This window comes from Kitasatospora sp. NPDC059599, from assembly GCF_042735125.1.
Taxonomy (GTDB): Bacteria; Actinomycetota; Actinomycetes; order Streptomycetales; family Streptomycetaceae; genus Kitasatospora.
The window spans coordinates 1-48,748 of sequence record NZ_JBHWCL010000062.1; the positions used below are offsets into that span (position 1 = coordinate 1).

41 protein-coding genes and 4 pseudogenes are annotated in these 48,748 nt (G+C 74.3%); 19 read left to right on the plus strand and 26 right to left on the minus strand.

Annotation, left to right across the window (positions count from 1 at the left end; all coding sequences use genetic code 11):
* Window positions 1-173 precede the first annotated feature (173 nt).
* Both ACFV04_RS21950 and ACFV04_RS21955 read right to left on the minus strand, forming a co-directional pair.
* The gene (locus tag ACFV04_RS21950) at window positions 174-761 is read right to left on the minus strand and encodes a YdcF family protein (protein WP_380344049.1); all 588 of its coding nucleotides are present in this window, start codon (window positions 759-761) and stop codon (window positions 174-176) included.
* 168 nt (window positions 762-929) lie between these two features.
* Window positions 930-1,958 (minus strand): cytochrome c oxidase assembly protein, encoded by a 1,029-nt coding sequence (locus ACFV04_RS21955; protein ID WP_380531423.1) that lies wholly within the window; start codon window positions 1,956-1,958, stop codon window positions 930-932.
* A gap of 202 nt (window positions 1,959-2,160) precedes the next feature.
* On the opposite strand from ACFV04_RS21955, the gene ACFV04_RS21960 reads away from it, so the two are divergent.
* Window positions 2,161-3,159, plus strand: a complete 999-nt coding sequence (locus ACFV04_RS21960; protein ID WP_380531344.1) for an NAD-dependent epimerase/dehydratase family protein — start codon at window positions 2,161-2,163, stop codon at window positions 3,157-3,159.
* Between the two features lie 380 nt (window positions 3,160-3,539).
* Here the strand turns inward: ACFV04_RS21960 and ACFV04_RS21965 are convergent, their stop codons facing one another.
* From ACFV04_RS21965 to ACFV04_RS21985, 5 genes are all read right to left on the minus strand, one after another.
* Window positions 3,540-4,535: a 2-hydroxyacid dehydrogenase gene (locus tag ACFV04_RS21965; protein ID WP_380344054.1), complete on the minus strand. Its 996-nt coding sequence runs from the start codon at window positions 4,533-4,535 to the stop codon at window positions 3,540-3,542.
* Between the two features lie 173 nt (window positions 4,536-4,708).
* Window positions 4,709-5,734, minus strand: coding sequence for a 6-phosphofructokinase (locus ACFV04_RS21970; RefSeq protein ID WP_360267822.1), 1,026 nt, complete (start codon window positions 5,732-5,734; stop codon window positions 4,709-4,711).
* 351 nt (window positions 5,735-6,085) lie between these two features.
* Window positions 6,086-6,814, minus strand: a complete 729-nt coding sequence (locus tag ACFV04_RS21975) for a glutamine amidotransferase (protein ID WP_360267820.1) — start codon at window positions 6,812-6,814, stop codon at window positions 6,086-6,088.
* 46 nt (window positions 6,815-6,860) lie between these two features.
* Entirely contained in the window at window positions 6,861-8,123 is a 1,263-nt protein-coding gene (locus tag ACFV04_RS21980) for a MurT ligase domain-containing protein (RefSeq protein ID WP_360267817.1), read from the minus strand.
* A 252-nt stretch (window positions 8,124-8,375) separates the two neighbouring features.
* Window positions 8,376-9,107 (minus strand): GNAT family N-acetyltransferase, encoded by a 732-nt coding sequence (locus ACFV04_RS21985; RefSeq protein ID WP_380344059.1) that lies wholly within the window; start codon window positions 9,105-9,107, stop codon window positions 8,376-8,378.
* A 287-nt stretch (window positions 9,108-9,394) separates the two neighbouring features.
* On the opposite strand from ACFV04_RS21985, the gene ACFV04_RS21990 reads away from it, so the two are divergent.
* The gene (locus tag ACFV04_RS21990) at window positions 9,395-13,324 is read left to right on the plus strand and encodes an amino acid adenylation domain-containing protein (RefSeq protein WP_380531349.1); all 3,930 of its coding nucleotides are present in this window, start codon (window positions 9,395-9,397) and stop codon (window positions 13,322-13,324) included.
* Window positions 13,325-13,461: 137 nt separating this feature from the next.
* Window positions 13,462-13,719: a hypothetical protein gene (locus tag ACFV04_RS21995; protein WP_380531352.1), complete on the plus strand. Its 258-nt coding sequence runs from the start codon at window positions 13,462-13,464 to the stop codon at window positions 13,717-13,719.
* A gap of 125 nt (window positions 13,720-13,844) precedes the next feature.
* On the opposite strand, the gene ACFV04_RS22000 is transcribed toward ACFV04_RS21995, so the two are convergent.
* Entirely contained in the window at window positions 13,845-14,222 is a 378-nt protein-coding gene (locus ACFV04_RS22000; RefSeq protein WP_380531355.1) for a YybH family protein, read from the minus strand.
* 217 nt (window positions 14,223-14,439) lie between these two features.
* Here ACFV04_RS22000 and ACFV04_RS22005 point away from each other — a divergent pair, with 217 nt between their 5' ends.
* Complete coding sequence (locus tag ACFV04_RS22005; protein ID WP_380531358.1) at window positions 14,440-14,730, plus strand: muconolactone Delta-isomerase family protein; 291 nt, start codon at window positions 14,440-14,442, stop codon at window positions 14,728-14,730.
* Between the two features lie 63 nt (window positions 14,731-14,793).
* Here ACFV04_RS22005 and ACFV04_RS22010 read toward each other — a convergent pair whose 3' ends face one another.
* The 4 genes from ACFV04_RS22010 to asnB form a co-directional block, all read right to left on the minus strand.
* The gene (locus ACFV04_RS22010; RefSeq protein WP_380344069.1) at window positions 14,794-15,207 is read right to left on the minus strand and encodes a hypothetical protein; all 414 of its coding nucleotides are present in this window, start codon (window positions 15,205-15,207) and stop codon (window positions 14,794-14,796) included.
* Between the two features lie 77 nt (window positions 15,208-15,284).
* Window positions 15,285-16,709: a pyridoxal phosphate-dependent decarboxylase family protein gene (locus ACFV04_RS22015; RefSeq protein ID WP_380531361.1), complete on the minus strand. Its 1,425-nt coding sequence runs from the start codon at window positions 16,707-16,709 to the stop codon at window positions 15,285-15,287.
* A gap of 183 nt (window positions 16,710-16,892) precedes the next feature.
* A complete protein-coding gene (locus ACFV04_RS22020) occupies window positions 16,893-18,014 on the minus strand; it encodes a hypothetical protein (RefSeq protein ID WP_360267794.1) in 1,122 nt (373 codons plus the stop codon).
* Window positions 18,015-18,260: 246 nt separating this feature from the next.
* Window positions 18,261-20,117, minus strand: a complete 1,857-nt coding sequence (gene asnB / locus ACFV04_RS22025) for an asparagine synthase (glutamine-hydrolyzing) (RefSeq protein ID WP_380531364.1) — start codon at window positions 20,115-20,117, stop codon at window positions 18,261-18,263.
* Window positions 20,118-20,332: 215 nt separating this feature from the next.
* Between asnB and ACFV04_RS22030 the strand changes: the two genes are divergently transcribed.
* Together ACFV04_RS22030 and glmS are read left to right on the plus strand one after the other, a co-directional pair.
* A complete protein-coding gene (locus tag ACFV04_RS22030; RefSeq protein WP_360267789.1) occupies window positions 20,333-20,608 on the plus strand; it encodes a hypothetical protein in 276 nt (91 codons plus the stop codon).
* Window positions 20,609-20,701: 93 nt separating this feature from the next.
* Window positions 20,702-22,528 (plus strand): glutamine--fructose-6-phosphate transaminase (isomerizing), encoded by a 1,827-nt coding sequence (gene glmS, locus ACFV04_RS22035; RefSeq protein WP_380344077.1) that lies wholly within the window; start codon window positions 20,702-20,704, stop codon window positions 22,526-22,528.
* 194 nt (window positions 22,529-22,722) lie between these two features.
* Here the strand turns inward: glmS and ACFV04_RS22040 are convergent, their stop codons facing one another.
* A complete protein-coding gene (locus ACFV04_RS22040) occupies window positions 22,723-23,634 on the minus strand; it encodes a glutaminase (RefSeq protein WP_380344254.1) in 912 nt (303 codons plus the stop codon).
* A gap of 208 nt (window positions 23,635-23,842) precedes the next feature.
* On the minus strand, window positions 23,843-24,562 hold the full coding sequence (locus tag ACFV04_RS22045; RefSeq protein ID WP_380531368.1) for a DUF3152 domain-containing protein: 720 nt from the start codon (window positions 24,560-24,562) through the stop codon (window positions 23,843-23,845).
* Between the two features lie 298 nt (window positions 24,563-24,860).
* Here ACFV04_RS22045 and ACFV04_RS22050 point away from each other — a divergent pair, with 298 nt between their 5' ends.
* Window positions 24,861-25,124: a heavy-metal-associated domain-containing protein gene (locus ACFV04_RS22050; RefSeq protein WP_380531371.1), complete on the plus strand. Its 264-nt coding sequence runs from the start codon at window positions 24,861-24,863 to the stop codon at window positions 25,122-25,124.
* Window positions 25,125-25,231: 107 nt separating this feature from the next.
* On the opposite strand, the gene ACFV04_RS22055 is transcribed toward ACFV04_RS22050, so the two are convergent.
* Window positions 25,232-25,804: a DinB family protein gene (locus tag ACFV04_RS22055; RefSeq protein ID WP_380344085.1), complete on the minus strand. Its 573-nt coding sequence runs from the start codon at window positions 25,802-25,804 to the stop codon at window positions 25,232-25,234.
* A gap of 100 nt (window positions 25,805-25,904) precedes the next feature.
* Here ACFV04_RS22055 and ACFV04_RS22060 point away from each other — a divergent pair, with 100 nt between their 5' ends.
* Window positions 25,905-26,891 (plus strand): helix-turn-helix transcriptional regulator, encoded by a 987-nt coding sequence (locus ACFV04_RS22060; protein WP_380531375.1) that lies wholly within the window; start codon window positions 25,905-25,907, stop codon window positions 26,889-26,891.
* Between the two features lie 459 nt (window positions 26,892-27,350).
* Here ACFV04_RS22060 and ACFV04_RS22065 read toward each other — a convergent pair whose 3' ends face one another.
* Entirely contained in the window at window positions 27,351-28,685 is a 1,335-nt protein-coding gene (locus tag ACFV04_RS22065) for a PLP-dependent aminotransferase family protein (RefSeq protein WP_380531377.1), read from the minus strand.
* A gap of 171 nt (window positions 28,686-28,856) precedes the next feature.
* Between ACFV04_RS22065 and ACFV04_RS22070 the strand changes: the two genes are divergently transcribed.
* Window positions 28,857-29,633, plus strand: a complete 777-nt coding sequence (locus ACFV04_RS22070) for a crotonase/enoyl-CoA hydratase family protein (protein WP_380531380.1) — start codon at window positions 28,857-28,859, stop codon at window positions 29,631-29,633.
* A gap of 95 nt (window positions 29,634-29,728) precedes the next feature.
* Here ACFV04_RS22070 and ACFV04_RS22075 read toward each other — a convergent pair whose 3' ends face one another.
* Window positions 29,729-30,307, minus strand: a complete 579-nt coding sequence (locus ACFV04_RS22075) for a TetR/AcrR family transcriptional regulator (RefSeq protein ID WP_380531382.1) — start codon at window positions 30,305-30,307, stop codon at window positions 29,729-29,731.
* A gap of 124 nt (window positions 30,308-30,431) precedes the next feature.
* On the opposite strand from ACFV04_RS22075, the gene ACFV04_RS22080 reads away from it, so the two are divergent.
* Window positions 30,432-31,385, plus strand: coding sequence for an NADP-dependent oxidoreductase (locus ACFV04_RS22080; RefSeq protein ID WP_380531426.1), 954 nt, complete (start codon window positions 30,432-30,434; stop codon window positions 31,383-31,385).
* Between the two features lie 213 nt (window positions 31,386-31,598).
* Entirely contained in the window at window positions 31,599-32,450 is an 852-nt protein-coding gene (locus ACFV04_RS22085) for an IS5 family transposase (RefSeq protein WP_380531385.1), read from the plus strand.
* A gap of 39 nt (window positions 32,451-32,489) precedes the next feature.
* Here the strand turns inward: ACFV04_RS22085 and ACFV04_RS22090 are convergent.
* Together ACFV04_RS22090 and ACFV04_RS22095 are read right to left on the minus strand one after the other, a co-directional pair.
* Window positions 32,490-32,807 (minus strand): annotated as a pseudogene (locus ACFV04_RS22090) (transposase); the annotation flags it as partial.
* A 96-nt stretch (window positions 32,808-32,903) separates the two neighbouring features.
* A complete protein-coding gene (locus ACFV04_RS22095; protein WP_380531388.1) occupies window positions 32,904-33,827 on the minus strand; it encodes a LysR family transcriptional regulator in 924 nt (307 codons plus the stop codon).
* A 270-nt stretch (window positions 33,828-34,097) separates the two neighbouring features.
* Here ACFV04_RS22095 and ACFV04_RS22100 point away from each other — a divergent pair, with 270 nt between their 5' ends.
* A complete protein-coding gene (locus ACFV04_RS22100; protein ID WP_380344097.1) occupies window positions 34,098-34,682 on the plus strand; it encodes an SRPBCC family protein in 585 nt (194 codons plus the stop codon).
* A gap of 26 nt (window positions 34,683-34,708) precedes the next feature.
* On the opposite strand, the pseudogene ACFV04_RS22105 reads toward ACFV04_RS22100, so the two are convergent.
* Window positions 34,709-35,278, minus strand: a pseudogene (locus ACFV04_RS22105) (3-deoxy-7-phosphoheptulonate synthase); the annotation flags it as partial.
* A 44-nt stretch (window positions 35,279-35,322) separates the two neighbouring features.
* Between ACFV04_RS22105 and ACFV04_RS22110 the strand changes: the two are divergent.
* Window positions 35,323-35,466, plus strand: a complete 144-nt coding sequence (locus tag ACFV04_RS22110) for a hypothetical protein (protein ID WP_380531391.1) — start codon at window positions 35,323-35,325, stop codon at window positions 35,464-35,466.
* Window positions 35,463-36,349, plus strand: a pseudogene (locus ACFV04_RS22115) (sugar phosphate isomerase/epimerase family protein). The gene ACFV04_RS22110 and the pseudogene ACFV04_RS22115 overlap by 4 nt, the downstream one beginning before the upstream one ends.
* Here the strand turns inward: ACFV04_RS22115 and ACFV04_RS22120 are convergent.
* From ACFV04_RS22120 to ACFV04_RS22130, 3 genes are all read right to left on the minus strand, one after another.
* Window positions 36,299-38,734 (minus strand): FtsX-like permease family protein, encoded by a 2,436-nt coding sequence (locus ACFV04_RS22120; protein WP_380531394.1) that lies wholly within the window; start codon window positions 38,732-38,734, stop codon window positions 36,299-36,301. The pseudogene ACFV04_RS22115 and the gene ACFV04_RS22120 sit on opposite strands and share 51 nt — an antisense overlap.
* Window positions 38,728-39,474 carry an ABC transporter ATP-binding protein gene (locus ACFV04_RS22125; RefSeq protein ID WP_380531397.1) on the minus strand — a complete coding sequence of 249 codons (747 nt, stop codon included), beginning with the start codon at window positions 39,472-39,474 and terminating at the stop codon, window positions 38,728-38,730. The genes ACFV04_RS22120 and ACFV04_RS22125 overlap by 7 nt, the downstream gene beginning before the upstream one ends.
* A gap of 173 nt (window positions 39,475-39,647) precedes the next feature.
* Window positions 39,648-39,893, minus strand: coding sequence for a flavin reductase (locus ACFV04_RS22130; RefSeq protein WP_380531400.1), 246 nt, complete (start codon window positions 39,891-39,893; stop codon window positions 39,648-39,650).
* Window positions 39,894-39,930: 37 nt separating this feature from the next.
* On the opposite strand from ACFV04_RS22130, the gene ACFV04_RS22135 reads away from it, so the two are divergent.
* From ACFV04_RS22135 to ACFV04_RS22145, 3 genes are read left to right on the plus strand one after another with little or no spacing between them, the layout of a single operon-like run.
* The gene (locus ACFV04_RS22135; RefSeq protein ID WP_380531403.1) at window positions 39,931-41,154 is read left to right on the plus strand and encodes a histidine kinase; all 1,224 of its coding nucleotides are present in this window, start codon (window positions 39,931-39,933) and stop codon (window positions 41,152-41,154) included.
* Window positions 41,136-41,789 (plus strand): response regulator, encoded by a 654-nt coding sequence (locus ACFV04_RS22140; protein WP_380531405.1) that lies wholly within the window; start codon window positions 41,136-41,138, stop codon window positions 41,787-41,789. Before ACFV04_RS22135 ends, ACFV04_RS22140 begins: the two co-directional genes overlap by 19 nt.
* A gap of 43 nt (window positions 41,790-41,832) precedes the next feature.
* Window positions 41,833-42,294 (plus strand): hypothetical protein, encoded by a 462-nt coding sequence (locus ACFV04_RS22145; RefSeq protein WP_380531408.1) that lies wholly within the window; start codon window positions 41,833-41,835, stop codon window positions 42,292-42,294.
* A gap of 55 nt (window positions 42,295-42,349) precedes the next feature.
* Here the strand turns inward: ACFV04_RS22145 and ACFV04_RS22150 are convergent, their stop codons facing one another.
* The 3 genes from ACFV04_RS22150 to ACFV04_RS22160 all read right to left on the minus strand — a co-directional run bounded on the left by ACFV04_RS22150 (window position 42,350) and on the right by ACFV04_RS22160 (window position 46,808).
* Window positions 42,350-43,267 (minus strand): immunity 49 family protein, encoded by a 918-nt coding sequence (locus ACFV04_RS22150; protein ID WP_380531411.1) that lies wholly within the window; start codon window positions 43,265-43,267, stop codon window positions 42,350-42,352.
* Window positions 43,268-44,328: 1,061 nt separating this feature from the next.
* Entirely contained in the window at window positions 44,329-45,966 is a 1,638-nt protein-coding gene (locus ACFV04_RS22155) for an amidohydrolase (protein ID WP_380531414.1), read from the minus strand.
* Window positions 45,967-46,082: 116 nt separating this feature from the next.
* On the minus strand, window positions 46,083-46,808 hold the full coding sequence (locus tag ACFV04_RS22160; protein WP_380531417.1) for a TetR/AcrR family transcriptional regulator: 726 nt from the start codon (window positions 46,806-46,808) through the stop codon (window positions 46,083-46,085).
* A gap of 72 nt (window positions 46,809-46,880) precedes the next feature.
* Here ACFV04_RS22160 and ACFV04_RS22165 point away from each other — a divergent pair, with 72 nt between their 5' ends.
* Both ACFV04_RS22165 and ACFV04_RS22170 read left to right on the plus strand, forming a co-directional pair.
* The gene (locus tag ACFV04_RS22165) at window positions 46,881-48,314 is read left to right on the plus strand and encodes a purine-cytosine permease family protein (protein WP_380531420.1); all 1,434 of its coding nucleotides are present in this window, start codon (window positions 46,881-46,883) and stop codon (window positions 48,312-48,314) included.
* A 242-nt stretch (window positions 48,315-48,556) separates the two neighbouring features.
* Window positions 48,557-48,748: pseudogene (locus tag ACFV04_RS22170) on the plus strand (glycosyltransferase); the annotation flags it as partial.

Genomic DNA, 48,748 nt, shown 5'->3' on the forward strand with positions numbered 1-48,748 from the left:
ACCCGGCCGGTCCTACCCGGGCCGACCGCGCCGCCGTGCAGCACGGGGTGCCCCCCGCGCCCGTCACACCGGCCCCGGGGGCCTCCCCGCGTTCCGCCCGGGTCCCCGGTCCCCGGGTCCGGCCTCGGTCTCGGGTCCGGCACCGGTCCCCGGCCGTGCGGCGGCGGGCCGGTTCAGACCCGGCCGAGCATGGCCAGCGCGGTGCCGAAAGCCTCGCGCACCAGCAGGTACGGGCCGTGCGCCAGCGGTCCGTCCGCGCCGAGCACGTCGCCGCGCGCGCCGGCCCGGCGGGCGGCGAGCGCGGAGCGGACGGTGTGGAAGCCGCTGGTGACCACCGTGCACCGGTAGCCGGGGCGCTCGGCGGCCATCAGGGCGGCGCTGAAACGGAGGTTCTCGGCGGTGTTGGCGGCCCGCTCCTCGCACCGGATCCGCTCGGCCGGGACGCCCCGGGCGGTCAGGTAGCGGGCCATCGCGGCGGCCTCGGTGCACTGCTCGTGCGGGCCCTTGCCGCCGGTCACCAGGACCAGCGGGGCGTACCCGGCGGCCTCCTCGGCGGCCAGGCGCGCCAGCGCGGCGTCCAGCCGGGCCGCCAGCGTGGGCCCGGGCTCGCAGCCGTCCAGTGCGGCGCCCAGGACGACCAGGTAGTCGGAGCCGACCGGTGCGGGCCGGCGGCGCTGGTGCAGGGCCAGGCCGAGGAAGCCGAGCAGCCAGAGCAGGAGGTACCCGCAGAGCAGGGCGGCGACGATCAGCAGGGCGCGCATATCCGTTCGAACGTGTACGGCGGAACCACCGTTCCGGCCCCCGCCCCGGTCCTTGCCGGTTCGGGCCTGGCCCCGCCCCGCCTCCGGAACGGCGGAACCCCCGTTCCGGTGGCGGAACGAGGGTTCCCGGGAACGAGGGTTCCGGATAGGGGGCGTACTCGGCCGGACTCAGCCGGTCTCGGCGGCCGGTGCGCCCGGAGCGGCCACCGGAGCGGCTGCGGGGGCACCCGGGGCGATGCCCGCCCCCGGGGTCCGGTCGCGCTTGTGGAGCGAGGCCAGGTAGGCGTTGTACGCCTCCAGCTCGGCGTCGCCGGAGCGCTCCTCGGCACGGTCCCGGCGACGGGCGTGCCGCTGCTCGGAGCCCATCCACTGGTAGACCAGGGCGATCAGCACGATCGCGGTCGGGATCTCGCCGAACGCCCAGGTGATGCCGCCCGCCAGCTTCTGGTCCTCCAGCAGGTCCGTCCCGGGCGGCGACCCCTCCGGGGTGAAGGTGGTGACCAGCGGGTGGCTCGCCATCATCACCGCCACGCCGAAGAAGGCGTGGAACGGCATCCCCATGAACAGTTCGATGATCCGCATCACGTGGCCGGGGCGGTGCGGGCCCGGGTCCACGCCCATGATCGGCCAGAAGAAGGCCAGCCCGGTGAACAGGAAGTGGACCATCATGAAGATGTGCCCGAGGCGGTACTGCATCAGGAAGTCGAACGCCGGGGTGAAGTAGACCCCGTAGAGGCTCGCGATGAACATCGGGATGGTGAACGCCGGGTGCGAGATGATCCGGACGTACCGGCTGTGCAGCAGTGCCACCAGCAGCTCGCGCGGCCCGCGCGGGCGGCCCTTGCCGGCCGGGCGCAGCGCCCGCAGCGCCAGCGTGATCGGGGCGCCGAGCAGCAGCAGGATCGGCGTCAGCATGGAGAGCACCATGTGCTGGATCATGTGCGCGCTGAACAGCACCATGCCGTAGTCGTTCAGCCCGCTGCAGGTCACCAGCAGCAGGGTGCCGACGCCGGCCGCCCAGCCGATCATCCGGCCGACCGGCCAGCGGTCGCCGCGCCGGTACAGCCGGACCACGCCCGCCGCGTAGAGCCCCAGGACGACCAGCCCGCCGAGCAGGAAGAACCAGTCCGGGGACCAGGTCCACACGTTGGAGAGGGTGAACGGGCCTAGCTGGGTCATCCCGCCGTGGTGGTGCATGCCTGACATTCCGTCGCCCATCGGCGGGTCCTGCTTTCCGTCCTCGTGGTCCCCGCGGGGGGTCCGGTTCGCCCGTTTTGCTTGGCATACAGCCTAGGTGGGCCTTACCTCGGGCCGTGCCCCCACCCCCTCCGTACGGCTCCCTCCCCGCCGGGCGGCCCGCTGGCTAGACTGACCGGCCGGTCGGCAGGGAGGCCCGGACATGGCGACGGAACCACGGACGGCGACGGAACCGTCGACGGCGGCGGAGCGGGGAGCGACGGGGGTGGACACGGTCGCGCTGACCGGAGCGACCGGCTTCATCGGCTCCGGGGTCCTGGCGGCCCTCACGGCCCGCGGCGCACGGGTGCGCGCGCTGACCCGCCGGGTGCCGGAGACCGCCGGCCCCGGCACCACCTGGGTGCCGGGCGACCTCGCCGACGGCACGGGGCTGGCGGAGTTGTGCGAGGGCGCCGCCGTGCTGGTCCACCTGGCCTCCCGGGTCTCCGGCGGCGCCGAGGAGTGCGAGGCGGCGAACGTCCGCGGCACGGCCGCGCTGATGGCGGCCGCCACCCGCGCCGGGGTGCGCCGGATCGTCCACCTGTCGACGACGGCGGTGTACGGCGAGGGCCCGCACGCGGGCATCGGGGTGGACGAGGTGCCGCCCGCCCCGCTGTCCGAGGCCAGTCGCACCCGGCTGCTCGGCGAGCGGCACGCCCTGGACGCGGGCGCGCACGTGCTGCGCCCCGGCCTGGTGACCGGGACGGGCGACCGCTGGGTGGTGCCCGCGATGGCGGAGCTGGTCCGCCGGGTGCCGGTCCGCTGGGCGGGCGGCGAGGCCCGGCTCTCGGTCGTGGACCGCACCGACCTGGCCCGGCTGGTCACGGCGCTCGCCCTGGACGCTCACGGCGCCCCGGCCGGCGTCCACCACGCCTCCCACCCGGACCCGGTCCGTGTCGGCGACCTGCTGGCCGCGCTGGCCTCGCTCGGCCTGCTGGCGGCCCCGGACGGCCCGGCCGTGCCGTGGGAGGAGTGCCGGCGGCTGTTGGCCGCCGCACCCGGCCGGGTCTCGGAGCGCCAGTTCTCGCTGGTCGCCCGTGACCACTGGTACCGCAGCGGGGCCGTCTGGCGCCTCGCCGCCTGCCCGCCCGGCCCCGGCCCGCTCGCCCGCCTCCCGGAGGCCGCCGGGTGGTACCGCACGGTGCTCGGGGGCAGCGGCTAGCTCGGCTCCCCGCCGCCGGGACGAGCGCGTTCTCGCTGCGCCGCCCGGCGGCGAGGACGTCGACGCCGTACGGTCGGCCGCGGCCTTCGAACCGGTCGGCGGCCTGCCCTGTCGGGCCGCTGACCGTGCCGGGTTCTCGGTGCGGACTCGGTCCGGCCCCGAGGTTCGGCCCGATCCGAGGAGCGGCACGTGCCTACGCGGGAGGGGCCGTCGGAATTCGGGTGCCCGAAGCGGAAAACGGCCCACCGGTGTTCCGCTCCCCGGGGATCCCGGCCCACGGTGCGCGGGGCGCCGCCTCGGCGAAGGTGGATGAACCGGCCCCGGGGTCGGGGAAGCGTCCGCAGGACCACGGGGACCGGCTGCCGGGCGCTTTCGTGGGGTCAGTCCTTGGGGACGAGGGTGTTCTCGTTGCGCCGCCCGGCGGCGAAGTCGTCGACGTTGCGGGCGGTGGCGTCGATGATCTGGCCGACGGCGGTGCGGGTGAAGTAGGCCTGGTGGCTGGTGACGAGGACCTGGGGGAAGGTGACCAGCCGGGCGAGGACGTCGTCGGCGATGCCCTCGATGGAGCGGTCGGTGAAGAAGAGGCCGGTCTCTTCCTCGTACACGTCCAGTCCGACGCCGGACAGCCGTCCGGCGCGCAGGGTCTCGACCAGGGCGACGCTGTCGACGAGGCCGCCGCGGCTGGAGTTGACGAGGATCGCGTCGTCCTTCATCCGGGCCAGCGCGGCTCCGTCGATCAGGTGCCGGGTGGCCGGCAGCAGGGGCACGTGCAGGCTCACCAGGTCGGCGCGGCTGAGGAGTTCGGGCAGTTCGGTGTAGGTCATGCCGAGTTCGCGGCAGGCCGGGTTCTCGGCGATGTCCCAGCCGAGCAGTTCGGTGCCGAAGCCGGCGGCGATCCGGGCGAAGCACTCGCCGATCTTGCCGGTGCCGATCACGCCGACGGTCATCCCGTGGACGTCGCGGCCGAGCAGGCCGTCGAGGCGGAAGTCGAACTCGCGGGTGCGGGTGGCGGCGCGGGTGAGGCGGCGGTTGACGGCCAGCGCGAGCGCCCAGGCGTGTTCGGCGACGGCGTAGGGGCTGTAGTGGGAGACCCGGGCGACGGTGAGTCCGAGCTCGGCGGCGGCGTCGAGGTCGATGTTGTTGAAGCCGGTGGAGCGTTGGGCGATCAGCTCGGTGCCGCCGTCGGCGAGCGCCGCGAGCGTCGCGGCGTCCAGGACGGCGTTGACGCTGCTGCTGACGACCGGGTAGCCGGCGGCCAGCGGCGCGGTGTCCCGGGTGAGGAAGACGTCCAGGCAGCGCAGCCCGTGCCGGCCCGTGAAGGCCTGTTCCAGCAGCGGCCGTTCGTCGGCCTGCACCCCGTACGCGAGGATCTCCATCCGCGGTCCCTCCAGAGTCGGCTCCGGCGGCCGGTGCGGCGGCCACGTCTGCGGACACGCTAGCGGGCGGGGAGCGCGGGTGCCCGCCGGATGCGCGAAGGCCCCCGGGGGCCGGTAGGGCGGGTCCGGGGGCCTTCGTGCGGGCCGGGCCGGTCGGGTGGACCGGGGGGCGGTCAGAGGACCGTCTCGGCCTCCAGGTAGCGGTCCTGCGGGACGGTCTTCAGCTCGGCGACGGCCTCCGCGAGCGGCACCAGGTTGATGTTGGTGCCCTGCAGCGCGGTGATGTGCCCGAACGCGCCCTTGTGGACGGCTTCGACGGCGTGCCAGCCGAAGCGGGTGGCGAGCACCCGGTCGTAGGCGGTCGGGGTGCCGCCGCGCTGGGTGTGGCCGAGGATGACCGGGCGGGCCTCCTTGCCGAGGCGGTGCTCCAGCTCGCGGGAGAGCTGGGTGGCGATCCCGGTGAAGCGCTCGTGGCCGTAGATGTCCTTGCTGCCCTCCTCCCAGTGCATGGTGCCGGCCTCGGGCTTGGCGCCCTCGGCGCAGACCACGATGGCGAACTTCTTCTGACGGTCGAAGCGTTCGCGGACGACGGCGGTGAGCTGGTCGATGTGGAACGGGCGCTCGGGGACGACGATGGCGTGCGCGCCGGCCGCCATGCCCGCGTTGAGCGCGATCCAGCCGGTGTGCCGGCCCATGACCTCGACGACCATGACCCGCTGGTGGGACTCGGCGGTGGTCTTCAGCCGGTCCAGCGCCTCGGTGGCGACCGAGACGGCGGTGTCGAAGCCGAAGGTCACGTCGGTGGCGGCGATGTCGTTGTCGATGGTCTTCGGCACGCCGACGATCGGCAGGCCCGCGTCGCTCATCAGCTTGGCGGCCTTCAGGGTGCCTTCGCCGCCGATCGGGATGACCGCGTCCAGGCCGAGGTCCGAGCAGTACTTCTTGGCCCGCTCGACGCCGTCCCGCAGGTGGCTGGGCTGGACCCGGGAGGAACCGAGGATGGTGCCGCCCTGGGCCAGGATGCCGCTCACCGAGTCCAGGGTCAGGGGGCGGTGGTGGCCCTCCAGGAACCCGCGCCACCCGTCCTCGAACCCGATGATCTCGTCACCGTGGTCGACCACCCCGCGGTGGACCACGGAACGGATCACCGCGTTCAGTCCGGGGCAGTCACCGCCGCTGGTCAGCACTCCGATACGCATTAGCTTTGCAACTCCCGAGCAGAACCGAGGAACGGCCGGACCACAGGCTGGGACGACGAGCCGTCACCGCGACGGGGCGCCCCCGCGCCGGGGCGGCGGGGAGGCGGCCGTGGGGTGAAGGACCGGCCGATCCGGACAGATCATCCGGAAACGGCCGTGAAGTCGAGCATACGGCCCCTGGTCCGGCCGGGCAGGAGCCGACGCGGGAGCGGCGCCGTCGGCGCCCCCGCGCGGAAGTGAAGCCTGCTGCCGAGGAGGGTGTGCAGTAGGCAGCCCCATTGTCGTACGTCCGGGGCCGCCCGCGGGCCGGGTGACCGCATCGCGGGCACCCGGCCGGGGCGTACCGGCGTACTACGCGGGGCGCGTCGCGGCCGCGATGCGCTCGGCGCGCAACGCGTCGTACCAGGTGGTGTCGGCCGGCGGCAGGGCGTTGACGTCCAGCGCCAGCTTGATCAGCATGTCGGCCACGGCGGGGTTGCGCGCCAGCACGGGGCCGTGCAGGTAGGTACCGAAGACGGTGTCCCGCCAGGCGCCCTCGGTGCCGTCACCGGTGCCGTTGCCGCGGCCGACGCTGACCGTGGCGAAGGGCTGGACGCCCTGGCCGAGGTGGGTGACGCCCTGGTGGTTCTCGAAGCCCGTCAGCTGCGGCAGGCCGAGCCGGGGGTCGACGTCGGCGAGCACGTCGCCGACGCAGCGGGCGCCCTCGCCGCGCGCGGTCCAGACGTCGAGCAGGCCCAGGCCCGGCTCGCGCTCGCCGAGGTCGTTGATGAACTCGTGGCCCATGATCTGGAAGCCCGCGCAGACGCCGAAGATGATCGCGCCGTTCTCGGCGGCCCGCACCAGGCCGCTGTCGGCGCGCAGCCGCTCGGCGGCCAGTCGCTGCGGGCGGTCCTCGCCGCCGCCGATCAGGTAGATGTCCCCGCTGGTGGGGATCGCCTGGTCGGAGCGGACGTCGATCCGGGTCACGTTGAGATGGCGCTGGCGGGCCCGGCGCTCCACGACCAGGGCGTTGCCGCGGTCGCCGTAGGTGCTGAGCAGGTCCGGGTAGACCCAGACCACGCGCAGGCTGCTCTCACTCATCCTCGAAGGCCTTCCGTCACGAAAAGACTGGTGTGCGGGCGCGGCATCAGCCGGCCACGACCTTCCGCAGCTGCTGGAAGGCGGTGTAGTTGGCGATGGCCTCGATCCGGCCGGGCGGCGCCATCCGGACGGCCTGCTCCAGGGTGTCCACCACGTGGAACTGCAGCCCGGCGACCTCCAGGCGGACGGCCAGGTCCAGCTTGCGCTGGCCCATCACGAACACCGGGTGCCCGGCGAGGCGCTCGTAGTCGACGTCCCACAGCCAGGAGGTGTCGGTGCCGTCGGCGTCGAGGGCGTTGACGGAGAGGATCACCGGGGCGGGCGGGCCGTCGATCAGCGAGAAGGTCTCCAGCCAGCCGGCCGGGTTCTTGGCCAGCAGCAGCCGGATGTCCCGGCCCTGGTACTGGACCACGTCGTAGCGGCCGGCCACGGCGGTCACCGAGCGCATCCGCTCCAGGGCGACCTGCGGGGAGACGCCGAACACGGCGGCGACGGCGGCCGAGCTGGTGGCGTTGGCCAGGTTGGCCCGGCCGGGCAGCTGCAGCTGGATCGGCCAGGCGCCGCGCTGCGGGTCGATCACGTGGGTGCCCTGGAGCGCCCAGTGCGGGTTGGGGCGGCGGAAGCCGCACTCCTGGCAGAACCAGTCGTCACCGGGGCGCTGCATGACACCGCCGCAGGCGGGGCAGGACCAGGCGTCCTCCTTCCACGCCTGTCCGGCGGCCACCCAGACCACCTTCTTGCAGGAGGAGGCGGCCCAGGTCACCAGCGGGTCGTCGGCGTTGGCGATCACCACGGCCTCGGTGTCCTGCAGGCCCTCGCGCCACTTCTCGGCCATCATCCGGGTCTCGGCGGCGCGGTCGAGCTGGTCGCGGGAGAGGTTGAGCAGGGCGATCGCCTTGGGGCGGGTGTCGCGGGCGACCGTCGCCAGGTACTTCTCGTCGACCTCGATGACGCCGAAGCGGGCCTCCGTGCCGCCCGCCAGGGCGGAGGTGATGCCGGCCGGCATGTTCGCGCCGAGGGCGTTGGAGACCACCGGGCCGGCGGCGCGCAGCGCCTCGGCGATCAGGCGGGTGGTGGTGGTCTTGCCGTTGGTCGCGCTGACCAGGACGACGTCGAGGTGGTCGGCGAGGGTGGCGAGCAGGTCGGGGTCGAGCTTGAGGGCGACCTTTCCGCCGATCACCGAGCCGCTCCCGCGTCCGGCCTTGCGCGACACGGCGGCGGCGACCCGGCCGGCCGTGACCGCGATCTTGGCGCGGGCCGGCAGCGAGGCGTCGCGTGCGCCTGTGGGCTCCGATTCGGTGCCTGCCATGCTCAGTGGTTCCTCCTTGCTGCGGCACCGCCCGGGACCGGATAACGGGCCGTCGGGCGGCGGGGACGGGGGTCAGCCTACCGACTCCGTCGCCCGGCCGGACGATCCGGACCCCGCGCCGCCTGCTGCGACGCGGTGGCGGGGCCTGCTGACGGGCCGTCAAGGAGGGCGGTGTACGGACGGAGCCTGCACTGGTTGGTGACGCTCGGCGGCTGTCCCCGGGTTCCCGGTAAGGATCTGGTGAAGAAATGATCAGCGGCCCGGATGGTGGGCGCGGGCGCCCGGGCCGTCGGCTCCGGGGCCGCCGGTTCCCGGGCCGCCGGAGCCCAGGGCGGCGGTGATCACCAGGGTGCCGTCCTCGGTCCGGAAGTCCAGCGGCGCACCGAGCCGGCGCATCGCGGCGATCAGGCCGGCGTTGGCGCACTGGGTCACCGCGTACACCGTGCCGATCCCGGCCGCCCGGGCAGCCACCACCAGTCGGCGCAGCAGCGCCAGGCCCAGCCCGCGGCGCTGCCAGCCGTCCTCGACCAGGACGGCCAGCTCCGCCTCGCCGTCGTCCCACATCAGGTGCCCGAGGGCGAGGACCCGCCCGTCCGGGGCGGTCACGACGAGGCTGTGGCCGTGCCGGGGGTTCAGCAGGTGGTCGAGGTAGCGGTCGGCGTCGCGGACCGGACCGTGGTAGCGCAGCCGCAGCGCGGCGGGGGAGCAGCGGCCGTGCATCGCCAGGGCCGCCGCCTTGTCGGCCGGGCCGGCCGGGCGCAGCAGGAGCCCGGTCCCGTCCGGCAGGGACAGCCGGGACGGCGCCTCCGGGGCCGGGTGGTGCCGGCCGGGCTCGGGGCGCGGGTGCGGCCGGGCGACCCGGGACGGGCCGTCGGTGAGCACGGGCAGCCGGACGGTCTGCCCCTCGGGCACCACGCACCTGCGGTCGGACCTGCGGAAGGGCCGGTGCCAGAGCCGTTCGGGGCGAGTGCGCGGTGCCGTCATGCGGCCGACGCTACCCACGCTTCGCTTCCGTTCGGTTACGTGATCGTGAACGGCCGAATGCCCGGGTGTGCCCGGGACCGACCGGGACGGACCGGGGACGGGCCGGGACGGCCGGACGCGGGGTCCGGGACGGCAGGGGCCCCGGTCCGGGGGTGGACGCGGCACAGGTCCGGACCGCTGCCTCAGGCGGGCGGGACGGCGGGCGGCCGACGGTGGATCCCGTGCCCGGCGCTCCTGGTGAACAGGCCGTCGGGATCCCTTCCCCCCGAGTACCGAAGGCCACTGCCATGCGCATCACCCCGTCCGCCGCCACCACCAACGCCACCGCCGCCGTCCCGCACGCCCGCCGCGCACCGGCCGGCACCGCGCTCACCGGTCTGCTCGACCGGCAGGCGAGCACCCGGCCCGACGCCCCGGCCGTCCTCGGCGAGGGCGCCGGCCTCACCTTCCTGGAGCTGTCGGCGACCGCCCGTCGGCTGGCCGCCGAGCTGCGCCGCCTGGGCGCCGGCACCGACACCTGCGTCGGCCTGTACGTCGAGCCGTCGGTCGGGCTGGTCGCCGGGGCGTGGGGCGTCCTGTACGCCGGGGCCGGCTACCTGCCGCTGTCGCCCGAGTACCCCGAGGACCGGATCCGCTACATGATCGAGGACAGTGGCACCCGCATCGTGCTCACCCAGGAACACCTGCGCGAACGGCTGGCCGGGCTGGCCCCGGCCGGGACGGCGGTCGTCACCGTCGAGGACGCCCCCGCCGCCGACGCCCCGGCGGACGACGCCCCGGCCGGCCAAGGCGCGGCCGAGGAGGCCGACGCCGAGGCGGCCCGGCCGGAGTCGCTGGCCTACGTGATCTACACCTCCGGCTCCACCGGCCGCCCCAAGGGCGTGATGATCGAGCACCGCGCGGTGGTCTCCCAGCTGCGCTGGCTGCTCGCCGCCGGGCACCTCGACCCCGGGGTCACCGTGCTGCAGAAGACCCCGATGAGTTTCGACGCCGCCCAGTGGGAGATCCTCGCCCCGGCCGTCGGCGCCCGCGTGGTGGCCGGCACGCCCGGTCTCCACCGCGACCCGGAGGCGCTGGTCGCCGCCGTGCGGCGGCACGGCGTGACCGCGCTGCAGTGCGTGCCCACCCTGCTCCGGGCACTGCTGGACACCGAGGGCTTCACCGACTGCACCGGCCTGGCCCGGCTGTTCTCCGGCGGCGAGGCGCTCTCCCGGCGGCTCGCCCGCGACCTCGGCCGGGCGCTGCCCGGGGTCTCGCTGGTCAACCTGTACGGTCCGACCGAGTGCACCATCAACGCCACCGCGCACCTGGTCGACCCGGCCGGGCTCGACGACGGCGCCGGTTCGGTGCCGATCGGCCGGCCGGTCGACGGCACCCGGTGCCACGTCCTGGACGAGCGGCTGGTGCCGGTCGAGGACGGCGGCGTCGGCGAGCTGTACATCGGCGGCGTCCAGCTGGCCCGCGGCTACCTGCACCGCCCGGAGCTGACCGAGGAGCGGTTCGTCCCCTCCCCGTTCGCGCCCGGCGAACGGCTGTACCGCACCGGCGACCTCGCGCAGTGGAACCCGGACGGCACCCTCCAGTTCGCCGGCCGGGTCGACAACCAGGTCAAGCTGCGCGGCTACCGGGTCGAGCTGGACGAGATAGCCCGCGCGATCGAGGAGCACACCTGGGTGCGCCGCTCGGCCGCGGTCGTCACCGACGACGAGCGCACCGGCCACCCGAACCTGGTCGCCTGCGTCGAGCTCAACCCGCGCGAGGCCGCCCTGATGGACCAGGGCAGCCACGGCGGCCACCACCAGTCCAAGGCCAGCAAACTCCAGGTCAAGGCACAGCTCTCCGACCCCGGCCTGCGCGAACCGGCCGGGCTGGCCGGCCGCGAGCGGGTCGAACTGCCCGGGCGGCGCGAGAGCGAGACCCAGCGCCGGGAGACCTTCGCCCGCAAGACCTACCGCTTCTACGACGGCGGTCCGGTCACCCGCGAGGACCTCACCGCGCTGCTCGCCCCGCGCCCGGCCGGCGCCTTCGGCCGGGACCTGGAACTGCTGAGCTTCCCCGAACTCGGCCGCATCCTGCGCTGGTTCGGCCAGTTCCACAGCGAGGAGCGGCTGCTGCCCAAGTACGCCTACGCCTCGCCGGGCGCGCTGTACGCGACCCAGCTGTACCTGGAGACCGGTGGCCTGGACGGGCTCGCGGCCGGGCTGTACTACTACCACCCGGTCGACCACGTCCTGGTCCGGATCGGGCCCGCCGAGGCCCGCGAGGAGGCCTACCTGACGCTGCACTTCTCCGGCCGGCACGGCGCCATCGAGCCGGTGTACAAGAACAACATCCGCGAGGTGCTGGAGTTCGAGACCGGCCACATGCTGGGCGTCTTCGAGGAGGTGCTGCCCGAGTACGGGCTGGACGTGCGGCCGCTCGGCCTCGACCCGTCGGTCAAGGAACGGCTGGACGTCGCCGAGGAGGACCACTACCTGGGCGGCTTCGCGGTCGTCCGCAACGACGGCACGGCCCGCGCCGAGAGCACCGAGCTCTACCTCCAGGTCCACGAGGGCCGGGTGGAGGGCCTGCCCGGCGGGCTCTACCGGTGCGCCGACGGCGAGCCGGCCCGGATCTCGGACGCGGTGGTGGAGTCCCGGCACGTGATCGCGATCAACCAGGCCGTCCACGCCCGGGCCGCGTTCGGCATCACCGCCGTCAGCCGGACCGACGAGGAGTGGCTGCAGTACGTCGCGCTCGGCACCAGGCTGCACCACCTGCAGCGCAACGGCCTGGGCCTGGGCTTCATGTCCTCCGGTTACAGCTCCCGTTCCGGCCACCCGCTGCCCGCCGCACGCCGCATCGACGAGATCCTCACCGACCGCGGCATCGCCACCGGCCCGTCGTACTTCTTCCTCGGCGGCAAGGTGAGCGAGGAGCAGATCCGCAGCGAGGGCATGCAGGAGGACGCCGTGCACATGAAGGGACCGGCCGAGATCATCAAGGACGAACTGGCCACCCTGCTGCCCGACTACATGCTCCCCAACCGGGTTCTGGTCGTCGACGCCCTCCCGCTCACCGCGAACGGCAAGGTCGACCTCAAGGCCCTCGCCGCCTCCGACGCCGTCCGTACGGCCGGGGTCCGCAGCGAGTACGTCGCCCCGGGCACCGCGCAGGAACGGTGGCTGGCCGAGGCCTGGGGGCGGGCCCTCGGCTACGAGGACGTCTCGGTGGCGGACGAGTTCTTCGCCGCCGGCGGCAACTCGCTGATCGCCGTGGCCCTGGTCAACCGGATCAACCGGGAGTTCGGCACCGCGCTGCCGCTGCAGGTGCTGTTCCAGTGCCCGAAGCTGGGCGACCTGGCCGCACGCATCGAGCAGGCCCGCGGCGGGACCGCCGCCGACGGCGGCGACGCCGGGGCCCCCGGCTCGCGGCTGATCCCGCTGCACCCGGGCGGGTCCGGCCGGCCGGTGTTCTGCTGGCCCGGCCTGGGCGGCTACCCGATGAACCTGCGCCTGCTCGGCCGGGAGGCGCGCGACGGCCGTGCCTTCTACGGCATCCAGGCACACGGCATCAACGAGGGCGAGACGCCGTACCCGACCATCCGGGAGACGGCCGCCGCGGACGTTGCCGAGCTGCGCCGGGTCCAGCCCGAGGGCCCGTACACGCTGTGGGGTTTCTCCTTCGGCGCCCGGGTCGCCTTCGAGGCCGCCTGGCAGCTGGAGCAGGCCGGCGAGCGGGTGGAGAACCTGCTGCTGATCTGCCCCGGCAACCCGAAGGTGCGTCAGGACGGCGGCCGGCGCTGGGGCCGTGAGGCCTCGTACGCCAACCCCGCGTACGTGACCATCCTGTTCGGGGTGTTCACCGGCCGGATCAGCGGCCCCGACCTGGAACGCTGCCTGGCCTCGGCGGCGGACGAGGACGGCTTCGTCGCCTGCGTGCACCGGATGCTGCCGGAACTGGACGAGGAGCTGATCCGCCGGATCACCGGCATCGTCGGCGAGACCTACGAGTTCGAGTACAGCTTCCGTGAGCTGGCCGAGCGGCGGCTGGACGCCCCGGTGACCATCTTCAAGGCCGCCGGCGACGACTACTCCTTCGTCGAGGGCAGCAGCGGCTACTCCGCCGCCCCGCCGGCCGTGGTCGAGCTGACCGCGGACCACTACGGCGTGCTGAAGGAGCACGGGGTGGCGGAACTGGCCGCCGCGATCCGGGCGGTGGAGCGGACCGCGCAGTGACGGAGGAGTGACCGCGGGGTGACCGCGCTCGGCGGGACACACCCACGGATGGCCCAGGATCCGTCAGCGGGGGAACCCCTTCGGATAGGGATGGCTCGGCTTTCCGCCGATCCCATGCCGATCCGAAGGGGTTCCCCATGTCAGTGAAGAAGCCGGTCCGGACGTCCGTACGGGCCGCCGCGTGGTGCGCGCTGCTCCTCGTGGCCCCGCTCGCCCTCGCCCAGCCCGCCGCCGCCGTGACCTCCTCCACGGTCACCTCCTCCTCCGGCGACAACGGCCCCAGGACACCCGAGGAGGCGGCCGCCTGCAAGTCCGTCACCAGTGCCCTGCTGGGCGGCTTCGGCTCGATGCTCGGCAACGCGGTGTGCGTGGTGAAGCCCGCCGCCAAGGGCTGACCCCGCCGGAGGTCCGGCGCCGGCGGCGGGTGAGCCCCCGGGCCCCCGCCGCCGGTGGCCCGGAGGCCGCGTGCGCATCCGGCGCCGTGTCGTCCGGTGGTCTTCCTGCCCGGGCCCGTCCGGGGTCAGGCGGTCGTGGGGGAGACCTGGTAGTGGGCGATGGCCCAGCCCTGCTCGGTGCGTCGCAGCAGGACGCCGAGGTGGACGGTGAGGGTCGGCCGGTCGGTGAAGGCGAAGTCGACGCGCAGGTACCCCAGGACGAGGTCGGCGGCGGGGCGCCTGGTCTCCAGGACGCGGTAGTCGGCGGTCATGCCGGGGGGCTGGGCGGCGTAGTAGGCGGCGACGCCGGGGCGGCCGACGCTGTAGGGGTGCAGGCCCTGGAAGATCGCGTCCTCGGTGAACAGGGCGGCGACCCGGTCGGGGAGGTGTCGGTCGACGGCGGCCCTCCAGTCGTCCAGGACGCCGCGCAGGATCGTCTCGTCGGCTTCGGTGGTGCGGTGCATGGCGGTACTCCCGGGGTGTGGCACGAGGAGCGGCGTCCGGCCGCCCAGGGGGAGGATCCCGCCCGGGACGGGTGCTTCGCCCCCGGTCGGCGGGCGACCGCCGGAGGTCGGCCGCGGATTCGTCCGACCGGCCCACCGGGTGCCGGTCGGTCGTGGCGGCGGGCGAGGGCCGGGCCGACGATGGGGGCGGGGGCCGGGTCGAGAAGGGAGCGGGTCCGTGCACGAGTTCCTGGTGGAGATCACCACCGTCATTCCCGAGGGCACCGCCGAGGAGGAGGTCGACCGGCGGCGCGCCGCCGAGGCCGTCCGGGCCCGCGAGCTGGCCGCCACCGGCCACCTGGCGCGGCTGTGGCGCCCGGTCGGCGAACGGCGCAGCATCGGCGTCTGGCGGGCCGCCGACGAGGCCCGGCTGCGGGCGGAGGTGCTCGGCAGCCTTCCGCTGTGGCCGTGGATGACCGCCGTGGTGACCCCGCTCGAACCGCACCCCAACGACCCCGGGCCGGCCTGACGGGCGATGCCCGGACTGGGTCCGCCCGGACGGGTGTCCGCAGGCGGGTGTCCGCGGCCGGGTTCAGGCGATCCGGGTCGGCGGGGCCTCGACGGTGTGGCCGGTGGTGGTCAGCAGCGTCGTCAGGGCGGCCGGGGTCACCGAGTGTTCGGTGCGGAGGAAGAGCTCTTCGGGGTGGAGGGAGAGCAGGGTGATCCGGTGGTCGGCGAGGGCCGCGGGGGTGTGGGCGAGCGCCGTGGTGCGGACCCGCCACAGGGTCGTCGGCGGCGGGGCGTGCGGGGACCACCAGGTGTGGAGCAGTGCGGTGGCGAGCAGCGCGAGCGCGGAGGTGCCCAGGACGACCGGGCCGTCCGGGCCGTCGACGACGAGCTTGGCGACGAGGTCGGCGGCGGTGACGGAGAGGAAGACGGCGGCGAGCTCGACGGTGTCGCGGCGCCAGCGGTGGGCACGGCGGAGGGAAGGCTTCGAGTGCTCCATGACCTCCACCGTGCCGGACCGGTGTTTCCCGTCCGCGAACCGGCCGTGACCTGCGGGTTAAGGTCCGTCGGGGAGTGTTACGGCAGCAGCTCGGCGGCCGCGGCCCTGACCTCGGCGAGCAGCAGGTGCAGGTCGTCCTCCGTCGTCGTGGCGTTGAGGAGGCAGGCGCGGAGCATTTCCGCCCCGCCCAGCCGGGCACCGGTGACGAAGACCCGGCCGCGCTCCTGGACGGCGACGGGCAGCGCGCGGTTGAGGGCGTCGCGGGCGGCGGCGTCCCGGCCGGGGGCGCGGTGGCGGAACGCCACGATGGAGGTCTGGACCTCGGCGAGCAGCTCCAACTCGGTGTCGGCCTCGACGAGTTCACCGAGGCGTCGGGCCAGTGCGGTGCACCGGGCGATGTCCCGGGAGAGACCGCTGCGGCCCTTGTGGGCGATGGTCGCCCAGACCTTGAGGGCGCGGAACGGGCGGGTCTGCTCGGTGCCGTATTCGGAGAACCAGCCGAGCGCGCCGGCCGCTTCGTCGCGCAGGTAGGACGGGACGAGGCTGAAGGTGGCGCGCAGTCCCTCGGTGTCGCGGACCAGGGCGCAGCCGCAGTCGACCGGGACGCCGAGCCACTTGTGCGGGTCGAGGGCGAGCGAGTCGGCGCGCTCCAGGCCGGCGTAGCGGTGGGCGACGGCGGGGTCGAGCCGGCCGAATGCGCCGTACGCGCCGTCCACGTGCAGCCAGAGGCGCTGTTCCTCGCACAGGTCGGCGATCGGGTCGAACGCGTCGACCGCGCCGGTGCCGACGGTGCCGGCCGAGGCGACGACCAGGAAGGGCAGCAGCCCGGCCGCCCGGTCGCGCTCGACGGCCGCGCGCAGCTCGGCGGTGTCCAGGCGGCCGTCCGGGCCGGTGGCGACGGTGCGCAGGTGCTTGCTGCCGAGGCCGAGGAGTTCGGCGGCCTTGCGGACGCAGGAGTGGGTCTCGCCGGTGACGTAGCCGACCAGCGGGGGCAGGCCCGCCAGGCCGTCCTCCCGGACGTCCAGGCCGGCCCGTCGGGCGGCGCGGTCGCGGGCGGCGGCGAGGCAGACGATGGTCGCCATCGAGGTGCCGGAGGTGAGCAGCCCGCCGCCGGCCGGGTGCGGGAAGCCGACGAGCTCGGCGATCCAGCGGACGACGGCGCGCTCCAGGTGGACGTCGGCGTGGTCGCCGCCGGCCGAGCTGGGGTTCATCGCGGAGGCGGCGAGGGTGGCGAGCACCCCGGCGGGGGCGGGGGCGGAGTTCACCCAGCCGAAGAAGCGCGGGTTGCCGTTGCCCATGGGGTACGGCATCACCTCGCGCCCGATGGCGTCGACCAGCTCGGCGAGCGGGCGGCCCTCGGCGGGCAGCGGGGCGTCGAGCAGGGCGTCGCGGGCGGCCTCGGCCATGGGCTGCCAGACCGGGCGGTCGGGCAGCTCGGCGAGGTAGTCGGAGACCAGGTCGGCGGTGGCGCGGGCGGCGGCGCGGAAGTCGTCGGTGGCCATGCGGGACACTCCAGGGGGCCGGGGGAGGGCAGGCGCGGCGTCCTCGGCGCACCCTGATCAGGCGATGGTCGGGTGATCCTACGCAAAGGGCCCGCGCCGTGCGGCGCGGGCCCTCCTGCCGAAACCTGCCGAAACCTGCCGAGACCTGCCGATCCGGCCCCGGCGGTCCCGGGCCGGCCGGGGTCAGTCCAGCGAGGCCGACAGGCCGCTCGCCGAGCGGCAGTAGCCCTGCATCTCCTTGTTGGTGATCTTGGCGCAGAGCCGCCCGGCCGCACCGGCGTCGGTGTAGTTGACCGTGTAGTAGCTGACCAGGCCCTCGGCGCAGGCCTTGCGCTGCCAGCCGTCGGCGGCGGTCGCGCACTGCTGGGCGGCCCAGTCCTCGCGGTCCAGGTTGTACTTCATGGTCCGCGAGCCCACACCCCGGCTGCAGTCCACCGCGCCGCCACTGGCCTTGCCGTTGAGGCACCACTTGAGGGCGTCGGCGTAGACCTCGGGGTGGTTCGGGTAGTCGTGCGAGGAGAGGTAGAAGGTCGGCGCGTAGAAGTAGCAGGCCGACTGGAACAGGGACGGCTGGTCCTTGCAGGGGTACAGCGGGTCCTGGGCGAGCTTGTCGGCGGGCAGGTTGGCCTTGGCCTGCTCGTCCTCCTCGTCCGGGCCGAAGAGCTGCATGAACAGGCCCTCGGAGCAGCGGATCCGGTTCTGGTCGGTGGGGAACTTGTTGCACAGGTCGCGGGCCTTGGCGACGTCCTGCTTGGCGACGAACATCGTGCCGTGGCCGACGCCGTGGATGCAGGGGCCGCTGTTCTTGGGCTGGCAGAGCTTGAGCAGGTCCACCTCGGGCTGGGTGGAGGCGTTGAGCATCTCCTCGACCGCGCCGTGCAGGTAGCCGGCCGCGCAGGTCTCGTGCGGGAAGGAGATGACCTTCTGGAAGTCCGCGTTGAAGCGCTTGACCGCCGCGTGGCCGAGCTCGTGCGCGATCGGGTGGCAGAAGCGCACCGTGTACGGCTTCTCCTTGGTGATCTTGTCGAGGTCGGCGAGGGCGACGCCGGGGTCGGTGGCGTCCATCTCGGCCATCAGCTTGTTGCGCAGCGTCGAGCGGGTCCACACCGCCGGGTCGCCGGTCGGTGTGGCGCTCGGGGCGCCCGCCGCGGCCGGCCGGGCACCGGCGCCGGTCCCGTCGGCGGGGGTGCCGGGCGCCGCGGTCGAGGTGGCCGCCGCGGGCGACCAGTCGGTGACGGCCACCGACCCGAGGCCCAGGACGCCCAGGAGCAGGGCGGTGAGAATCGCGAAGACTCGCGGCTGCATGACGGGATCCCCCGGCGGATCGAGGTGAACGGGTTCGCTCCCATCCTGACGGCACGGGGGCGCGAATCCACGATTTCGCCCGCCATTCGGGAGGTGTCGGCGACGCTACCGCACCGTGCGACGCCCGGAGGCGGCGGGATGGTTCCCGGTGATCACCCCTACGGCGGAACGGCCCGCCCGGCCGGGCCGTTACGCCGTCCGGATGACGGATGACGGATGACGGATGACGGAGCGTCGGGCCGGCGGTCAGAGCTCCAGCGTCACCCGGTACTCCGTCAGCCAGGCGTCCAGGTCGAGCGCGAGGTCCACGCCGAGGCGGACGGAGCGCGGGTCGGTGTCCGGGGCGAGCGCGTCGGCCAGGCGCCGGCCGTCGAGCAGGTCGAGCGCCGGGGACGTCCGCGCGGCGGCGAGGCGGCCGAGTTCGGCGCGCAGCCGCGCCGAGTAGTGCGGGTCGGTGGTCACCGGGTACGGGCTCTTCGCCCGGTCGGCGACCGCCGCGGGCAGCACGTCCCGCACGGCGGCGCGCAGCAGGCTCTTCTCCCGTCCGTCGAAGCTCTTCATCGCCCACGGCGTGTTGAAGACGTACTGGACCAGCCGGTGGTCGCAGTACGGCACTCGGACCTCCAGGCCGGTGGCCATGCTCATCCGGTCCTTGCGGTCGAGCAGGATGCAGAGGAAGCGGGTCAGGTTGAGGTAGGAGATCTCGCGCATCCGGCGCTCCGTCGGGTCGGCCGCGTCCAGGTGCGGCACCTCGGCGATCGCCTCGCGGTAGCGGGCCCGGCGGTAGCCCTCCAGGTCGAGCTTGCGGAGCAGCTCGGCGTCGAGCAGCTGCTCGCGCGGGCCGGAGCCCGCGCCGGCGATGCGGGTGAGCCCGGCGGCCCAGGGGAAGTCCTCGGTGGCGACGGTCCGCGGGTCGTGGAACCAGCCGTAGCCGCCGAAGAGCTCGTCCGCGGACTCCCCGGACAGTGCGACCGTGGAGTGCCGGCGCACGCCGCGGAAGAGCAGCAGCAGCGAGACGTCCATGTCGCCGACGCCGCCCGGCAGGTCGCGGGCGCGCAGCGCGGCGGAGCGCCGGGCGGGGTCGGCGAGCTCGGCGGCGTCCAGTTCGATCACGCTGTGGTCGGTGCCGGCGTGCCGGGCGAGCAGCCGGGCGAACGGGCCGTCCGGAGTCTCCCGGACCTCGTTGCCGTGGAACTCGCCCTGGCCGGTGAAGTCGACGGAGAAGGAGCGAAGCGGCCCCGCCCCGGCGGCGCGCAGCGTGCGGGCGGCGAGGGCGGTGACGGCGCTGGAGTCCAGGCCGCCGGAGAGCAGGGAGCAGAGCGGGACGTCCGCGTCGAGCTGGCGGTGCACGATGTCGTCGAGCAGGGCCCGGACGGTGGCGACGGTGTTCGCCAGGCCGTCGCGGTGCTCGCGCGCCTCCAGCGCCCAGTAGCGGCGGACCGAGACCCCCTCGCGGCGCACCCGTACGACGTGCCCCGGCCGGACCTCGTGGATGCCCCGGTACGGCGTCAGGCCGGGGGTGCGGGTGTAGCCGAGCAGTTCGCGCAGTCCGTCCGGGTCGACGACCGGGCGGACGGCGGGGTGGGCGAAGAGGGCCTTCGGCTCGGAGCCGAAGACCACGCCGTCCGGGGTGCGGTGGTAGTGCAGTGGTTTGACGCCCATCCGGTCGCGGACCAGCAGTAGTTCCTCGCGCCGGGCGTCCCAGACGGCGAGGGCGAACATGCCGTTGAGCCGCTCGGCCAGGCCGTCGCCCCACTCCAGGTAGGCGTGCAGCACGACCTCGGTGTCGCTGCGGGTGCGGAAGCGGTGCCCGGCCGCCTCCAGTTCCGCGCGCAGCTCGCGGTGGTTGTAGACCTCGCCGCTGTAGGTGAGCGCGGCCAGCAGTCGGCCGTCCCGCTCCACCCTCATCGGCTGGGTGCCGCCCTCGACGTCGATCACCGCGAGGCGGCGGTGGCCGATCGCGGCGTGCGGTTCGAGGACGGCGCCGCCGGCGTCCGGGCCTCGGCAGAGCTGGGTGGCCGTCATCGCGTCGAGGACGGCCCGGTCCCCCGGTTCGGCGGTGAGGTCGCGGTCGAAGGCGACCCATCCGGTGATGCCGCACATCAGCAAGCCTCCGGTCTTCCGCTTCGTGTTCAGGGGATCACGCTACGTGTGGAGCCGGTGGCGGTTCAAGGGTTCGGCCGAAGGCGAACGAACGGTGGCCGGGGCGGCCGCCGGGAGTGGATGCGGGGCGGCCTTGGGCCAAAGGTCGTCATGTCTGCCCGATTTCGGGCAGGAATCTTGGCTTCGGCGGCCGGACCGGCCTAGGCTGCACACTCGTGCCGAGCTCACCCCACCCTCACGAAGACCTCCTCGCCCACCTGACCCGGACCAGCCCGCTCGGGCCCCGGGAGGCGGCGCAGGTCGTGGCGGAAGTGCTGGCGTACTTCTCCGAGAGCACCGAGGAGTACGTGCGCCGCCGCCACACCGAGCTGCAGGCACGCGGTCTGACCAACGAGCGGATCTTCGCCCGGCTCGCCGAGGAGCTCCCGCAGCGCCGGGTCTCGGCGCCGGAGCTCTCGGCCCGCCAGCTGCGGCGGATCGTCTACGGCTGAGCGCCGTCGCCCGTCCCGCCCGCTGTACGCGCCCCACCCGCTCGACCCGCCCGACCCGTCCCACCCACGCCACTACCAACGAGGAGTCCACGCATGTGCGGAATCGTGGCCTACATCGGCCCCAAGGACGCCACCCCCTTCCTGCTGGAGGGGCTGGCCCGGCTCGAGTACCGGGGCTACGACTCGGCGGGCGTCGCCGTCACCGGCCGCAGCGGCGGCATCAAGCTGCGCAAGGTGAAGGGCCGGGTCGCCGACCTCGCCGCCGACGTGCCGGCCCGCTTCAAGGGCACCACCGGCATCGGCCACACCCGCTGGGCCACCCACGGCGTTCCCAGCGACGCCAACGCCCACCCGCACCTGGACAACGCCGAGCGGGTCGCCGTCGTCCACAACGGCATCATCGAGAACGCCGACGAACTGCGCGCCAAGCTGACCGCCGACGGCGCCGTGTTCCGCTCCGAGACCGACACCGAGGTGCTCTCCCACCTGATCGCCGCGCACCTCACCGAGGGCGTCGAGCTGGAGGACGCGGTCCGTGCCGCGCTCGGCCGGGTGGTCGGCACCTACGGCATCGCCGTGCTCGACGCCGAGCAGCCCGACCGCATCGTGGTCGCCCGCAACGGCAGCCCGATCGTGCTCGGCATCGGCGAGAAGGAGATGTTCGCCGCCTCCGACGTCTCCGCGCTGGTCCGCTACACCCGCCAGGTCGTCCACCTGGAGGACGGCGAGCTGGCCACCGTCCGGGCCGACGGCTTCCGCACCTTCACCGCCGACGCCCGCACCACCCACCGTCAGCCGTCCACCGTGGACTGGGAGATCGACTCCTTCGACACCGCCGGCTACGAGCACTACCTGCTCAAGGAGATCCACGAGCAGCCCGGCTCGGTCGAGCGCACGCTCAGCGGCCGGCTCGACGAGCGCTTCGCCACCGCGCACCTCGGCGGCCTCAACCTGGACGCCCGGGAGCTGCGCGAGATCCGCCGCGTCAAGATCCTCGGCTGCGGATCCGCCTACTACGCGGGCGAGATGGGCGCGCAGCTGATCGAGGAGCTGTCCCGGATCCCCGCGCACAGCGAACCGGCCTCGGAGTTCCGCTACCGCAACCCGGTGATCGAGGCGGACACCCTGTACGTCGCGGTCAGCCAGTCCGGCGAGACCTACGACACGCTGGCCGCCGTCCAGGAGATCAAGCGCAAGGGCGGCCGGGTGCTCGGCGTCGTCAACACCGTGGGCAGCGCCATCGCCCGCGAGTGCGACGGCGGCATCTACCTGCACGCCGGCCCGGAGGTCTCGGTCGCCTCCACCAAGGCGTTCACCTCCACCGTCGTCGCCTTCGCGCTGCTCGCCCTGCACTTCGGCCGCATCCACGACCTCTCGCCCGCCGACGGGCGCCGGATCGTCTCGGCCCTGCAGGCACTGCCCGACCAGATCCGCGAGGTGCTGGACCAGAGCGAGTCCATCGCCGAACTCGCCGCCGAGTACGCCGAGTCGGCGGGCATGATGTTCATCGGGCGGGTGCGCGGCTACCCGGTGGCCCGGGAGGGCGCGCAGAAGCTCAAGGAGATCTCCTACGTGCACGCCGAGGCCTACCCGGCGAGCGAGCTCAAGCACGGCCCGCTGGCGCTGATCAGCCCCGAACTGCCCACCGTGGCCCTCGTCCCGGACGACGAGCTGCTGGACAAGAACCTGACCACGCTGGGCGAGATCAAGGCCCGGTCGGGGCGCGTCATCGCCGTCGCGCACCGCCGCCCGGAGGAGAAGCTCGCGGACCACTGCATCGTGGTCCCCAAGAGCGAGCCCGAGCTGGACCCGCTGCTGCTCAACATCCCGCTGCAGCTGCTCGCCTACCACGCCGCCGTCGCCCTCGGCCGCGACGTGGACAAGCCGCGCAACCTGGCGAAGAGCGTGACGGTGGAGTAGCCGTCACTGCCCCCGTCACCCCGGGCCCCGGTCGTCGTGCGGACGACCGGGGCCCGGCGCGGCTCCGGACCGACGGATGCCCGGGGCCGACGGGTGCCGGGGGTCGACGGGTTCCGGGGCTCGGGGCCCGGGCGTCGGGCGGCCGGCTCCGGGCGTGCCGGGGAGGGCTCCCGGAAGCGTGCCGGGGAGGGCGCCTAGAAGACCGAACAGCCGGACAGGGTGGTCAGGGTGTCCAGGGCGGTGACCGCGGCGACGGAGTTGCCGGCCTGGTCCAGGCGCGGCCCCCAGGCGCAGACGGCCGCGCGGCCCGGGAGTATGGCGAGGATGCCGCCGCCGACGCCGCTCTTGCCCGGGAGGCCGACGCGGAAGGCGAACTCGCCCGCGGCGTCGTAGGTGCCGCAGGTGAGCAGGACGGCGTTGATGCGCTTGGCCTCGCTGCGGGACATCAGGTGGGTGCCGTCGGCGCGCACGCCGTACCGGGCGAGGAATGAACCGGCCAGGACCAGGTCGCGGCAGCTCGTGGTGAGCGCGCAGTGGGCGTAGTAGTGCTCCAGGACGGTCTCGACCGGGTTCTCCAGGTTCCCGTGGCTGGCGATGAAGTGGGCCAGCGCCGCGTTGCGGTGCCCGTGCTCGGCCTCGGAGGCGGCGACCGCCGGATCGGTGTCCAGCCCGGGGTTGCCGGACTCGCGGCGCAGGAACTCCCGGACCGCGCCGGAGGCGTCGCCGGTCATGGTCTGCAGACGGTCGGTCACCACCAGGGCGCCCGCGTTGATGAACGGGTTGCGCGGGATGCCGTGCTCGGTCTCCAGCTGCACCAGGGAGTTGAAGGGATTCCCGGACGGTTCGCGGCCGACGCCCCGCCAGAGCGTGTCACCGCCGTAGGCGACCGCGAGCGCCAGCGAGAACAGCTTGGACACGCTCTGGACGGAGAACGGCTGCTCCCAGTCCCCGACGCCGTGCAGCTCCCCGTCGACGGTGGCGACGGCCATGCCGAAGGACTCCGGGTCGGCGGTGGCGAGGGCCGGGATGTAGTCGGCGACCTTGCCCCGGCCCGTGGTCGCCCGGGCGGCCGTCTCCGCGGCGGCCAGCAGCACCGGCCAGTCCAGGTTCTCCCCGCCGGGCACACCGTTCACCGTTCGTCCTCCACGTTGTCCACCACGCTCGACCGCGACGGTCCTCCGCCGCGCTCCTCCACCACCTGCGCCGCGCACGCACACGGCGGGGACCGGGCGCGCGGTGCGGGCGGCGTCCGGTCCGACCAGGATTATCCGTGTTTCGGGAGGCGGGTCCGGTACGGGGGTGGGCGCCGTCGTGTCAGGGGGCGCTGCTGGGGGCCACGACGGACGGACCGGTGAGCAGGGCGCCGGCGTCGGAGTAGGGCCAGCCGTTGGGCACGCAGCCGTGCAGCCCCTTGATCTGCTGCATCATCACCGGCGCCGGGGCGCCCGGCTCCGGGCAGTCGACGTGGCCGTTGCCGAGGATGTGGCCGACCTCGTGGTTGACCGCCAGCGCGTGGTAGAGCTCGGGCTTGCCCTGGTAGAACTCGGACAGCTCGGTCCAGCGCTTGAGGTTGATCACCACCTGGTGGGTGACGCCGCAGTTCACCCAGCCGCCGGTGTCCAGCCCGTACTGCCCGCAGATCCGGTCGGTGGACTTCGGGGTGGCCAGGTACACGGTGAAGTCCACCGGGTCGGCGGCCACCCGCTGGAAGGAGGCCGTGCCGCCGGCGGCCCAGCCGTGCCGGACGTCGCCGAGGACCGCGTCCACCTCGGCGGCGAACTGCGCCGGACTCTCCGCGATCCCGTTCTCCACCCGCACCTTGTAGCGGTACAGGTGCTCGCCGGTGCCGAACCGGGCCGAGCCGCCGGGGGCGGTGGTGAACGCGAGCGGGGCCGGGCCGTGCTTGCGGTCGCTCCACGGCTGCCACCACAGCAGGCCCGCCGCCAGGGCGGCGGCCAGCGCGAACGCGAGCACGCCCTGCCAGGGCTTGCGGGGGAGGAGCCGGCGGGCGGGTATCCGGGCGGGCGTGGACATGGTGGTGCGGCTCCAGGCGGAGAATCGGCGACCGGAGACCAGCGGGGCCCGGTCGGGCGACGGGTGCTACCAAGGGGAACGGCCCCGCGCGCGGCGGGGGTTCAGCGGGCGCCCGCCGGGCGGGTCCGGGCCCCTGTCGGACGCGCGGCCCGGCCGGTTCCCGGAACCGCTCGATGGTGTCACCCGTGCGGCGTGTCCCTGGGACCGGGGTACCGGAATCGGGTGTGGTGGTGCCGGTCGACCCGTGGAGCGAACCCGGGTCGGTCCGTCCCACCGGAATGCCACGGGAGGCACCGCCATGTCCACCACCACCACCGTCACGCCCGCCACCACCGCCACCACCGTCACGCCCGCCACCACCGTCTTCGCCGTCGACGGGATGAGTTGCGGCCACTGCGAGCGGACGGTCAGTGCCGGGCTCTCCGCGCTGCCGGGCGTCACCGACGTCGTCGCCGACGCGGCGGGCGGGCGGGTCACCGTCGCCTCCGCGCAGCCGCTGGACGAGGCGGCGGTGCGCGGTGCGGTCGAAGGGGCCGGCTTCACGCTGGTCGGGCCGGCCTGACGACGGCTCGGCGGCCTGACGACGGGTCGGCGGCCGGGCTTGCGGGTGCGCCGGTCCGGCTTCCGGGTCTCGGCGTCCGGCTTCGTGACCCCGTCCCGCCGTCCGGCTCAGCCCATCGTCTTCGCCCCGTCCAGGGCCTCGCGGATGATGTCGGCGTGACCCGCGTGCTGGGAGGTCTCGGCAACGACGTGCAGCAGCACCCGGCGGGCCGACCACGAGGCGTCGGCCTGGAACCAGGGAGCCTTCGGCAGCGGGTGGGCGGCGTCGAGGTCGGGGAGCGCCGCCACCACCTCGTCCGTCCGGCGCGCCACCTCCTCGTACGCGGCCAGGACACCGGCCAGCGTCTCCCCGGGCAGCATGCGGTACTCGTCGGCCCGGCGGGCGAGGTCCGCCTCGGTCCAGGTGGTGAAGTCGGGCATCACGGACGGGCCCTCCAGGATGAAGTCCACCCAGAGCCGTTCCATCGAGGTGACGTGCTTGATCAGGCCGCCCACGCACAGCGCGCTCGCCGTGGTCCGCAGGCCGGCCTGCTCGTCGGTGAGGTCGCGGGTGGTGAAGCGCAGGAAGTAGCGGTGCTTCGCCAGGGCCTCCAGGAAGTCCGCGCGCTCGCCGGTGACGGAGGCCGGCACGGCGTCGGCGGTCGCGGAGGTGACGCTGCTCGCGGCGTTGGTGGTGGTCATGGTCCTGGCCTTCCGTTCGGTTCCTGCTCTCTCGGACAAGAACAACGTTACGGACCATTGCGGCCACTTCCTGTCCTGAATCCCGGGGAGAATCGGAGGCATGGCGAACACCAGCACCCGGACGCTGCGACTGCTCTCCCTCCTCCAGACCCACCGGTACTGGCCCGGCGACGAACTGGCCGACCGGCTCGGCGTCTCCGTGCGCACCCTGCGCCGCGACATCGACCGGCTGCGCGAACTCGGCTATCCCGTCGAGGCGCAGCGCGGCGTCGACGGCGGCTACCAGCTGGCGGCGGGCGCGGCACTGCCGCCGCTGGTCATCGACGACGAGGAGGCGGTGGCCCTCGCGGTGGGCCTGCAGGCGGCGGCCGAGAGCCCGGTCGAGGGCGTCGCCGAGGCCTCGGTGCGGGTGCTGGCCAAGGTCGCCCAGGTGATGCCGGCGCGGCTGCGCCGCCGGGTGGAGGCGCTGCGCGCGGTGACCGTCCCGGTCGACTGGGGCAGCAGGGCCGCCGCCGGGGTCGACCCGGACGTCCTCACCGTGGTGGCGCTCTCCTGCCGCGACGGCGAACGGGTGCGGTTCGCCTACACGGCCGCCGACGGCCGCGGAACGGAACGGCACGTCGAACCGCACCGGCTGGTCTGCCTCGACCGCCGCTGGTACCTCGTCGCGTACGACCTCGACCGCGCCGACTGGCGCACTTTCCGCCTCGACCGGCTGACCGCCCCCCAGGGCAGCGGCGCCCGCTTCGCCCCGCGCACCCTCCCGGCCGCCGACGCCGCGGAGTTCGTCCGCGCCGGCCTCAACGGCGTGCCCCGCCCGCACCGGGTCGAGGTGCTGGTCGACGCGCCCGCCGACCGCGTCCGGGACCGGGTCGGCCGCTGGGGCACGGTCGAGCCCGTCACGCCCGGCCGCTGCCGGCTCCTGATGACCGCCGACTCCCTCGACTGGCCCGCCATGGCGCTGGGGTCGCTGGGCGCCGACTTCGAGGTGGTCAGCCCTCCCGGGCTGCGGACGCTGCTGGCGGACTGGAGCACCCGCTTCGGACGGGCGGCGGCCGGGGAGGCGGCGGCGGAGCGGGAGGAGTAGGAAGTCGGGCCGGCCGACTTCTGGCGCGGGCGCGGGCGCGGGCGCGGGCGCGGGCGCGGACTCGTGCGCTGCCTTGGGGTAAATATGCCGACCGGTCTACTGGTTCGGCGGAGGTGGGGCGGAGGTGGGGTGCGGGTGGGGGTCTGTGCGTGGGAAGTCGGGTGGGTCGACTTCTGGTGTCGGGTGGTGTGTGGCGGGGTGGAATATGTCGGTTGGTCTACTGATTCGGTGGGGGTGGGTGCGGGTGGGGGGCTGTGCGTGGGAAGTCGGGTGGGTCGACTTCTGGTGTCGGGCGGTGTGTGACGGGGGTGGAATATGCCGACCGGTCTACTGATTTGCTGAGGGTAGGGGCGGGGCTGCGCGCAGGAAGTCGGACGGTGGGCGATCGAGCAGAATATGTCGGTCGGTCTACCGATGTTCGGGGCCGGGTTGCGTGGGCGAGGGCGGGTGCTCATGGCGCTACGGCGCGATGGCGTCAAGGGTGGCGCGCAGTCGGCCGAGTGCGGCGGGGAGGTCGGCGAGCGGGGGCGTGGCGAGCGCGAGCCGGAGGGCGCCGGGGTGGTGGGGTGTGGTCGCGAAGGCGTCGGCGGTGGAGACCAGGATGCCCTCGGCCGCGAGCGCGGCCGCCACCCGGTCGGGCCGCTGGTGGGGTTCGAGGGTGAGCCAGACGACGTACGAGCCGGGGTGGGCGGTGGTGGTCAGCCCGGCGAGGGCCGTACGGGCGACGGCCTGACGGGCGGCGGCGTCCGTGCGCCGCTCCCGCTCCAGGCGGGCCACCGTGCCGTCCGCGAGCCAGCCGCTGGCGAGGGCGGTGATCAGGCCGGGCGTGCCCCAGGCCGCCGTGCGCAGCTGCGTCGTCGCGGCCCGCACCAGGCGGTCGGGCAGGACGGCGAAGCCGAACCGCAGTCCCGGCGCCACGTTCTTGGACAGCCCGGCGACGTAACAGGTGCGTTCGGGCGCGAGGGCGTGCAGCGGCGGGGGCGGCGCGGCCTCCAGGAAGGCGTACGTCCCGTCCTCGATCAGCGTGCAGCCGTACCGGGCGGCCACCCCGACCAGGCGTTCGCGCTGCGCTCGGTCGAGGACCCAGCCGAGCGGGTTGTGGACGGTCGGCATGGTGTACACCGCGCGCACCGGGCGGGCGCGGCAGAGCCGGTCCAGCGCGTCGAGGTCCGGGCCTGCGGGGGTGACCGCGACGGGCGCCAGGTCGAGCCCGTGCGCGGCGGCGAGCAGCTTGATGCCGGGGTAGCCGAGGGCGTCCACCGCCAGGACGTCCCCGGGGCGGGTCAGGGTGCGCAGCACGCAGTCCAGCGCCTGCTGCGCCCCGTTGGTGAGCAGCACGTTCTCCGGGGCCGTGTCGACCCCGCGGTCCAGGAGGTACGTGGCGACGGCCGCCCGGTCGTGCCGGTGGCCGCCCGGCGGGTGCTGGCGCAGCAGGGCCTCGGCGTCGCCGGAGGAGGCCAGGGCGCGCAGGGCCTGCCGCAGCAGGTCGCCCTGGTCGGGGGCGAGCGGCTGGTTGAAGGAGAGGTCCGCCACCCGGGGCACCGGGAGCGCGCGGGAGGGCTCGATGCCGTCGTAGCCGGAGCGGACCCGGACGAAGGTACCCCGGCCCTGCTCGCCCACCACCAGTCCGGCGGCGGCCAGTTCGGCGTAGGCCCGGGTGGCGGTGGCGAGGGCGACACGCCGTTCGCGGGCGAGGGTGCGGTGGGTCGGCAGCCGGGTGCCCGCCGGGAGCGCGCCGGAGCGGATCGCCGTCGCGTACTCGTCGACGATGGCCTTGTAGGAGGGCGGTCGCACCGGTCACCTGCCGTTCCGGGGGCACGCGGATGGGGATGTATCCAGGACAATAACTGGATTGTCATGGGCGGGTGTTCCTAATCTCGACACGTCCGGCGGGGACGCCGGGACCGAGGCCCGGAACGAGGCCGGAAGCGCGGCCTGGAACGAGGCCGGGAACGGAGCGCGCCCATGACCATCCGCAGCGAGCGGGACCAGCACGTCGTCACCCTCACCATCGACCGCGAGGAGAAGCTCAACGCCCTCGACTACCCGACGATCGACGCGCTGCTCGCCGAGCTCGACCGCATCGACGCCGACGACACCGTCCGCGCCGTGATCCTCACCGGCGCCGGACAGCGGGCGTTCAGCGCGGGCGCCGACATCCCGTCCCTGGCCGCCAGCATCGCCGGCGGGCCCGAGCGGGCGCTGCGCGAGTTCGTCCGGCGCGGCCACGCCCTCACCCGGCGGATCGAGGAGTTCCCCAAGCCGGTCATCGCGGCCGTCAACGGCCTGGCGTACGGCGGTGGTTGCGAGATCACCGAGGCCGCACCACTGGCCGTCGCCGCCGAGCACGCGACCTTCGCCAAGCCCGAGATCTCGCTCGGCTTCCCGCCGCCCTTCGGAGGCTCGCAGCGGCTGCCCCGGCACGTCGGCCGTAAGCGCGGCCTGGAGATGATCCTCACCGGCGACCCGGTCCCGGCCGCGCGCGCCGCCGAACTCGGCCTGGTCAACTCGGCCGTCCCGGCAGGTGAACTGCTGGACACCGCACGGGATATGGCCGAACGGATCATCCGGCACGCCCCCACCGCCGTGGCCGCCTGCCTGCGGGCGGTGACCCGGGGCGTCAACCTGCCAATCGACGAGGGGCTCGCGGTGGAGGCGGCCGCCTTCGCGGCGACCGTACCGACCGAGGGCGTACGGGACGGGGTGCGGCGCTTCCTGGACCGCGCGTCCGCCTCGCGCTGACCGCCCCCGGATCGCCGTCTTGCGGACCGCCGCCCTTAGACCGACCGGCAAATGGATCGCTTGAGGCGGTGGGCGGTGGGGCGCCTGGCGCCACCTCAGCGCGGTCTGAGGCCGTCCATGAGCAGGTCGAGCAGGCGTCGGGCCTGAGCGGGTTCTCCGGACTTGGCGGCGACGGCGAGCATACCGAGGATGCCGGCGGAGACGTCGTCGGCGCGAGCATCGGCGCGGATGTCCCCAGCGGTGGCGCCGGCGTCGAGGATCGTGGCGATGGCCGACAGGAGCTCCTGTCGAGTGTGAGCGAGGGAGATTTCGCCGGAATCGATCATGGCGAGCAGGGTGTCGGTCATGCCGTGCTTGGTGGCCTGCCATTCCGCGAACAGGTCCATCCACAGGCGCAGCGCCTGCGCGGGCGCGTGGCCGGCGAGCAACTCGCGTGCCCCGGCCGTCAGTCGGACGACCTGGTCCTGATAGACGGCGTCGACGAGCGCCTCCCGGGTCGGGAAGTGGCGGAAGAGGGTGGCGACGCCGACGCCCGCCTGTCGAGCGATGGCGCGCATCGATGGCTCGGTGTCGGAGGTGGCGAAGGCGTGGGTGGCCGCCGCGAGCACAGTCTCGCGGTTGCGCGCGGCATCGGCGCGCGGCTGGTGGGCTGCCGGGGACGGTTCGGTGGCCATGTCTAAGCGGATCACGTTCCATTTGAGTCGGTCCTGGCGGTAGTCTATGTCGGAGGCAAACGGAACACGTTCCGATTAATCCTGGAGGAGACTCATGACCGAACCCGCTTCCGCGCCGGGCATCATGCGCACGGTGCGCTTCCACGAGAACGGCGAGCCCGTCGACGTCCTGCGCCTGGAGACCGTCCCCGTGCCCGAACCGGGGCCCGGCCGCATCCGCGTCGCCGTGCACGCGTGCGGACTGGCCCCGGCCGACTGGGCGCTGTGCCGCGGGCTCTTCCCCGGGAGCCTGCCGCGCGGCATCGGCTGCGACGTCTCGGGCACCGTCGAGGCCGTCGGCGCGGGCGTCACGGACGTGGCCGTCGGCGACCGCGTGTTCGGCACCGCCGACTTCGCCGGCCAGCCGAGCGCCGGCGCGGCGGACCGCGCCGTGCTGGACCATTGGTTCGCCGTGCCCGAGGGCCTGGACCTCACCCGGGCCGCCGCGCTCCCGATGGCGCTGAGTACCGCGTCCTGGCACCTCGCGCGACTCGGCTTGGCCGCGGACCGCACGATCCTGGTCAACGGTGCCGGAACCACCATCGGCTACGCGGCCGTGCAGATCGCCCTCGTCCGCGGGGCGCGGGTGATCGCGACCGCCGGGGAGACCTACGCCGAGCAGTTGCGCGACCTCGGAGCCACGGTGGTCGGCTACGGCGAAGGCCTGGCCGAGCGGGTCAAGGCCCTCGGCGTCGGCCAGGTCGACCTCGTCTTCGACACCGCGCCGCCGGGCGGCGCCCTGCCCGAACTCGTCGAGATCGTCGGCGGTGATCCCAAGCGTGTGCTGACCTGCTCCGACGTGGCCGCAGCGCCGGAGATCGGGGTGCGCGACACCTTTCACGAAGACCCCGCGAAGCGGACCGATGACGAACTCTTCGGCGTCTTCCCCGAGTTCGCCCAGCTGGCCGCCGAAGGCAGGTTCACCGTGCCGATCGCCGCAACCTTCCCCCTCGCGGACTGGCGCAAGGCCCTTGAGATCAGCCTGACCGGGCACGCCCGCGGGAAGCTCCTGCTCCTGCCCGCCGTCGACGCCGACTAACCGGAGAGACCACCCGGGCTCGAGACATTCACCGAACTCAGAGCAAGCCCGACCGCAGGCCGACCCAATGGGCGGGGCGCCACCCGAGAATACGACGCCCCCGGAATAAGACCGACCGGCGATGGGCACTGAAGGGCTGGGGCGGGCAGCAACGGGCACGCGGCCCTACGCGATCATGGAGTTCTCTACGTTCTGTGACCCCGAAGGACAGCCGTGCCCGCGCTGCCATCCTGCCTGCTCGAACCCCTCTGGGACCAATTCGCCGCACTGCTGCCCACACGACCGGAGTTCGCTGCGAGCCACCCACTCGGCTGCCACCGCCGCAGAGTCCCCGACCGAACCGTGTTCGAACACGTGGTGCTCGCACTGGTCAACGGTTCGGGCTACGAGCGCCTCGCCAGCCACGGATGCTCGGACCGCACCATCCGTCGAAGACTCAAAGAGTGGGCGGAGCAGGGCATTTCCGAGGCCGTCCACGCTCTCGCGCTCCAGGCGTACGACCGCATGATCGGCCTGGAACTGTCTGAGATATCCGTCGACGGCTGCATCACCAAGGCCCCGTGCGGCGGCGAGCGTGCGGGCCGGTCCCCGGTCGACCGCGGGAAGCAGGGCCTGAAACGCTCGATCGCCACCGAGGCCCATGGCGCCCTGCTCGGCCTGGTCGCCGCAGGGGCCAACCGCCACGACTCGCCTCTTCGCGGGCCGACCCTCGAGCCCGCCATCGGGCAGGTCCGGCCCCTGCCTCAGGACGTGAATGTCAACCTCGACCGGGGCTACGACAACAACAAGTCCCGCACTCTGCTTCAGGAGTTGGGCTTCACCGGTGAGATCGCCCGCAAGGGCGTACCCTCCCCAATCCAGGCCGGCAAGCGGTGGATCGTGGAACGAACGCACTCGTGGATGAACGGCTACGGCAAGCTGCGGCGCTGTACCGAGAGGAACGGCGCGGTCGTCGCGTTCTATCTCCACCTGGCCGCCGCACTTGTCACGCTCCGCATGCTGATCCGCCGCGCCACCACCCGTTACCGGTGGGGCGGCCGCCCCACCACACGGCGCCTCAAGTGAGCCATTTGCCGGTCGATCTTAGGATCGCCACCTCCCGGATCACCGCCCTCCCGGTGGGTGAGGGGTGTGCGGCGGGACCGGCAGTGCCTCCCGGGTCGACCCCCGTGGTCCGGGCGGTGCCGCCGGACCCGCGCGGATCATGGCGACCTTGATCATTGCCTCGGTGTGCGCGGTCTTGCGCTCGTCGTCCCGTGCCAACCGTCCGCACCGTCCCAGCCAGGAGAATGTCCGTTCCGCCGCCCACCTGCGGGGCAGCACCTGGAACCCTTTCGCTTCGGCGTTTCGGGGCACCGCCACGACCGTCGGGTTGTCGCGCTCGGAGGCCCAGCCGACGAGGCCCGCGTCGACCACGTCGACCGCGACTACCCGACACTTTCGGAGCCGCCCGCGCGGTTGCGCCGCGCTCCGTACGACGACCTCACCGGCGGGGGCGGCGCGGCCGGCGGGCGGGGGTCAGGCCGTTTCCGGCTGCTCCGCGGGGAGGGCGGCCCCGTCGCCGCAGTGGGCGGCCACGGTGTCGGCGAAGGCGCGGGAGAGGGGGCAGAGGTTGTCCCAGTCGCGGACGGCCCAGCCGGCGGTGAGGGGCGGCAGGTCGGGGAGCGGGAGCAGCCGCAGGCCGGGGTGGCCGGGGCCGCGCCACTGGGGGAGGGCGGGGACGACGGCGTGGCCGAGGCCCAGTTCGGCGAGCAGGATCGCGGTGTCCCAGTCGGCGACGCTGGTGTCGAACACCGGCCGGATGCCCGACCTCCCGAGCCAGGCGTCGAGTTGGGAGCGGGCGACCGAGTTCTGCGGCAGTCCGATGAGCCGGGCGTCCTGGAGGTCGGCGGGCTCGATGCGGGCCCTGGCGGCGAGCGGGTCACCGGCTGCGACGGCGAGGACCCACGGCAGGTCGACGACGGGTCGCCGGCCGATGCCCCTGACCGGGGTGCCGAGGGTGATCCAGGCGAGGTCGACCCGGCCGGCGGTGAGCGCCTCCAGGCAGCTGCGGCTGGACACCTCGGTCTGGAACTCCAGGCTGACCTGCGGGAAGCGCCGGCGGAAGGCCACCACGGCCCCGGACATGAAGTGCTGGATGCTGGTGGCGCCGGTGGTGATCCGGACGGATCCGCCCTCGCCGCGGGCGAGTTCGGCGATCCGGTGCAGCGCGTGGTCGATGCTGCCGAGACCGGTCGCGACGGCGGCCTGGAGCAGGTGGCCCGCCTTGGTCGGGACCACCCCGCGCGGGTGCCGCTCGATCAGGGAGAGGCCGAGCTCGCGTTCGAGCCGCTTCACGTGCTGGCTGACCGCGGACTGGGTGCAGTGGAGGTCACGGGCGACGGCGCTGAGCGAGCCGGCCCGGCAGACCGCGGTGAAGACACGGAGATCGTCGATGGTCACGGCCACCCAAGGTATCGCTTGGGGGTTCCCCAGCAAACCGGTGGATTGACTTGGGTGTTCGCCGGGCTCGATCATCGATTCCGGGCCCAGGGCGGCAACCCGCCCGCCGCCCTCACGGCGTTCCGGACGCGGCGAGGGCAGCGGGTGGGTGTCGACCCGCACCGACGCACACCCGTACGGATCCGCAGAGTCGTCAATCGCAGAGTCGTCACATCGCAGAATGGCTGGTTCGAACCGCGTACGAGGCGCGGGAACACGAGGGGGAACGGAATGCGCTACGCCGAGGGTCCGGGAACGGTCTGCGAGATCTTCGTCCAAGCACCGGTGGAACGGGTGTGGGAGCTGGTGACGGACATCGGACTGCCCGCCCGGCTCAGCCCGGAGCTCCACCGCGTCGCCTGGCTGGACGGCGCGGACGGCCCGGCGCCGGGCGCCCGCTTCGAGGGACACAACCACCGCACCGGCATGTCCGACTGGCGGACCGTCTCCGAGGTGACCGAGCTCACCGGCCCCGTCGACCCCGCTGGCTCGACTGGCTCGACAGGTTCCGCGGACCCCGCCGGTCCCCGGGCCTTCGCCTGGGCTGTGATGGACGCGGACGGCCGCTTCGGCGAGCCGGTGTCCGACGCGGCCGGTGCGCTGGCCCGCTGGCGCTTCGAGCTGACCCCCGAGGACGGCGGCACCCGGCTGCGTCAGTCGGTGGTGATCGGCCCGGGCCGCAGTGGCATGAGCGCCATCATCGAGGCCAAGCCGGAGGTGGAGGAGAAGATCATCGCCTTCCGGCTGGGCGAGCTGCGCACCGCCATGACGGCCACCCTCGAAGGCGTCAAGTCGCTGGCCGAGCAGGGGGAGTAGCGAGTCGGCGGGCGGACCGGGCGGACCTAGCCGGGTCCGCCCGAGCGGCCGCGCAGCATCTCGCCGACCAGGAACGCGAGGTCGAGGGCCTGGCCGCGGTTGAGACGGGGGTCGCAGGCGGTCTCGTAGCGGGTGGGCAGCCGTTCGATGGTGACCGGGTCGCTGCCGCCGACGCACTCGGTGACGTCGGCGCCGGACAGCTCGATGTGGAGGCCGCCCGGGTGGGCACCCAGGGAGTGCTGGACCTCGAAGAAGCCGCGGACCTCGTCGACGATCGCCTCGACCTCGCGGGTCTTGCGCCCGTCCGGGGCGGTGACGGTGTTGCCGTGCATGGGGTCGCACACCCAGCCCACCCGGATCCCCTCGGCGCGGGACTTCTCCACCAGGGCGGGCAGCAGGTCCCGTACGCGCCCGGCGCCCATCCGGACCACGAAGGTCAGCCTGCCGGGCTCGCGGTCGGGGTCGAGCCGGTCGGCGTAGCCGAGGATCTCGTCCGGGGTGGCGGTGGGGCCGACCTTCACCGCCACCGGGTTGGCGATCCGGGAGCAGAACTCCACGTGGGGTCCGTCGAGCCGGCGGGTGCGCTCGCCGATCCAGCGGGCCCTCGAAGTCGGGGGCGCTGTCGAGCACGATCAGGACGGTGCTGGGCCAGTCCGGGCTGATCGCCACCATGCGCAACCGCAACACGGTCCTGCACACCGTGACCCCGCTGGGGATGGCACTGCTGGCTGTGCCCCAGCAGGCACAGCCCGCGGTGCCCGCGGTGCCCGCGGGCACCGCGTGAACGCGGGGGAGCCGTACCGCCTCGGCTACGGCACCAACGGCTTCGCCAACCACCGCCTGGACGACGCGCTGCGGACCATCGCGGACCTCGGCCACACCGCGGTGGCGCTCACCCTCGACCACGCCCACCTGGACCCGTACGCGCCGGGCCTGCCCGCCGAGGCGGGCCGGGTGGCCGGGCTGCTGTCGGAGCTCGGGCTGCGCTGCGTGGTCGAGACCGGCGCCCGCTACCTGCTGGACCCGCGCCGCAAGCACCATCCGACCCTGGTGAGCGAGGCCGCCGGGGTCCGGGTGGACTTCCTCGCCCGGGCGGTGTGGATCGCCGCCGAACTCGGCGCGGACTGCGTGTCGTTCTGGTCCGGGATCCGGCCGGCCGAGGTCCCGCCGGCCACGGCCGGCGAGCGGCTGCGGGCGGGGATCACCGAGGTGCTGGGGTCTGCGACCGGTACGCTGTCCCGCTCGGCCTGGAGCCCGAACCAGGGATGTTCGTCGCGCACCTGGAGCAGGCGCTCGCCCTGCGCGCCGCCCTGGGCGGGCCGGAGCTGCTCGGCATCACCCTGGACGTCGGACACTGCGTCGCGGTCGAGCCGGTCGACGCCGCGGCCTGCGTGCGCCGGGCCGGTGACCTCCTGGTGAACGTGCAACTCGACGACGCGCGCCCGCTGGTGCATGAACACCTCGAATTCGGAGAAGGGGAACTGGACCTGCCGGGCACGCCGGCCGCGCTGCGCGAGGTCGGCTACCGCGGGGTCGCCGCGGTCGAACTGCCCCGGCACAGCCACGCGGCGCCCGAGACGGCCGCACGGGCCTTCCGGGCGTTGCGTGGCGGTCCGTCAGGCGGCCACCCGGGCGCCGGTGCGGCGCAGCGCCATCCGGGCCGGTAGCACGCTGGCCGCCAGGGCGAGGAGCAGGCACACCCCGATGGTCAGTGCCATGGTGGACCACGGCAGGTTGAGGTTGACGTTGGTGCCGAGCTGCGAGGACAGGCCCGAGCGGATGCCGACCAGGGTGACCACCGCGATCAGCAGCCCGAGCGTCGTGCCGATGCCGACCGCCAGCGCCGATTCGGCGGCGACGATCCGCAGCACCTGGCGCCGGGTGGCGCCGGACAGCCGCAGCACCGCGAAGTCCGCGGCCCGTTCGGCGGTCGCCATCAGCAGCGTGTTGGCGATGGCGAGGCAGGTGTAACCGAGCGACATGCCGATCAGGATGATCAGGAAGATCCGGACCAGGTCGTCGTCCTCGGAGTTGGTGCGGGAGGCGTACTCCGCGGTGCTCAGCGACTGCGCGCCGAGCGGCGCGAGGGTGGACGCGGAGGTGGTGCCGGCGGTGTACACCACCGAGGTGAGCGCCGAGGGGTCGTGCGCCCGGACGGTGCCGGTGGTCAGCAGCACGCTCGACGTCGAGGAGTTGTCGGTGATCTCGGCCACGACCCTGACGTCCACGGTGCGTCCGTCCTCGAAGGTGACCGGGACGCTCCGGCCGGTGGTCCACCCCAGCCAGCTCGCCGTGGATGCCTTGACGACCATGGTGTTGTCGCCCTTCAGGTCGTCCAGGGAGCCCGAGGAGACGGTCATCCTGGTCCGCGCCTTCCGGAACGCGGTGTCGCTCATCCCCACCGCGCCGACGTGGTCGGTGCCGCCCGCGTAGAGCTGGGTGGGCAGCAGCGAGGCGCCGCCCGGCACCGCGGCGACGGCGGCGTCGGACAGTCCGGGCGTCCCCTGCGGGGTGACCACCGAGGTGGCCTCCTGCTTGACGGTCTCCTCCAGGGCGTAGCCGGTGGCCTTCATCTGGAACAGGCCCGCGATCAGCACCGCGAGGCCGACCGTGACCAGGACCGGGGCGGCCGTCGAGGCGGTCCTGCGCACGGCGGTCAGCGAACTCTCCCGGGCCACCATGCTGGTGGCGCCGCGCAGCCCGGCCAGCGGCCACCAGACCGCGCGGACGATCAGCGGGATGACGGCAGGCGCGAACAGGGTGAGCCCGACGATCAGCGCCATCGCGGCGTAGAGGGCATTGTTGATCATGCTGTCGGACTCGCTGTCCGCCGCGACCACGACCAGCCCCAGCCCCAGCACGGTGAAGACGCCGCCGGCGATCCACCGGCCGCGGGTCATCGGCCGGTGCTCGACGGTCGCCTCGCGCAGCGCCTCCAACGGGGCGATCCGGGCCGCCCGGCGGGACGCCGACCAGACCCCGAGCATCGCGACCACCAGCCCCAGGGCGAACGAGCCGAGCAGCGGCAGCGCCTGGAACCGCACGGTGAAGCCGGCCGGCTCCAGACCGCCCTCGACCATCAGCGAGCCCAGGGCGGGCGCCAGCAGCGCGCCGAGCACCACGCCCGTCAGACCGGCCGCCAGGCCGACGCCGAGCGACTCGGCGTACATCATCCGCTTGATCTGGCGCGGGGTGGCACCGATCGTCCGCAGCAGGCCGAACTCGCGCCGCCGCTGGACGATCGCGAACGCGAAGGTCGACGCCACCACGAAGATCGAGACGAAGGCGGTCAGCCCGGCCATCGCGATCAGGATCTGCATGCCGATCCAGCGGGTCTTCTCGGCGCTCCTGGCCTCCAGCTCGGCCAGCGCGTCGCCGTGCAGGACCTTTCCGTCGCCGCCCACCGCGGCGGTCGCCGCGGCGGCGACGGCGGACACGTCCGCGCCCGGCGCGGTGACCAGGCCGATCACCCGGGCCCCGGGCGCAAGGGCCTCGGCGGCGGTGTCGGAGACGTAGAAGGAGGGTGAGGCGACGGTGCCCGAGACGGTGTACGAGGCCGGTCCGGCGGCAGTGAGCAGGGTGACCGCGGAGCCGGGCGCCAGCCCCAGGGAGGCGTCCACGACGACCTGGCGGTCGCCGGTCGGGGCGCTGCCCGAGGCCAGCTGCTCGGGGCCGAAGGCGGCGCTGGACCAGGCGTGTCCGCGCAGCTCCGAGCCCGGGTCGGCGACCGGCTTGCCGTCGATCACGGTCTGGGCGTAGAAGGCGCGGTCCGGTACGGCCTTCGCCACGCCGGGAACGCCGCCGAGCGCCCGCAGCAGTTCGGCGGTGCGCTGCTGGGACCAGGGCTTGCTGGGGGTGAAGGTGCCGTCGGACTGGTCGACGCCCGGACTCTGCACCACGACCTGGGTGGCGGCGTACCGCCGGGGCACCTCCGGTTCGGCGGAGGTGAGGACCAGGGCGGTCATGGTCAGGATCGTCACGCCCAGGCCGAGCGCGACGAAGGTCCCGAGGAAGGACGCCCAGCGCTTGCGGATGGTGGCGAGGCTCAGCATGCCGGTGCCTCCAGGGCGGCCATCCGGCCGGCGATCGTCTCGACGCTGCTGCGGCCGTGCAGCTGCTCCACGATCCGGCCGTCGGCGAGCAGGAGGACGCGGTCGGCGTAGGACGCGGCCGCCGGGTCGTGGGTCACCATGATCACGGTCTGCCGGTGGCGGTCGACGATGCCGCGCAGCAGCCCGAGCACGTCGTGCGAGGTGCGGGTGTCCAGGGCGCCGGTCGGCTCGTCGGCGAACAGCACCGCGGGCTGGGTGATCAGGGCCCGGGCGATCGCGACCCGCTGCTGTTCGCCGCCGGACATCTCGCTCGGCCGGTGCCGGCCGCGGTGGCCGAGCCCGACCTCGGTGAGCGCGGCGGTGAGCTCGGCCCGGTCGGGCCGGCGCCCGGCCAGCCGCAGCGGGAGCGCCACGTTCTGTTCGGCGGTCAGGGCGGAGACCAGGTTGAAGGCCTGGAAGACGAAGCCGACCCGCTCGCGGCGCAGCAGGGTCAGCCGGGTCTCGTCGAGGCCGCTGAGTTCGGTGTCGTCGATGACCACCTTGCCGTCGGTGACCCGGTCAAGACCGGCCGCGCAGTGCAGCAGCGTCGACTTGCCGGAACCGGAGGGGCCCATGACGGCGGTGAACGTGCCGCGGGGGAAGGCGACGGTGACGTCGTCGAGTGCGGTCACGACTTGGGCGCCGGTGCCGTACTGCTTGGTCACGGACCAGAGCTGGACCGTGTCGGTCGAGTTCGTCATGTTCCCAGCCAACCCTTTCGCAGGAGGTGCCCGCAGGGGCGTAGGCGCGAGATCCGGAGTAGAGCTGGCTCTACCCCCCCGCGGTCGCGCCGCCGGCCGCGGAACCGAAGCGGCCGGCCGGGCCTGGAGGCTTCCAGGCCCGGCCGGCAGGTGGTCGCGGGCGTGCGCCGGGCTCAGCGCAGCGCCTCGTCGGGGAGTTCCGCCGCGGCCCAGCTGCCGTAGCGGCGTAGCCCGTAGAGCAGCGGAGTGGGCGGGTGCTCGCGGTAGCGCCGGATCCGCAGCACCCGGCCGAGGTCCAGCGTGTGGTCACCGACCGGCAGGGCCCGGGAAATCCGGCAGTCCGCCGCGGCGGTGGCGTCAGGGGTGTCGGAGGCGGGACGCCCTGGGGGCTGTCCTGACTCCGGAGGTAGTGCCAGCACCCCTTCGGCCGCCGGTGGGAGCGGCTAGGGTCGCAAGGTGATCGTTCGCAACACCCTGGAGGCCCTGGCGCAGCGGCCGTTGGCGTTCCTCGGCTCGTCGTGGCCCTGGCGCTCGCTGGGCTTCCTGCTGTCAGGGGCCGTGGTGGGCGCGGGCGCCGTAGGGCTGGCCGCGTTGCCGGTGCTGCTGTGGGACGGGCTGGGGCCCGGCGCGGTGGCGGTCGTGCTGCCGCTGGTGGCAGTGGCCGGGTGGGCCGCCGCCGGGTACGAGCGGTGGCGGCTGCGGCTGGTGACGCCCGCCCGCGTCGCGTCGGCACCGGAACCGGGCCCCGCCGGCGTGCGGGCGCGGCTGCGGGAACTGGTCAGGGCTCCCGGGACGCTGCGCGACCTCGGCTACGGGCTGGTGTCCCTGCTGCTGCTCTGGTGGATCGACCTCGGACTGACCGCCGTCGGCCTCGGTGCTCCGCTGTTCCTGATCACCGCGCCGTTCCAGCCGACCGCGAACCCCGCCGTCTCCTGGCTCGGCCCCCTCGCCGGGCTCGTGCTCGTCCCCGTCGCGGCCTACCCGGTGGCGGCCTGGGCCGGGGTGCGGGCGGTGACCGCCCAGGCCGTCCTGGAGCCGGCCGAGGACGAGCTGACCCGGGTGGTGGCCTCGCGGGCGCGGCTGGTGGACGCCTACGAGGTGGAGCGCCGCCGGATCGAGCGGGACCTGCACGACGGGGCCCAGCAGCGACTCGTCTCACTGTCCGTCAAACTCGGCCTGGCGGGCCTCGACCTGCCCGAGGACTCGCCCGGCGGGCGGCAGGTGCGGGAGGCCCAGCAGGAGGTCAAGCAGGCGCTGCAGGAACTGCGTGAACTGATCCACGGCATCCACCCGCAGATCCTCACCGACCGGGGACTGGAACCGGCGGTGCGGGACGTCGCGGGCCGCTCGGCGGTGCCCGTGGACGTCGACGTTGAGCTGCCCGGGCGGGCACCCGCCCCGGTCGAGGCCGCCGCGTACTTCGTGGTCTGCGAGGCGCTGGCCAACGTGGTCAAGCACAGCGGCGCCCGGCGGGCGTCCGTGCGCGGCCGGGCGGCGGCGGGCGGGCTGGTCCTGGAGATCCGGGACGACGGGGCCGGCGGCGCCGACCCGGCCGGCGGGACCGGCCTGCTGGGCATCACCGACCGTCTTGCCGTGCTCGACGGCACCCTGTCCCTGCGGTCCCCGGCCGGTGGCCCGACCGTCCTGCGAGTGGAGATCCCGTGCAAGCACTTCGGCTAGTCATCGCGGAGGACTCGGTGCTCCTGCGGGAGGGCCTGGTCTCCCTGCTGGAGCGGTTCGGGCACACCGTGGCCGCCGCCGTCGGCGACGCGCCGGCCCTGGTCGAAGCCGTCCGGGAGCACCGGCCGGACGCCGTCATCGTCGACGTCCGGATGCCCCCGGACAACACCGACGACGGCCTGCGCGCGGCGCGCCGGCTGCGCGCCGAGGACCCGCGCCTGCCCGTCCTGGTGCTCAGCCAGTACGTCTCGCAGGGCTACACGGCGGAACTGATCGCCGCCGGTGACCGCGGGGCGGGCATGGGCTACCTGCTGAAGGACCGGATCGGCGAGGTGCAGGAGTTCGTTTCCGCCCTCACCAGCGTGGTCGAGGGTGGCACGGTGGTCGACCCCGAAGTGGTCCGCCAGCTGCTGACCCGCCGTCACGACCCGCTCCAGCGGCTCAGCCCCAAGGAACGGGAAGTGCTGGGGCTGATCGCAGAGGGCCGTTCCAACGCGGCCATCGCCCGGCGGCTGGTGGTCACCGAGGCGACGGTGTCCAAGCGGATCGCGAGCATCTTCACCAAGCTGGACCTGCCGCAGGCGCCGGACGACCACCGGCGGGTGCTGGCGGTGATCACCTACCTGGGGTCCTGAGGCGCCCGGGGTCCTGAGGGGCCGCGACCCGCTGGCCGCAGCTGTGCGGTGCGGGGGTGCCGGGAGCGCCCGCTGCCTCGCGGAGGGCTTCGACGACGGCGGCCCGCAGCAGCGGGGTGCGGCCCTCGGCGCCCCGGGCCTCGACCGCGCCCACCTGCTCGGCTGGACCACCGACGCCCGCACCGACGAGCACCTCGCCGACTGCCCCGCCCCGGTGGCCGACGTCGGCGCCGACCTGCTGGACCTGCCGCTGGACCTGCCACCGGCCACCCTGAGGCCGGGCACGCCCGCCGACCTCATGGTGGTGACCGGCGCGTGCCTGCCGCAGGTCGTGATCGACCTGCCACCGCGCGAACTCGTGGGCCGCGCGGGCCGGGTGGTCGCCCGCGACGGCCGGTTCACGGGCGGACCCGGGCCGACCCGGGCCGATCCGCCGGGCGGCACCGTCGCGCGAACCCGCCGGACGGGCCCGCCGGACGGGCCTTCGGGCCGGTGGGGCCGGTAGGGCCGGTGCGGCCCGGGTCGGGCCGGTAGGGCCGGGTGGTCCGCGTGGGGGCGGTTCAGCCCGCCGTGCCGACCAGGGCCGCCGGGAGGTAGCCGGAGGTCGTGCCCAGCTCCCAGCCGTGCGCCTGGACGGCGAGCGCGGCGAGGGCGATCGGGACGACCGGGAGCAGGGTGCGGGGCCGGGCCGTGGAGGGCGTGCCGGTCCGGTGGCGGGCGAGGCGGGTGGCGAGCGCCTCCTCGAAGGCCTCCCGGTCGTCCTCCAGCAGGACCCGCAGCAGCATCTGGTCCTGACTCAGCCCGTCCGCCCACGCCGCGCCCGCGGCGTCCAGGGCCGCGGCGGCGGCCGCGCGCTCCCCGGCGTCCGGCTTGCGCAGCGGGACGGGCCCGGGGGCGACCCACGGCGAGCGCTCCGTCTCCACGATGTAGAGGTAGCGGCGGAGGGCGTCCATCCCGGCGAGGTCGGGCGGGCTGGAGACCGAGGTCCGGTCCGAGTGGGGCAGGTGCTCGCGTATCGCGGGTGCGTAGTCGTCGGCGAGCAGCGGGCCGAGCATCCGGTCGCGGTCCCGGAGCAGGCCGCTGATCACGCCCATCGCGAAGGCCTCCACCCAGGTCGCGGCCGTGGGTGCGAAGTCGATCGTGGCGCCGAAGGTGATGTCCTCGCTGTCCAGCGTCTCGCCGATGTACGGGAACGGGACGGTGAAGTCGCCCCGGGGGAAGCAGCCGAGCTGGAGCACGCCGAGCGAGCACTCGGCCGCCGTCCACAGGGCGGCGCGGGCGTCGGCACCGGCGAGCGCCGGGTCCTCCAGGGAGAGGGCGCCGAGGTGGTCGAGCAGTTCCTCGCCCATCGCGCGGACAGACCCGATGGTCAGGTCGTCCTCGATGTCGTACCAGTGGCGGCGGACCCGGCCGTTGACGTCCCCCAGGGCGTCCCGGATCCGCTGCTGGGCCACCGTGTGGCACGCCACTTCCACCACTTGCTGCCGCCTCCCCGTCGGTGCCGCGGACACGTGTTCCGCGATCTTGTGCTGACGGGGGCACGCTAGCAGCGGCCACCGACAATGCGTGCAGTTCAGCGGGGGCGGGCCGCGGTGGTCCCGTGGAGGTGGACCGGCGCGTCGTGAACCGGGGCGGTGAAGGTGAAGGGGATGGCGGACCGGGCGGTGCTCCGGGGGTCCGCGCTGCCCACGCGTGCGCCGCGGAGCGGGTACGCGGCGGAGCCCGGTCCATCGGCCGCGGGCCGTTCCCGGTGTTCCCGGGTTCCCTGTGCTCCGACGCTCCGTCCGGCTGACTCGCCGGGGCCGCCGGGGCCGACGTTGCTGTCGCATAGGGCGGTTCGCGACCGCTCCTCGACCGGGTGCAGTGGTCGGAGGCGGTCGACACCGGGCGGATCGTCGATCACCGAGGGGCTCCGGAGCGCCGAGGGAGTTCCGCCGAGTCGAGCAGGGAGCCCTCCCGGAGGCCGGACGCGACGGGGGATGCGTTGCTGGGTGCCGGGTGTCGAGTGTGGGCGTCAGGGTTGCCGGGCCTCGGGGCCGGAGGGCCGGGCGTCAGGTCGTCGAGTGGACGAACTGCTGATAGCAGGCGACGTCGTACTGGGACGGCGCGCCCGCGGCGCCGTAGGCCTGGCCGCCCTGGCCGCCCTTGCCGCCGTTCGGCCGGCTGCCGGAGCCCGGCTCGTCGAAGGGGGAGCCGGGGGAGGAACTGGTGCGTCCCGGGGCGGATCCGCCGGCCGCCAGGAAGTCCTGGCAGGTCTGGTTCGGCGGCCCCGGCTGGTTCGGGGTGGGGTTCGCGAAGGCAGCGGGCGCGCCACCCAGGCGAAGGAGCCGGCGAGCACCCCGGTGGCGGCGGTGCGGAGCATCGTGCTCCTCGGTCGGGCACGTGCGGTGGGACCGGGCGTCCCCGCGTCCCCGTTCGGGGGTGGGGAGCGGGGCTTCCCGGCGTTCAGACCGCGGGGGCCGCCCGGTGTTCAGGCCGCGGGAGCCGCCCGCTGTTCAGGCGGCAGGAACCGGGGACGGATCGGCGGGCGGTCGGTCCGTCAGAGGCAGTCGGCCCGGTGGGTGGGCCGCCCGTCCAGGACGGTGAGCAGGACGGGGAGGTCGGCGAGTTCGGTGGCCGGGGTGGTGAGCGGGTCGGTGGCCGTCACGGTGAGGTCGGCGCGGTGACCGACGACGAGCCGGCCCGCCGACTGCTCCTCGCCGGCCGCGTGGGCGGCGTTGACGGTCATCGCCCGCAGCGCCTCCAGGGCGGTGAGTGCCTGGCCGGGGTTGTGCGGGGGCTGGTCGAGGTCGCGGGTCGGGCGGCGGTGCCGGGCGCCGGCCATGACGCCCAGCGGCGGGTAGGGGGCGATCGGCCAGTCCGAGCCGAGGACGACGGTGGCCCCCGCGTCCCACAGGTCGCGGCAGCGCCAGGCACGGTCGGCCCGCTCGGTGCCGAGGCGGCGGGACCAGTTGTCGGTGTGGTCGGCCCGGGTGAAGTCGCAGCAGTGGGTGGGCTGCATGGAGGCGGTCACGCCCAGCTCGGCGAAGCGGCGGAGGAGTTCGTCGGGGACGGTCTCGATGTGCTCGATCCGGTGCCGCACGCCCGGGGCTGCCCCGCCCGGCGCCCGCGTGCCCGAGGCCTTCTCGATCGAGTCGAGCGCGTGCCGGACGGCGGCGTCGCCGATCGCGTGGGTGGCGGTCGGCACGCCGGCCCGGTGCAGTTCCCCGATGACGTGGGTGTAGTGCGCCGGGTCGGGCCAGAAGGCGTGGGTGGACTCGCCGTGGCAGTCCGGGCGCTCCAGCCAGGCGGTGCCGTTGTCGATCGTGCCGTCCATGAACAGCTTGACGCCGTCCACCCGCCAGAGCCGCCCGCCCCGGTGCTGCTGCCCGACCAGGGCGCGCAGGCCGTCCGCGTCCACGCCCGGCTGGCACCAGGGGGCGACGCGCAGGCGTAGCGGCAGTTCGCCGGCCCCGTCCAGCTCGGCGTAGAGGTCGAGGCTGTCGCCGTTGGCGTCCATGGCGTGGCCGCCGGTGAGGCCGGCGGCGGCCATGGCGCGCAGCGCGGCGGCGAGGCGCTCGCGGCGCTCGGTGCGGGTGGGCTGCGGGGCGGCGCGCTCGACCAGCTCGCAGGCGGCGTCCTCCAGCAGCAGCCCGGTGGGGCGGCCGTCGGCGTCGCAGACCACCTCGGCCGCCTGGTCGAAGGTGCGCGGGCCGTCCACGCCGGCCAGCTCCAGGGCGCGCGGACTGGCGAGCATGGAGTGGGCGTCGAAGAGCTGGATCAGCGCGGGGACGCCGTCCAGGACGGGCGCGAGCGCGGCGGACTCCACCGGGCGGTCGCCGAAGGCGTTCGGGTCCAGGCCCCAGGCGTGCAGCCAGGCGCCGCGGTCGAGGCGGCGGACCTCGGCGGCGAGGGAGGTGCGGACGGCGTCCAGGTCGGCACAGCCGGAGAGGTCCAGGCCGTGGGTGAGTTCGGCGCCGGTGACCGGGTGCAGGTGGCCGTCGACCAGGCCGGGGGTGACCACGGCGCCCTTGAGGTCGATCACGGTGGTCGCGGGGTCGGCGAGTGCGCGGATCGTGCGGTCGTCGCCGAGGGCGGCGATCCGGCCGTCGACGACGGCGAGCGCGGTCTGCGGGAGGAAGCCGCCGGCGGCGGGGTCGAGCAGGCGGGCGGAGAGGAGGACGAGGGAGGTACGCACTTCGGCTCCAGTGGTCGCGCGGGGTGGGGGAGTCGGGGCGGGGACCGGCCGGTGTCGGTGCCGGGGGCCGGTCGGTGCCGGACCGGGGACCGGTGGACGGCGGGGTTCCGGCGGGGTCAGGGCTGCTCGGTGGCGTCGGTGGTGTCGGCGGCAGTGGGGGTGACGGCGGCAGTGGTGTCGGTGGTGCCGGGAAGCTCTGGGTGCTCGGCGGGCTCCGGGGTGGCCAGGACGCCGTCGGCCAGGCCGAGTTCGCGTTCGGCGGTGGCGGCGGCGAGGCGGGTGACGGCGGACGGGTGGTTGCCCAGCCCGGTGTTGGCGTGGCCCGCCAGGCCGTCGATCACCACGAGGATCCGGACCGCCGTCAGGACCGGCTCCCCGCTGCGGAATTCGCCCTGGTCGACCCCGGCGGCGATGACGCCGCTGAGCCGGCCGCGCCAGTCCTTCTCCTGGGCGAGTACGCGGTCGCGCAGGACGGGGCGGTAGCGGCTGAGGTGGCGGGCGTTGAGCCAGAGCCGGCTCATGTCGTCGTAGTCCGGCCCGGTGGTGCGGGCGAAGAAGCGGGTGAGGTGCTTCAGCGGGGACCCGTCCTGCGGGTCGGCGGGCAGCAGCGTCTCCAGTTCGGCGGTGGCGGCGCTGCCGAAGGCCTCGGCGACGAGGTCCTCCACGGCGGGGAAGTAGTGGCTGATCAGGCCGGGCCGGACGTCGAGCTGCTCGGCGATCCGGCGCAGGGTGATGCACTCCAGGCCCTCGGTGAGGGCGACCTCGGCCGCGGCCCCGACGATCTCTGCCCGCCGGTCGTCGGGCGACTTGCGAACCCTTTTGCGCTGAACGCTTGACGTCATGTGGCGGATGCTATTGAGTGTGCGACCAATAAGCAAGCAGGCGGGCACGACACCCCCCACGGAGGGCCCCCAATGGCGTCCACGCTCCCGGACCACCCCCACACCTCCCCGGACCTCTCCCGACCCGCCGCCACCCCGCACCAGCAGGAGCGGAACGGTCGGGTCGAGGTCCACGGCATCGATCACATCCCCGAAACCGAACGCCGTGGCCGCGCCCGCGAACTGTTCTCCGTCTGGGCGGCGGCCAACGTCAACTACCTCAACCTGGTCGTCGGCGGCGCGCTCGTACTGACCGGCCTCAGCCTCTGGCAGGCCTTCGCGGTGGTCGTCACCGGCAACCTGTTCTGGCTCGGCACCGGCCTGCTGTCCGTCTCCGGGCCGGCCGCCGGCGCGCCCAGCGAGGTCATCACCCGCGCCATGTACGGCGTGCGCGGCAACCGCGTGAACAACGCCGTCACCGGCTGGATGATCTCCGTCTGCTACTTCGCGCTGAACCTCGCCGCGGCCGCCGTCGCCGCCTTCTCACTCGTCGAGCGGGCCGGACTCACCCCCACCACCCCGATCAAGATCGCCATCGTGGTCGCGATCGTCGTGCTCACGCTCACCATCAGCGTGTACGGCCACGCCGTGATCGTCCGGCTCTACCTGCCGATCACCCTCGCGCTCACCGCGGCCTTCGCGGTCGTCGGCTACGCCATCGTCCGGCACGCCGACTTCGGCTGGACCCAACCCGAACCGCTCACCGGCGGTCGGCTGTGGGCTGCGGTCCTCGCCGGCGTCACCCTGATCGCCTCCGGGCCGCTCTCCTACACCACCAGCGCCGACTTCTCCCGCTACCTGCCCGTCAGCACCTCCCCCCGCGCCGTCCTCGGCTGGACGGCTCTCGGCGGCTTCCTGCCCAGCGTCGTGGTCGGCGGCCTCGGCGTGCTCGGCGCCACGGCCGTCGACATGACCGACCCGCAGGCCGCCCTGCAGCGGATCCTGCCCGGCTGGTTCAACCCGGTCTTCCTGCTGTCCCTGGTCATCGGCACCATCGCCGTCAATGCCCTCACCGCTTACAGCGCTGGCCTCGCCCTGCAGGCCGTCGGCATCCGCATCCGACGCACCCTCAGCGTGCTGGTGGACGGCGCGGTCGCGGTCGCGCTGACCCTGTACGCGCTGCTGGTCTCCAACTTCCTCGACACCGTCAGCAACGTCCTCCAGCTGACCGTCGTCCTGCTGGGCCCCAGCACCGCGATCTACGCCACCGACATCCTGCTGCGCCGCAACCGCTACGACGGCCGCGCCCTGGGCGACGAGAGCCCCGACAGTCCCTTCTGGTACCGCGCGGGCTTCAACCCCGCCGGCGCCCTCGCCCTCACCGGCGGCGTGGTCGGCGCGGCCCTCTGCGTGGACACCCTCTACACCGGCCCGGTGGCCGCCCTGACCGGCGTCGACCTGGCCCTGCCCGCGGGCATCGCCGTGGCGGCCGTCGCGTACGCCCTGCTGATGCGGCGCCGCGTGTGACGTGAGCCGGGGCCGGTGGGTCGAGGGGTCGGGCGGGCCGGGCGGGCAGCCCGGCCCGTGGGCCGCCGGAACGGCGGCGGACACGGGTCGTGGACACGGGTCGCGGACATGAGAACGGCAGGGAGATCGCACTCCCTGCCACTTCCAAGCTATAGCGCACCCCGGGGCTTGCGGCAAGGCCCCGGGTGGAGCGCAGAATCGTTGGTCGAGAGGCTGTGACCTGCGGAAACGGGAGTCCTGAAATGCGCGTGTTGTTGACGACATGGGGATCGCGCGGCGATGTCGAACCGCTGGCCGGACTGGCGGCGGCGCTGCAGGGGCTCGGCGCGGAGGTGAGGGTGTGCGCGCCGCCGGACCAGGAGTTCGTGGACCTGCTGGCCCGGATCGGAGTGCCGCTGGTGCCACTCGGTCCGACGGTGTACTCGGTGGTCGCC

Coding starts and splice junctions, on each gene's coding strand:
- ACFV04_RS22120 (WP_380531394.1), bottom strand. CDS start 38,734: ATGCTGAGCCTCGCCACCATCCGCAAGCGCTGGGCGTCCTTCCTCGGG.
- ACFV04_RS21975 (WP_360267820.1), bottom strand. CDS start 6,814: ATGAGTGAGAGCAGCCTGCGCGTGGTCTGGGTCTACCCGGACCTGCTC.
- ACFV04_RS21950 (WP_380344049.1), bottom strand. CDS start 761: ATGCGCGCCCTGCTGATCGTCGCCGCCCTGCTCTGCGGGTACCTCCTG.
- ACFV04_RS21985 (WP_380344059.1), bottom strand. CDS start 9,107: ATGACGGCACCGCGCACTCGCCCCGAACGGCTCTGGCACCGGCCCTTC.
- asnB (WP_380531364.1), bottom strand. CDS start 20,117: ATGTGCGGCATCACCGGATGGGTCGCCTTCGACCGCGACCTCACCGCC.
- ACFV04_RS22050 (WP_380531371.1), top strand. CDS start 24,861: ATGTCCACCACCACCACCGTCACGCCCGCCACCACCGCCACCACCGTC.
- ACFV04_RS22070 (WP_380531380.1), top strand. CDS start 28,857: ATGACCATCCGCAGCGAGCGGGACCAGCACGTCGTCACCCTCACCATC.
- ACFV04_RS22100 (WP_380344097.1), top strand. CDS start 34,098: ATGCGCTACGCCGAGGGTCCGGGAACGGTCTGCGAGATCTTCGTCCAA.
- ACFV04_RS22010 (WP_380344069.1), bottom strand. CDS start 15,207: ATGGAGCACTCGAAGCCTTCCCTCCGCCGTGCCCACCGCTGGCGCCGC.
- ACFV04_RS22160 (WP_380531417.1), bottom strand. CDS start 46,808: ATGACGTCAAGCGTTCAGCGCAAAAGGGTTCGCAAGTCGCCCGACGAC.
- ACFV04_RS22060 (WP_380531375.1), top strand. CDS start 25,905: ATGGCGAACACCAGCACCCGGACGCTGCGACTGCTCTCCCTCCTCCAG.
- ACFV04_RS21955 (WP_380531423.1), bottom strand. CDS start 1,958: ATGCACCACCACGGCGGGATGACCCAGCTAGGCCCGTTCACCCTCTCC.
- ACFV04_RS22045 (WP_380531368.1), bottom strand. CDS start 24,562: ATGTCCACGCCCGCCCGGATACCCGCCCGCCGGCTCCTCCCCCGCAAG.
- ACFV04_RS21960 (WP_380531344.1), top strand. CDS start 2,161: ATGGCGACGGAACCACGGACGGCGACGGAACCGTCGACGGCGGCGGAG.
- ACFV04_RS21990 (WP_380531349.1), top strand. CDS start 9,395: ATGCGCATCACCCCGTCCGCCGCCACCACCAACGCCACCGCCGCCGTC.
- ACFV04_RS22015 (WP_380531361.1), bottom strand. CDS start 16,709: ATGGCCACCGACGACTTCCGCGCCGCCGCCCGCGCCACCGCCGACCTG.
- ACFV04_RS21995 (WP_380531352.1), top strand. CDS start 13,462: ATGTCAGTGAAGAAGCCGGTCCGGACGTCCGTACGGGCCGCCGCGTGG.
- ACFV04_RS21965 (WP_380344054.1), bottom strand. CDS start 4,535: ATGGAGATCCTCGCGTACGGGGTGCAGGCCGACGAACGGCCGCTGCTG.
- ACFV04_RS22080 (WP_380531426.1), top strand. CDS start 30,432: ATGCGCACGGTGCGCTTCCACGAGAACGGCGAGCCCGTCGACGTCCTG.
- ACFV04_RS22165 (WP_380531420.1), top strand. CDS start 46,881: ATGGCGTCCACGCTCCCGGACCACCCCCACACCTCCCCGGACCTCTCC.
- glmS (WP_380344077.1), top strand. CDS start 20,702: ATGTGCGGAATCGTGGCCTACATCGGCCCCAAGGACGCCACCCCCTTC.
- ACFV04_RS21970 (WP_360267822.1), bottom strand. CDS start 5,734: ATGCGTATCGGAGTGCTGACCAGCGGCGGTGACTGCCCCGGACTGAAC.
- ACFV04_RS22020 (WP_360267794.1), bottom strand. CDS start 18,014: ATGCAGCCGCGAGTCTTCGCGATTCTCACCGCCCTGCTCCTGGGCGTC.
- ACFV04_RS22000 (WP_380531355.1), bottom strand. CDS start 14,222: ATGCACCGCACCACCGAAGCCGACGAGACGATCCTGCGCGGCGTCCTG.
- ACFV04_RS21980 (WP_360267817.1), bottom strand. CDS start 8,123: ATGGCAGGCACCGAATCGGAGCCCACAGGCGCACGCGACGCCTCGCTG.
- ACFV04_RS22055 (WP_380344085.1), bottom strand. CDS start 25,804: ATGACCACCACCAACGCCGCGAGCAGCGTCACCTCCGCGACCGCCGAC.
- ACFV04_RS22125 (WP_380531397.1), bottom strand. CDS start 39,474: ATGACGAACTCGACCGACACGGTCCAGCTCTGGTCCGTGACCAAGCAG.
- ACFV04_RS22075 (WP_380531382.1), bottom strand. CDS start 30,307: ATGGCCACCGAACCGTCCCCGGCAGCCCACCAGCCGCGCGCCGATGCC.